The sequence below is a fragment of the Paraburkholderia caballeronis genome (assembly GCF_900104845.1).
GTDB classification, from domain to species: domain Bacteria; phylum Pseudomonadota; class Gammaproteobacteria; order Burkholderiales; family Burkholderiaceae; genus Paraburkholderia; species Paraburkholderia caballeronis.
In genome coordinates, this window is the sequence record NZ_FNSR01000001.1 from 1,657,302 (window position 1) to 1,714,972 (window position 57,671).

Here is a 57,671-nt window from a genome sequence, read left to right on the forward strand (position 1 = left end):
CGGCTTAGGCCGTCCCGTTCGATGCTGCTGAACGGTGCCATTTACCGGGGCTGGGATAGATGCGCTCCCCAACTACGGACAGTTCACGATTCGATCATCGCCGGTGCCAGGTCTGTCCACCACCGTGAAGGTGGCGCCTCTCTGTTGGCGTTGTGCACCGTGGCCCGGCCGTCGCCGGGCACTTCCCCGCTCATCACGCCTTACCCATTCAATGCCGAGCCGTCGCGGGCACACGATCCAAGCCAGATTGAGCCATACCTGGAGCCCTCGCGGGACGAAGCGCTGCGGGTCGGATCGCGCACGGGGTGCGCGGTTCAAGATCGTCTGCTGCCAAGGTCGCGTGAAACGTTCCCATGTCGGGGCGGGGCCTGGTACGACTCGCAGACATCAGGGGCTGGTTACCCTGACACGTCCTTGTTCGGATCTCCGGCGGTGCTGCGCTGTCGGGCGTCGGGCTGGATGGTGGGGACGGCGGAAACTTGACCTGGGATTTCGGATCGCTAGGATAGGTTCAGCGGGGCCGAAGTTTGGGTTGTCGTAGCCTTCATCTACTCAATCCAGTTCCCGATGCTGGAAACATCGCGGAACCGCAACCCCACGGTAGCAGACCACGGCCCCCTGTCAAACAGGGGGCCTTGCTTTTTTCCTGGTAGCTGCCTGGATGGTCTGGGATCATCACAGGAGCCAGCCATGCGGGCCACCGACACGCGGAGCGGTACCATAGACCTGAACCTTCGAAACCTATGGTTTCAAGCCTACATCGCAGCGCTGCACCGGGCCGAGCCGGTATCGGCCGGCATGATTGCGGACGACGCGGTACGGGTTGCAATCAACCGCTGGAAGGTCTTGCCAAATACCACCTCTCCAGCTGAAAGCCCTGGCCCTGTAAGATAAGCGTGCATTTTGGACGGAGGAGCGCTTGAATAATCACGGATTTACACAGAAAGAATGGTCGGACGCGAAGCGTGAAGCCAAGGAAATCTTGGCCACTCGCGCCAAAGTGCGTGGAATGATTCCCTATTCCGATCTTGTGGCCAGAATCAAGTCGGTTCGACTTGAAGCCCATGACCAACGTCTTTTCCATTTGCTTGGCGAAATATCTGAAGAAGAAGATGACGCCGGCAGAGGCATGTTGAGCGTTATCGTTGTTCACAAGACCGGAGATATGCAACCCGGCCCGGGATTCTTCGATCTTGCAGAGCAACTTGGGCGGAACACCTCTGACATTTTGAAGTGTTGGATTGATGAGTTGAAAAAGGTCCATGCGTATTGGAGTTCCGCAACCCGTTCCTAGTGAATCTTGACCCCAACAGGTAACAAACTCCCCTTCGAATAAGAAGCGGTTTGTGTTTGTGACGCTTGGGAAAAACCGAAGACACGACCGGACCGCCACGGGCGACATCAGAGACTGGCGGCACTTGTGCCGCCGCCGTAACCTGTCATCCTGGAAAGGTAGCCCACGGATCGGTAGGACAGGAACATGGCACCGCGCAAGACTGACATGCCGTTCTCATTGTTGGACGGGCTTGAACCGTCCAACAATGAGGTGATTGGTCATCGTTCAGATGATCAATCACAAGGCCGTAGCGAAAGCGAAGGCCGTATGCGTGGTCGCGGGAGCGAACACGCACCGGCTCGATGCGGGAGCAGCGAGCCGAGCACAGACGGCGGGAGCCGGCTGTGCGGTCCCCGGATGGACGCCCAAGCGACCATCTGGGGACACGCCATCACGGACGCACTCCGTGATGGCGAAGCCAGCGCACGGAAAGCCGCCGAGGACGATACGAAGCCCTGGACCCTGCACGCCGACCAGCAGACGCGCAACATACTGCGCGACGAGGAACAGCGCAAGGTCTCGCCGACCACCGCAACGAAGTATCGCCGCGAATACGAACGACTGCGCACCGAAGGCATCACCGCACTGGACAAAGCACGGACACGGCAACACTACGACCTGCTGCGGACCGCGTCGCACTACTGCATGGAAACCGACGTGCGCGCGCTCCGGGCTTCATCGGAGCGCGCGCGCCGCGCCGGTCACGTGGACCAAGCACAACGCCTGACGCTCGAAGCCTGGAAACTAGCGACGGAGATGGATGTGCAGTTTCGCCAGCCGGAGCGGAAAACCTGGAAGGACAAGGCGGACGCCATGCGGAAGGCCAGCGCCCCAATCGTGTCGAAGTCGAAACGCGACACGCGCGCGCCGGTTCCGTCGCTCGCGGTCGCGGCGCTGCTGACGACGGGGCATCACGGCGTGAAGGTCGCGGAGCGCCACGCCGAGCGGCTGGCGGTGCTGGCGCTGTTCGGGGTTCGACCGGCCGAGCTGAAACGTGGGATCGAGTTGGAAACGCGGATCGACCCGCAGACCGGCGGCCACTTCCTGGCCGCCCGGGTCAAGGGCGTGAAGGTCAACGCCGAGCGCGGCCAGGCTTGGCGCACGCTGGTGGTACCGGTCGATAACGCCGCCGCAAGCGGGCTTGCGGCGGTGGTTCAGGAGCGCGGCGGCAAGGCGGTGGTGTCGATGACCGACGCGGATCACCGGAGCCTGAATCGCGCGCTCCAGCGGTCAGGCCTGTCGATCTATTCGTTCCGCCACGCGGTTGCCAGCGAACTGAAACGAGAGGCGATCCGCAAGCCGGAGACGGCAGCCAGGGCGGCGACGTTCATGGGGCACGCGAGCACGCGCAGCCTGATGAGTTACGGGCGTGCTGCGCACGCCCGTGGTGGTCGCCGGTTCCAGGCACGAGCAGAGCGCCAGGTGCGCAGCGTGCCCGTTACGTTCAAACAAAAGACCGCCGTGCGCGAGGCTGCCCGTGCGACGGCCGCATCTGCGACCGCCGCGCCGGTTCCAAACCTTGGGGCGCTAGCGCGCCGGCTCCCCGCGCCCGCTGGGCTGACGCCACCACGCGGGCCAAAACTGCCCTGGAAGCGGTAGGCCGCCCGGACGGGGCAGCGGGTCAAGGAGCGCGCAGCGCCCCCGTAGGGGCCTGTCCTTGACGCGCTGAACCGGCCCCGCACGCTCGGGCACGGGCGGGCAGAGCCAGAGCGCTGCCCGCCCATGCCGACCTGCTGCGGGCCGGGTTCATCACTGCACGCGCCAGCCGTTGTTCGTTTTCGCCATCATGGCTTCGTCGTTCACGGACGCGGTCATCCCCGGCAGCGTCTGGAACTTGTCGCGCTCGACCCAGGACGGCACGTCGTCGATCTTCCAGGTGAACTTCACATCGGACATGCCGTCGTTGTCCTTGTTCGGAACCGTGAACTCCGTCACCTCATCAACGGTCTTCGTCCCCACACAGAAACCCTTTTGCGGGTCCCATGCGCCAGTGGATCGCCCTTTGTTCGTCAGGTTGATGGTGAACGCCGAGACGTTCGCGAAGCCTTGCTGGACCAGTCCGAGTTGTACGGTCGCAATGCCCTCACGGTTCAGCCCGTCCAGGATGCCGACCTGTTCTTTCGTCATGCCCTCCGACGGGATCTGGATCGGCCACTGCACCGCCGCGCTGTTCTCGACGTTCCAGCAAACCGCCTGCGGTTTGTCCTTGAAATACTGCGCCAGGCCGTCTTTCAAATCCCCTTTCGACGGCCCGCTGCTGCACCCGGCGAGCACTGCTGCAGCGGCGACCAGCGCCCCGAGCGCCAAATTTTGCTTCTTGTTGTTCATGATGGTCCCTACGGATTGTTGTGCTGTTTTTACCGGTACGCCTGCATGTCCATCGCCGCGCCGAGCCGGTTGTACCATTCCTGCGCGCCTCGTCCAGTGTGGAAGTAGACACGATGCTGCGGCTGGTCCAGGTTCTTCGTGTTGATCTGCACGTAGGGCTTGACCATGTTGTTCGACGTGGAGACTTCGACAGTCCGCACCTGATCGAACGGGATCATGCGTGCCGAGCTGAACCAGCCTGACTTGACGAGCAACTGCCGGCTGTTCGGATCGAGTTCCAAGCGGCTGCGGCCGAAGCCGAGCGAATGGCGATAGGTCGGGTTGAACGACATAAAGTCCTCATCGGTGAATGACGCATGCATATCCATGCGAAAGCGATCATACCCAAAATGATAACCATATCCCGTGATATTTTATCCCGTGGAGATTTATCGCTAGGAAAGCAACCATGAGGCATGGCAACCTCATCCCCTCCGATCAAGACGAAACCCAAAGCGCCGGCCCTAGTGGCGTTCGGTGAGGCCGTTCGTCGGCGGCGCAAAGCACAGGGGCTGTCGCAGGAAGCCTTCGGCGACGCCTGTGGAATCGACCGTAGTTACATGGGTGGGATCGAGCGAGGCGAGCACAACCTGGCGCTTGTCAATATCATCAAGATCGTCCATGCCCTGGGCGTCAAACCGTCCGAGTTTTTCAGCGACCTAGACGATCTGCCGGACCTCGACGCATAGCGCACTGGCATTTGACGGCGGTTCCTGGCGCGGTAAGTTGGTAGAAACCACCACCAGAGCCTGTCATGCTGACCGGGAATCCCTTCCTCCAGAGACCCGCAGCCTTGCGGGCCGCTTCGCCTTGCCGCCCCCGTCGCGGCTTCACCCTGATCGAGTTGATCCTCGTGCTGGCCGTCGGCTCGATGATCACGCTGCTGTCGTTCCAGGGCATGAAGCGCGACACCGAAAGCAACCAGGCCCGGATCGTCGGCCAGCAAATGCAGACGGTTGGCCGGGCCGTCGATACCTACATCGCCAGCCGCTACACCCCGATCAGCCAGTTGCAGGGTGCGGCAGGCGGGGCCAGCGATCCCGGCCCGCGCACCTGCTCGGGGACCACCTGCACGATCACGATCCAAACGCTTGTGAGCGAAGGCCTGCTGCCCGTGACCTACCAGAACCTGAACAGTTATGGATCGGGCTACAACATCACCCTAAACGTCACCGGTACCGCGCCGAACTGGAACGTGGTCGGCGTGGTAACAACGGCCAAGCCGTGGACGGTTGGCGGCGTGACGCGTTACGACCTGCTTGGCCGGGCGATGGCGGCGGCCGGGGCAGACAGCGGCATGAGTCGCTCCAGCGCTTCCCGGATCGACGGCTACGGCGGCGTCTGGAACGCGCCGATCACGATCAGCCCGGCACTCGGGCTGCTCGGCTTCCAGGTCGGCACCGGGACCGGGCTTTACTCGGTCTACCTGCGCCGGGATGGCACCCTGCCGATGACCGGCGACCTGAACCTGTCGGACGGCACAAACCACAACATCATCAATGCCAGCAACGTCACCGGGACCGGGCGCTTCACGTCGGCCCAGACCTACACCAACTACGTGAACCTGGCCGGCAACCTCGACATGACCGGGACGGCGACGATTCAGGGCAGCGCCAATGTGAACGGCCAGGTCGTGGCCCAAGGCATGATCTGGTCAGCAAACAGCCTGCAAACCGCCGGCGGGGTGAGTGCCAACGGCGAGATTTACTCGGGCACGACGGTGCAAACACCAGGCACCATGTGGGCGGGTGGCAACATCACAGCCAACGGCATGATCTGGTCGGCAAACAGTCTGCAAACGGCTGGCGGAGTGAGTGCCAACGGCGAGATTTATTCCGGCACGACGGTGCAAACACCAGGCACCATGTGGGCCGGCGGCAACATCACCGGCAACTATCTGATTCCAAGCGGTAGCGCATCCGTGGGCGGCAGCTGCAGCCCAAGCGGTGCGATAGGAACCGATGGTAGTCAAACGCTGTTCTGCAAAAACGGGGGGTGGAGCAGTGCTGGATCGGCGACGGTCTCCGCTCCTACGGTTCTTGTAAGTGCGGCTGCAAAAAATCAATCGTATTGCTTCACCATGCCGAAAGCGGCCGTCGTAACAACCTCCGCGCTGGGGACGGTCACCACTACCGTTGACGGGGTAGTTGTTGGCTTCAGCGTAGGGGTGTCAGGGCAGAACTCCGACGTTGAGATTGGCACGAGCGTGACTGTTTTCGCGCCTGCGGGCGCCAGCGTGTGCTCGTCTTCTGCCCTCGTTACGGCATATGGTGGCGGCCCTAACCAGATCGTGACCAAGACGATCAATGGCGCTGGCTTTCTCATGGTGGCCACATACCTAAACTAACCTGGCAACATGCACGTCATGCTGAGGTGCGTGTGATGCCGAATCCTACATCTTGAGCTACACTCTGGGGCTACAACTTTCGGAACCCGCAACCGTCCGGGAACCCCGTGTAATCAAGAGGTTATGAGGTGCCGGGCGCTACGCTCCTGCCCCCGCAACCAGGAATCATCCGTACGCCGCCGCTTGCGATCAACAGTCGCCCGGCGGCGTATCCATTTTGGCGAAGGCATTTTCCTTTGCTCCGTTCTCCGCGCCATCTCGTCCCATCGTCGCTGCATTAAGCGACTCGATCCAGGCGTTGTCGGTCAATCTGCGCGCCGACCCACGATAAGCCGTCCGCTACGGTGATAGTCTCGCGTGACAGACTACGTTCTCGCTGTTGCCGCATGGTCGAACGTCGCCTGCAATCGAACGGAGGCTGATCGATGGAAAACGCAGTGTATTGGAACGGCGTGCAGGTCGGGCTCGAAGTCGAAGGCCGCATCTTCTGGTATCCATCGACGCCTCAGGCGGCTATCGACGCATACGGCGACCATCGCAATGACGACGCGTGCCAGCCGGTCGCGAGCCACGCGAATCTGGGCATCGTGGCGGGGATACCCGATAACGGCGTCGGCCGTCGTTGACGACCGATACCGAACAAAGCCCGCATCGAACCCGCATCACGCTCCGATTGCCCATTCGACCGCCGCCTGCACGTGCAGCGCGGTCGTATCGAACACTGGCAGCGACGAATCTTCCGCGCCGATCAGCAGCGTGATCTCCGTGCAGCCGAGAATCACCGCCTGCGCGCCGCGTTGCGCGAGCCCGTCGATCACACGGCGATACACGTCGCGCGAAACTTCATCGACGACGCCGTGACACAACTCGTCGTAGATGATCCGGTGAACGTCCGCGCGCTCGCGTTCATCCGGCACGATCGCTTCGAGGCCGTGCGTGTCGCGCAGCCGGCCGACGTAAAAATCCTGTTCCATCGTGTAGCGCGTGCCGAGCAGCCCCACGCGTTCGACGCCCGCCGCGCGCAGCGCCGCGCCGGTCGGATCGGCGATGTGCAGGAACGGAATCGAGATTACCGCGTCGATCGACGCGCACACGCGATGCATCGTGTTCGTCGCGAGCAGCACGATGTCCGCGCCGCCGCGCTCCAGTTGCCGCGCCGCGTCGGCCATCAGCGTGCCTAGCGTCGCCCAGTCGCCGGCGCGCTGCAATGCTTCGACGTCCGCGAAATCGACGGTCGCCATCAGGCTGCGCGCGTTGTGATGGCCGCCGAGCCGCGCTTTCGCCTCACGGTTCAGCAGCCGGTAATACTCGGCGGACGATTCCCAACTCATGCCGCCGATCACGCCTATCGTCTTCATCGTGGATTCCCGCCCAGTCCAGAACGCACGAGTATAGGGCGCACGCGGATGGCAGGGCGGTACGGTCGCGCGCGCGGCGGCCGGTACGGCGGTGTGGCTCTGGCGTGGCGATGACGTGGAACGCGTGGAAATCCGCTTGAAATGAACACTGTGTTTTTGTACAGTGTTCATCATCGTGACCGTACCGTCATCCACGTTGCCGCAACCCGCCGCGCCCTTCGTGCGCAAGATCATTCACTGCGATTGCGACTGCTTCTACGCGTCGGTCGAGATGCGCGACGACCCGTCGTTGCGCGGCCGTCCGCTCGCGGTCGGCGGCCGTCCGGACCAGCGCGGCGTGATCGCGACGTGCAACTACGACGCGCGGCGCTTCGGCATTCATTCGGCGATGTCGTCCGCGCTCGCGATGCGCAAATGCCCGGACCTGTTGATCCTGCCGTCCGCGATGGAGAAGTACCGCGCCGCGTCGAAGCAGATCATGGCGATCTATCGCGACTACACGGCGGACGTCGAGCCGCTGTCGCTCGACGAGGCGTATCTCGACGTCACCCATGCGTCGCATCACAAGGGCAGCGCGACGCTGATCGCGCGGGAGATCCGCGAGCGCGTGCGCAGGACGGTCGGCGTCACGGTGTCGGCGGGCGTCGCGCCGAGCAAGTTCATCGCGAAGATCGCCTCGGACTGGAACAAGCCCGATGGCCTGTTCGTCGTGCGTCCGCACGAGGTCGATGCGTTTGTCGCCGCGCTGCCGGTGCGCAAGATTCACGGCGTCGGCAAGGTGACCGCGGCGAAGCTCGAAAGACTCGGGCTGACGACTTGTGCGCAGTTGCGCGCGTGGCCGCTGGTCGAACTGCACCGGCACTTCGGCGCGTTCGGCAGGCGGCTCTACGAACTCGCGCGCGGCATCGACGAGCGGCCGGTGCGCGCGGACCAGGAGCGCAAGTCGGTGAGCGTCGAGACGACCTACGTGACCGACCTGAAGACGCTCGAAGCATGCGGCGACGAACTGCGCGACCTGGCGCGCCAGCTCGACGAGCGGATTGCACGCGCGGGGGTCGCGCACGCGGTGCGCAAGCTGTTCGTGAAGATCCGCTTCGCGAACTTCCAGCGCACGACGGTCGAATGCGTGCGCGACGCGACCGATCTGCCGACGCTGCTCGCGATGCTTGAAAAGGGACTCGCGCGGCGCAGGGAGCCGGTGCGGCTGCTCGGCGTCGGCGTGCGGCTCGAAGAGGAGAACGCGGGGTCGGGCGGACAGTTCGCGCTGTTCGACACCGAACTCGACGACGACGTGCACGCGTTGCCGGACTGAACGGTCGAGCGGGTCGCCGTCGTCCGGTGGCGAGGCTTTTCTGGTGTCGCTAGAATCGACGCAAACGAGGAGCCGCCCCATGGACCTGATCATTCGCCGCGCCACGCTCGCGCATCCGCATCCGCCCACGCAGCCGGGCACCGTCGATATCGGCATCGAGGGGGGCCGCATCGTCGCGGTCGAACCTCGCATCGACGCGGCCGCGCGCGACGAGATCGACGCGAACGGCTCGCTCGTCACGCCGCCTTTCGTCGATGCGCATTTCCACATGGACGCGACGCTGTCGTACGGGCTGCCGCGCGTGAACCAGTCGGGCACGCTGCTCGAAGGCATTGCGCTGTGGGGCGAACTGAAGCCGGATCTGACCCAGGACGCGCTCGTCGAACGCGCGTTGCAGTATTGCGACTGGGCGGTCGCGCGCGGGCTGCTCGCGATCCGCAGCCACGTCGACGTCTGCGACGAGCGGCTGCTCGCGGTCGAGGCGCTGCTTGAAGTGCGCAGGCGCGTCGCGCCGTATCTGGACCTGCAACTGGTCGCGTTTCCGCAGGACGGTTTGCTGCGCAGCCCCGGCGCGTTCGACAACCTGAAGCGCGCGATCGCGATGGGCGTCGACGTGGTCGGCGGCATTCCGCACTTCGAGCGCACGATGGCGGACGGCGCGGAGTCGGTGCGCCTGCTGTGCGAGTTCGCCGCGCAGAAGGGCCTGCGCGTGGACATGCATTGCGACGAGTCGGACGATCCGCTGTCGCGCCACATCGAAACGCTCGCGGCCGAGACACACCGGCTCGGGATGCATGGGCGCGTCGCGGGCTCGCATCTGACGTCGATGCATTCGATGGACAACTACTACGTGAGCAAGCTGCTGCCGCTGATGCGCGAGGCAGGCGTCGCGGCGATCGCGAACCCGCTGATCAACATCACGTTGCAGGGGCGCTCGGATACGTATCCGAAGCGGCGCGGGATGACGCGCGTGCCGGAATTGATGGCGGCCGGCATCGACGTCGCGTTCGGCCACGACTGCGTGATGGACCCGTGGTACAGCTTCGGCTCCGGCGACATGCTGGAGGTCGCGCACATGGGGCTGCACGTCGCGCAGATGACCGGCGTCGCCGCGACGCGCGCCTGTTTCGACGCGGTGACGGTGAATTCCGCGAAGATCCTCGGGCTCGAAGGTTACGGCATCGCGCCCGGCTGCGCGGCGAACTGCGTGGTGCTCGATGCGCGCGAGCCGGCCGAGGCGATCCGGCTGCGCGCCGCGCGGCTCGCGGTCGTGAGCCGCGGCAAGGTGGTGAGCCGTTCGCCGGCCGCGCGCGCGGCGCTGTCGCTCGAAGGGCGTCCGGCCGAAGTCGATTTCCGGCTGCATCGCTGAAAAAGAAAATCGCGACGCCGCGTGGAAGCGGCGTCGCGATTCGCGGTGCGTCGTATATGAGCGCATGCGCGCCACGCGAACGCGGCGCGCATCCACATACTCAATGCGTGGCGGCCGGCGGCTGCGTCATCCCGTTGTGGCGCAGCAGGGCGTCGATGCTCGGCTCGCGGCCGCGGAACGCCTTGAACGATTCCATCGCTGGCCGGCTGCCGCCGACTTCGAGAATCTCGCGGCGATAACGCGTGCCGGTCGCGACGTCGAGCACGCTCGTATTCGCGAGTTTGGCTGCTTCCTCGAACGCCGCATACGCGTCCGCGGACAGCACCTCGGCCCACTTGTAGCTGTAGTAGCCGGCCGCATAACCGCCCGCGAAGATGTGGCTGAACGTGTCCGGCCAGCGCGAGAACGGCGCCTGCGGCACGACGTGATAACGCTCGTTGATCTCGCGCGCGAGGTCGTTCGCGGACTTGCCCTGCGACGCGTCGAAGTCCACGTGCAGCGCCATGTCGAACATCGAGAACACGATCTGGCGCAGCGTGCCGAGGCCGCTCTGGAAGTTCTTCGCGGCGAGCATCTTGTCGAACAGGTCGCGCGGCAGCGGTTTCGCGGTATCGACGTGCGACGTCATCTCGCTCAGCACGTCCCACTCCCAGCAGAAGTTTTCCATGAACTGCGACGGCAGTTCGACCGCGTCCCATTCGACGCCGTTGATGCCGGAGACCGCCAGTTCGTCGACGCGCGTCAGCATGTGATGCAGCCCGTGGCCGAACTCGTGGAACAGCGTGATGACCTCGTCGTGCGTGAAGCACGCGGGTTTGCCGCCGACCGGCGCGGAGAAGTTGCAGGTCAGGTACGCGACCGGCGTCTGCACGCCGTTCGTGTCGAGCTTGCGGCGCGAGCGCGCGTCGTCCATCCACGCGCCGCCGCGCTTGCCTTCGCGCGCGTACAGGTCGAGGTAGAACTGCGCGACCAGCGTGCCGTCGAGATTCTCGACGCGGAAGAAACGCACGTCCGGGTGCCACACCGGCGCGCTGTCGTCGCGGATGCGCACGCCGAACAGCGTCTCGGTCACCTTGAACAGCCCCTTCAGCACGAAGTCCTCGGGGAAGTACTGCTTCACTTCGTTTTCCGAGAACGAATAACGCTTCTGGCGCAGGCGCTCGGCGGCGAACGCCATGTCCCACGGCTGAAGGTCCGCGAGGCCCAGTTCGGTCGCCGCGAAGTCGCGCAGTTCCTGCCAGTCCTGTTCCGCGTGCGGACGCGCGCGCGTCGCGAGGTCGTCGAGGAAGCTCATCACCTGCTGCGGCGACTCGGCCATCTTCGGCGTCAGCGACACTTCGGCGAAGTTGTCATAACCGAGCATCTTCGCTTCTTCCGCGCGCAGCTTCAGCTGCTCCGCGATGATCTCCGTGTTGTCCCATTCGGGCTTGCCGCCGCCGTAGGTCGGGCCGAGTTCGGACGCGCGCGTCACGTACGCGCGATACATCGTCTCGCGCATCGCGCGGTTTTCCGAGTACTGCATCACCGGGAAATACGACGGGAAGTGCAGCGAGAATTTCCAGCCGGCCTTGTTCTCGCGTTCGGCCGCCTCGCGCGCGGCCGCGATCACGTCGTCGGGCAGGCCGACGAGTTCCGCTTCGTCCGTCGCGACGTACGCGTACGCGTTCGTCGCGTCGAGCACGTGATCGGAAAACGCCTTCGACAGCGCGGCCTGGCGTTCCTGCAATTCCGCGAAACGCGGTTTCTGCTTCTCGGGCAGTTCGGCGCCGGACAGGCGGAAGTCGCGCAGCGAGTTGTCGAGGATCTTGCGGCGCTCGCCGGACAGCACGCCGTAGGTGTTGCTGTTCGCGATCGCCTTGTACTTCTCGTACAGCGCGAGGTTCTGGCCGACGCTCGCCCAGAACTCGGTCACGCGCGGCAGGTTTTCCGCATGGGCCGCGCGCAGTTCCGGCGTGTCGGCGACCGCGTTCAGATGGCCGATCACGCCCCACGCGCGCGACAGCGGCTCGGAAGCGCGCTCGACCGGGTCGACGACGTCGCTCCACTGCGCGGGCGTCGCCGGCAGCGCGGCGCGCTCGACGGCGGCCTTCGCGTCGGCGAGCAGCACGTCGAGCGCCGGCGTCACGTGTTCGGGGCGGATCTCGCCGAAACGCGGCAGGCCGGTGAAGTCGAGCAGCGGATTATCGGATGGGGTAGTAGCCATGATGCGTCCTGTTCGTGTCTGTCGCGGTTGAATAGGTTCGGGCGCGCTGCGCCCGACTGTCCGAGTATTGGGGTCGCGCGCGCGCTTTCCAACCGGGGCGGGTTCGCGGCGCGGCGCCTGGCGGCGGCCGTCGGCGTGCATGGCCTTGCGGGGCAATGCGGTTCGGGCCGGCGGTTACCCGGGTGGAAATCGGCGCGCGGCGCGCCTTGCCTTGCGATCCTACTGCAAGGGCATCGCCGGCGCACCTATGGACGCCCGCTTGCCAGGGGCAATGCGGTTTCGGCAGGAAAAAAGGGGCGTCGGCGCAGAGGCGATGGGGGCGTGTAATGCGCGTGCGGCGAGCCACAGGCGGTTTCGATGCGCGCCGGCGCGGGGCCGGCGCAGCATGCGGCATCATGGCAGCGCGAAGCGGCGACGGCCCGCCTTCTTCGATGTAGCGCGCACGCCCCGGGCAAGACCACGGGGCTGTCGAATCCGCACGCGGGGATGGCGCCCGTTACGCGGCACCCGCCGCGCGTTCCGCGGCTTCGATCGTGTTGACGAGCAGCATCGTGATCGTCATCGGGCCGACGCCGCCCGGCACCGGCGTGATGTGGCCGGCCACTTCCTTCACGCCCGCGAAATCGACGTCGCCGCACAGCTTGCCCGCGTCGTCGCGGTTCATCCCGACGTCGATCACCGTTGCACCCGGCTTCACCATGTCGGCGGTCAGGATGTTGCGCTTGCCGACCGCCGCGACGACGATGTCCGCTGCGCGCGTATGCGCGGCGAGGTCGCGTGTCTTGCTGTGGCAGATCGTGACGGTCGCGCCCGCGTCGAGCAGCAGCATCGCCATCGGCTTGCCGACGATGTTCGAGCGGCCGATCACGACCGCGTTCGCGCCGCCGGGCGCGATGCCGTACGCGTCGAACATCTTCATCACGCCGTACGGCGTGCACGGGCGGAACAGCGGCTGGCCGGTCATCAGCGCACCGGCGTTCGCGACGTGGAAGCCGTCGACGTCCTTCTCCGGCGCGATCGCCTCGATCACCTTGTGGCTGTCGATGTGCTGCGGCAGCGGCAACTGAACGAGGATGCCGTGGATCTTCGGATCGCGGTTCAGTTCGTCGATGCGCTTGAGCAGGTCCGCTTCGGACAGCGTCGCCGGATAGCGGTCGTACGACGAGAAGAGGCCATTGTCCTCGCACGCCTTCACCTTGTTGCGCACGTACACTTCGCTCGCCGGGTTGTCGCCGACCAGCACGACCGCGAGGCCCGGCTGGCGCCCGCGGGCGGTGAGGGCGGCGGCGCGCGTGGCGACGTCGGCGCGCAGTTGCTTGGAGAGGGCGAGGCCGTCGATCAGGGTGGCTGTCATGGTCGGTACACGAGTGCGGTTCGGAATGCGGGAGCGGGGCGGGTCGCGCGCGAGTTGGGAGCGTCGGTTGTCGCCGGCGCGGCGGACCGAGGCGCGGCGCGCGCGCCGCTGCGAAGTCCGACATTATACCGGTCGCGGCAACGGCGCTTCGGGCCGGGCGAGCGGTTGTCGCGACGTGGCGGATGGCATTGGCGGGCGCGAAGAAGGCCGCTAGCGGGATGTGACGGATGGATGTTCTGCCGCGTGTCGCGCGGACAAGGCGGGATGTCGGTCAACCCGCGAAGCGCGGCCGTCACTCAATGCCCGCGGCGCTTCTGCGACGACTCAATCGCGAGAGATCGCTTCAGAAGCCTGATGGGATGCGAAGCAAAAACGCGCGCCGCTGAAAGACTTGCGGGAACCTGCAGGGATTCGAAAGCCCGTCTGCCGGCGAAGCAACGCAGGCAGACGGAGCGACAGCGGCGGGCGGCGCGACGGCCGCCCGCGCGGCATCACTGATGCGCTTGCGGCTTGTTCGACAGCGCGAGGCGAAGCAGATCCGCGACCGTGTTCACGTTCAGCTTCTCCATGATGTTCGCGCGATGCGCCTCCACGGTCTTGATGCTGATGCCGAGGTCGTCCGCGATCTGCTTGTTGAGGCGCCCCGCGATGATCCGCTCCAGCACCTGATGCTCGCGTGCGGTCAGCTTCGACAGCCGTTCGGCGGCCGCGCGCTGCTGCTGCACGTTGGTGCTTTCGCTGCGCGCCTTGTCGAGCATCCGCTCGACGAGCTTGCGCAGTTCCGCTTCGTCGAACGGCTTCTCGATGAAATCCATCGCGCCTTTTTTCATCGTCGACACCGCCATCGGCACGTCGCCGTGGCCGGTCACGAAGATGATCGGCAGCGACGCGTTCTCGGCGATCAGGCGTTCCTGCAGTTCGAGCCCGCTCATGCCCGACATCCGCACGTCCAGAATCAGGCATGCGATCTGGCCGGTCTGCTGGAACGGCTGATACGCGTCGTGGAATTCCTCGGCGCTCATGAAGCATTGCACGCGGTAGCCGTTCGCTTCGAGCAGCCAGCGCAGAGAGTCTCGTACGGCCTCGTCGTCATCAACGACAAACACGGTTTCCTGGGTGGTGACTGGGCTGTTCATGGCTCTCCCGTAACGGTTTGTGGAGTTGGCTCGTCGGAGCGGTCTGGACGCTGACCGTCCGCCTCGCCGATCGGCAGATTGCAATGGAACGTGGCGCCGCTGATGTGGCCGTCCGCCTCGACGTTGTTGACCACCCACAGGCGCCCGCGATGCGACTCGATGATAGAGCGGCAGATGTTGAGCCCCATGCCCATGCCGTCGGACTTGGTGCTGTAGAACGGCTCGAACAGCCGCTCGGCGGTGGCCTCGTCGACGCCCGGACCCTGGTCGACGACGCTGATGCACACGTAGCCGCCGTCACGCTGGACGACCACGCGGATCACCGGATCGACCGCATTCGGACGCGCGTCGGCCATCGCCTCGGCGGCGTTTTTCAGCAGGTTCACCAGCACCTGCTCGATCAGCACCGGATCGACGTAGATCACCGGCATGCGCGCGCGCATGTCGGTCACGATCCGGATGCGGCGCTTGCGCGCCTCGATTTCGGCCAGGCCGACCGCGTCCGCGACGATGTCCGCGACGCGCGTCGCCTGGCGCTTCGGCTCGCTGCGCTTCACGAACTCGCGGATGCGCTTGATGATCATCCCCGCGCGCACCGCCTGCTGCGCGGTTTTTTCGAGCACCGGCAGCAGGTTGTCCGCCGACGCGCGGCCCGACTTCACCAGCGCGACGGTGCCGGACGCGTAGTTGTTGATCGCCGCGAGCGGCTGGTTCAGTTCGTGCGCGAGCGACGACGCCATCTCGCCCATCGTCATCAGCCGGCTCGTGAACTGGAGCTTCTCGTCCTGCTGCCGCGCGAGTTCCTGCGCCTGCTTGCGGGTCGTGATGTCGGTCGCGATCTGCATCTGCGCGAGGTGGCCGTCGACCCACTGGATGTACTGGCGCCGCACCTCGAACCACTTCTGGATGCTCTCGACGTAGATTTCCTGCGCGTCGGCGGCGCTCTCGGTCAGCGCGGCGGCCGGCAGGCCCGCGAACGCGTCGACCATGTCGATCGAGTCCGACGACGCCTGCGCGCTGTCGAAACCGCCGCCGCCCGCGAGTTCGAGGTGGCCGTCCGGGCGGATGCCGAACAGGTGGCGGTAGTAGCGGTTCGCGAACAGCAGTTCCGCTTCGTCGGCGGCGAGCACGGACACCGCCGCGTCGAGGCTTTCGAGCACGGTCGTGAAGCGTTCGTGCGCGGCCGCGAGTTCCTCGCGCGCGCGTTTCGGCTCGGTGATGTCGGTCATCGACGACATCCAGCCGGTCTGCCGGCCGGAACTGTCGATCAGCGGCGAAACATAGAGACGCGCATGGAACGTCGAGCCGTCCTTGCGCCGCACGCGCAGTTCGAACCCGGACGACGGCGCCTTGCCGCGCAGCGTCATGTCCAGTTGGCGCTGCATTTCCGGATACGCGTCGCGCGGCCAGTACGGGAACGGCGCGGTCTTGTTCACGAGGTCGCTTTCGTCCCAGCCGGTCATCCGGCAGAACGCGGGATTCACGTGGGTGATGCGGCCGTGCATGTCGAGCACGCGCATGCCGATCAGCACCGAGTTCTCCATCGCGCGGCGGAAGAACGCCTCCGCGTACAGCGCCTGCTGCGCCTCGAAACGCTGGCGCGTGTGTTTCCACAGGCTCCACAGGCTCCACAGCACGAAACACGACAGCCCGGCGACCAGCCACACGAGCGTGTTGTTCGTGAAGTTGGTCATCTGCGGATACGAATAGACGCGCACCGACAGCCCCTGGCCCGGCGGATCGAGCGGCAGGTCGTAATACACGTCGCGCGGCAGGCGCGGGCGGGTGGACGTGGTCGCGAGTTCGCGGTTGTTCACGTCGAGGATCGAGATCTTGTACTTCGCGGACAGCTCGGGCGGGATGTCGTGCTTCAGCATCCCCTCGACCGAGAACACGGCCGCGATCGAGCCGAGAAATTCGCGGTCGCGATATACAGGCGTCTGGAGCGTGATGTAGCCGTTGCCGAAGTCGTCATGGATCAGCGGCGAATAGACCTGGCGGCGCGTCGTGCGCGCCTCGTTGAACGCGGCCTTCACGGCTTCGTCCATCTGCGCGTCGGTCGGCTTCGCGAGCCGCTGGCCGAGCGTCGGCAGCGCGGTGGCGGGCCAGCGCGGCTGGTGCACGCTCGTGTACCAGTTCAGATAGAGGATCTCCGGATGCGCCTGCATGATGTCCCCGGCGGACACCTGGAACGACTGGGGATCGCCGTGGCCGGTCGCGAGGTCGCGCGCGAGCGCCTGCAACTGCTCCTGCGCGCCGGTCATCGACAGCCGGATCTGCTGCTGCGCCCATGCGACGTTTCGATACAGCGTGTCTTCCTGCTGCTGCTGCTCGCGCCGGTTCAGACTCCACAGGATCAGGCTCATGACGATCAGGAACACCAGGATCGACAGGAGCGGCGTCAGCAAATAGGAATTGGACCACCACGGTCCGTGGTGCCAGCGGGACGGCGACGACGCGCCGGGCGAAGCGGGCGTCCGCGCCGAGCGTGCGAAAAGCCGTTCGGTCAACATGGCAGGATTGTAGCGCAGCGTAAGACACGGAATTGACGTGAAAAAAGCGGTAAATCGCCGACAAACGAGCGCAAACTGGCCGGTATGGGCCAACGGGAGCAAACAATTCAGCGTGCGCCGCAGCAATTTTCCACATTATAAAATCCCATCTCGCAATTCGAAAATTTTGTTGCGCGATGCCGAGAGGGGTCATTACAATCGCCCCGAAAGTTGCGCGGTCGGCCGGTCCGTCATCGTTATCGCTGCCCGCATGGTCTGTTCAACAGCGTTCCCAGAAATTCCCAGGAGACGAGCATGTCCGCTGTACCCGACGAAGTCCTCAAGTACGTAGCCGCCGACAAGGACGAAGACCCGCAGGAAACGGCCGAATGGCTCGAAGCGCTGGATGGCGTGATCTCGACCGTCGGCCCGGACCGCGCGCACCACCTGATCGAAAAGCAGATCGAGTTCGCCCGCGTGCACGGCGAACACCTGCCGTTCTCGGCGAACACCCCGTACATCAACACGATCCCCGTCGCCGGTCAGGCGAAGAATCCCGGCGACCAGGACCTCGAACACCGCATCCGCTCGTACACCCGCTGGAACGCGATGGCGATGGTGCTGCGCGCGGGCAAGGACACGAACGTCGGCGGCCACATCGCGTCGTTCGCGTCGGCCGCGACGCTCTACGACGTCGGCTTCAACCACTTCTGGCACGCGCCGTCCGCCGACCACGGCGGCGACCTCGTGTTCGTGCAGGGCCACTCGTCGCCGGGCGTCTACTCGCGCGCGTTCCTGCTCGGCCGCCTGTCGGAGAAGCAGCTCGACAACTTCCGCCAGGAAGTCGGCGGCGAGGGCATCTCGTCGTACCCGCACCCGTGGCTGATGCCGGACTTCTGGCAGTTCCCGACCGTGTCGATGGGCCTCGGCCCGATCATGGCGATCTACCAGGCGCGTTTCATGAAGTATCTGCAGGCGCGCGGCATCGCGAAGACCGAGGGCCGCAAGGTGTGGGCGTTCCTCGGCGACGGCGAGACCGACGAGCCGGAATCGCTCGGCGCGATCGGCATGGCCGGCCGCGAGCGGCTCGACAACCTGGTGTTCGTGATCAACTGCAACCTGCAGCGTCTCGACGGCCCGGTGCGCGGCAACGGCAAGATCATTCAGGAACTCGAAAGCGAGTTCCGCGGCGCCGGCTGGAACGTGATCAAGGTGATCTGGGGCAGCCGCTGGGATGCGCTGTTCGCGCGCGACCGCACCGGCGCGCTGATGCGCCGCATGATGGAAGTCGTCGACGGCGAATACCAGACGTACAAGTCGGAGTCGGGCGCGTACGTGCGCGAGCACTTCTTCAACACGCCTGAACTGAAGGCGCTCGTCGCGGACTGGTCCGACGACGACATCTGGAACCTGAACCGCGGCGGCCACGATCCGCACAAGATCTACGCGGCGTTCCACTCCGCGACGCAGACGAAGGGCCAGCCGACCGTGATCCTCGCGAAGACGATCAAGGGTTACGGGATGGGCGAGGCAGGCCAGGCGATGAACATCACCCACCAGCAGAAGAAGATGCAGGTGGATCAGCTGAAGAAATTCCGCGACCAGTTCCGCCTGCCGATCTCGGACGAGGAAATCGTCGACGTGCCGTTCCTGAAGTTCGAGGAAGGCTCGAAGGAACTCGAATACATGCGCCAGCGCCGCCAGGACCTCGGCGGTTACCTGCCGGCGCGCCGCGAGAAGGCGGAATCGCTGCCGGTGCCGGCGCTCGACGCGTTCGAGCCGCTGCTGAAGGGCACGGGCGAGGGCCGCGAGATCTCGACGACGATGGCGTTCGTGCGGATCCTGAACATCCTGCTGAAGGACAAGGCGCTCGGCAAGCGCGTCGTGCCGATCGTGCCGGACGAGTCGCGCACGTTCGGGATGGAAGGCCTGTTCCGCCAGATCGGCATCTGGAACCAGGACGGCCAGAAGTACGTGCCGGAAGATTCCGATCAGCTGATGTTCTACAAGGAATCGACGACCGGCCAGATCCTGCAGGAAGGGATCAACGAAGCCGGCGGCATGTCGGACTGGATCGCAGCCGCGACGTCGTACTCGACGCACGGCGAGATCATGATCCCGTTCTACATCTTCTATTCGATGTTCGGCTTCCAGCGGATCGGCGACCTCGCGTGGGCGGCGGGCGACATGCGTTCGCGCGGCTTCCTGCTCGGCGGCACCGCGGGCCGCACGACGCTGAACGGCGAAGGCCTGCAGCACGAGGACGGCCATTCGCTGCTGTGGGCGGCGTCGGTGCCGAACTGCATCAGCTATGACCCGACGTTCGGCTACGAACTCGCGGTCATCGTCCAGGACGGCCTGCGCCGCATGGTGCAGGACCAGGAGGACGTGTATTACTACATCACGGTGATGAACGAGAACTACGAGCACCCGGCGATTCCGCAGGGCGAGCATGTGGCGGCCGACATCATCAAGGGCATGTACGCGTTCCGCAAGGCCGACGCCGACAAGAAGGCGCCGCGCGTGCAACTGCTCGGCGCGGGCACGATCTTCAACGAAGTGATCGCCGCCGCCGACCTGCTGAAGAACGACTGGGGCGTCGCCGCCGACCTGTGGAGCGTGCCGAGCTTCACCGAACTGGCGCGCGAAGGCCACGACGTCGAACGCTGGAACCTGCTGCATCCGACCGAGCCGCGCCGCGAAGCGCACGTGACGAAGCTGCTGAAGGACGCCGAAGGCCCGGTGATCGCGTCGACCGACTACGTGCGCGCGCTCGCCGACCAGATCCGCGGCCTCGTGCCGAACCGCTTCGTCGTGCTCGGCACCGACGGCTACGGCCGCTCGGACACGCGCGAAAAGCTGCGTCATTTCTTCGAAGTCGATCGTTACTGGGTCACGGTCGCGGCGCTGAACGCGCTCGCCGACGAAGGCAAGATCGAGCGCAAGGTCGTCGCCGACGCACTGGCGAAGTACCAGCTCGATCCGTCGAAGCCCAACCCGATGACCGTCTAAACGCCAACACCCCGAGCGGCCCGCCGGCGACGCCCCCGAAGCGGGGGTGTCGCCGCGCGCGGCCCTGGAGACACAAACAATGAGTCAAGCGATCGAAGTCAAGGTGCCGGATATCGGCGATTACAAGGACGTGCCTGTAATCGAGATTCTGGTGAAGGCGGGCGATACCGTCGAAAAAGAGCAGTCGCTCGTCACGCTGGAGTCGGACAAGGCGACGATGGACGTGCCGAGCCCGGCGTCGGGCACGGTGAAGGAAATAAAGGTCAAGGTCGGGGATTCGGTGTCGGAAGGCGCGCTGATCGTGATTCTGGACGGCGAAGGCGCGGCTGCCGCGCCCGCAAAGGCCGCCGAGTCCACGCCCGCCGCCCCGGCGGCCGCTCCGGCTCCCGCCGCCGCGCCTGCCGCGGGCGGCGGCGCGCAGTCCGTCAAGGTGCCGGACATCGGCGACTACAAGGACGTGCCGGTGATCGAGGTCGCGGTGAAAGTCGGCGACCGCGTCGAGAAGGAACAGTCGCTCGTCACGCTGGAATCGGACAAGGCGACGATGGACGTGCCGAGCCCGGTGGCCGGCGTCGTGAAGGAAGTGAAGGTCAAGGTCGGCGATTCGGTGTCCGAAGGCGTCGAGATCGTCGTCGTCGAAGTTGAGGGGGCCGCCGCGCCCGCGGCGGCACCCGCCGCGAAGGCCGCGCCGGTCGAGCAGCCGTCGGACGCGCCCACCGCGCCCGCGAAGCCGGCTCCCGCGCAGCCGTCCGCGCTCGCGCAGGCGCCGCTGATTCCGGCGGGCGAAGGCGGCGCGCGCCGTCCGAGCCACGCGTCGCCGTCGGTGCGCAAGTTCGCGCGCGACCTCGGCGTCGACGTGTCGCGCGTCGTCGGCACGGGTCCGAAGGGCCGCATTACGCAGGACGACGTGACCGCGTTCGTGAAGGGCGTGATGACCGGCCAGCAGGCCGCCCCGGCGGCAGCCGGCGCGCCGGCGGGCGGCGGCGAACTGAACCTGCTGCCGTGGCCGAAGATCGACTTCACGAAGTTCGGCCCGGTCGATCCGAAGCCGCTGTCGCGGATCAAGAAGATTTCCGGCGCGAACCTGCACCGCAACTGGGTGATGATCCCGCACGTCACGAACAACGACGAAGCGGACATCACCGAACTGGAAGCGCTGCGCGTCCAGCTGAACAAGGAAAACGAGAAGGCGGGCGTGAAGTTCACGATGCTCGCGTTCGTGATCAAGGCCTGCGTGGCGGCGCTGAAGAAGTTCCCGACCTTCAACGCGAGCCTCGACGGCGACAACCTCGTGTTCAAGCAGTACTACCACGTCGGTTTTGCCGCCGACACGCCGAACGGCCTCGTCGTCCCGGTGATTCGCGACGCGGACAAGAAGGGTCTCGTCGATATCGCCAAGGAAATGACCGAGCTGTCGAAGCTCGCGCGCGAAGGCAAGCTGAAGCCGGATCAGATGCAGGGCGGCTGCTTCTCGATTTCGTCGCTGGGCGGGATCGGCGGCACGACGTTCACGCCGATCATCAACGCGCCGGAAGTGGCGATCCTCGGGCTGTCGCGCAGCAGCATGAAGCCGGTATGGGACGGCAAGCAGTTCGTGCCGCGCCTCACGCTGCCGCTGTCGCTGTCGTACGACCATCGCGTGATCGACGGCGCGGAAGCGGCGCGTTTCAACGCGTACCTCGCGGCGATTCTCGGCGATTTCCGCCGCGTGATCCTGTAAATCCGCTTCGTTGACCGGCCTGTGCCCGCGGCGGGCGCGGCCGGTCGCTCCAATTTCATGTGGGACCGGAGTCCGCCCTGGAGGGCTGGCTCCGGTCGACACGCACAAGGGGACACCATGAGTCTCGTCGAAGTGAAAGTGCCGGACATCGGCGACTTCAAGGGCGTCGACGTCATCGAAGTGAACGTCAAGCCCGGCGACACCATCGAGAAGGAACAGTCGCTGCTGACGCTGGAATCGGACAAGGCGTCGATGGAAGTGCCGAGCGACGTCGCCGGCATCGTGAAGGAAGTGCGGGTGAAGGCCGGCGAACAGGTGTCCGAAGGCACCGTGATCGCGCTGGTCGAAACGTCCGGCGCCGCGGCGGAAGCGCCGAAGGCGGCCGCGCCTGCTGCCGCGAAGCCGGAACCCGCTGCGGCCGCCGCGCCCGCGCAGAAGGCAAGCGCGCCGCAAGCCGCGAGCTTCGGCGGCAGCGCCGACATCGAGTGCGACATGCTCGTGCTCGGCGCCGGCCCCGGCGGTTATTCGGCGGCGTTCCGTTCGGCCGACCTCGGGATGAAGACGGTGCTGGTCGAGCGCTATTCGGCGCTCGGCGGCGTGTGCCTGAACGTCGGCTGCATTCCGTCGAAGGCGCTGCTGCACACCGCGCTCGTAATCGACGAGGCCGAGTCGCTCGCGTCGCACGGCATCTCGTTCGGCAAGCCGCAGATCGATCTCGACAAACTGCGCGACTTCAAGTCCGGCGTCGTGAAGAAGCTGACCGGCGGCCTGGCCGGCATGGCGAAGGCGCGCAAGGTCGAAGTCGTGACCGGCGTCGGCACGTTCGTCGATCCGCACCACATGGAAATAGTGGGCGACGGCGGCAAGAAGGTCGTCAGGTTCAAGCAGGCGATCATCGCGGCCGGCTCGCAGGCGGTGAAGCTGCCGTTCATGCCGGAAGACCCGCGCGTCGTCGATTCGACCGGCGCGCTCGAACTGCGCCAGATTCCGCAGCGGATGCTGGTGATCGGCGGCGGCATCATCGGCCTCGAAATGGCGACGGTGTACTCGACGCTCGGCGCGCAGATCGATGTGGTCGAAATGCTCGACGGCCTGATGGCCGGCGCGGACCGCGATCTCGTGAAGGTGTGGGAGAAGTACAACGCGAAGCGTTTCGCGAACGTGATGCTGAAGACGAAGACCACGAAGGCCGAAGCGAAGGAAGACGGCATCTACGTGAGCTTCGAGGGCGAGAAGGCGCCCGAAGGCGCGCAGCGTTACGACCTCGTGCTGGTCGCGGTCGGCCGTTCGCCGAACGGCAAGAAGATCGGCGCGGACAAGGCGGGCGTCGCGGTGACCGACCGTGGCTTCATCGAAGTCGACAAGCAGTTGCGCACCAACGTGCCGCACATCTTCGCGATCGGCGACATCGTCGGCCAGCCGATGCTCGCGCACAAGGCGGTGCACGAAGGCCACGTCGCGGCGGAAGCGGCGCACGGCGAGAAGGCGTACTTCGACGCGCTGCAGATTCCGTCGGTGGCGTACACCGATCCGGAAGTGGCGTGGGCCGGCAAGACCGAGGACCAGTGCAAGGCCGAGGGCATCAAGTACGGCAAGGCGGTGTTCCCGTGGGCCGCGTCGGGCCGCGCGATCGCGAACGGCCGCGACGAGGGTTTCACGAAGCTGATCTTCGACGAAGAGACGCATCGCGTGATCGGCGGCGGGATCGTCGGCCTGAATGCGGGCGACCTGATCAGCGAAGTGTGCCTCGCGGTCGAGATGGGCGCGGACGCGACCGACATCGGCCGCACGATCCATCCGCACCCGACGCTCGGCGAGTCGATCGGCATGGCTGCGGAACTGTACGAAGGCGTCTGTACCGATCTGCCGCCGCAAAAGAAGAAGTAAGCCGGTTCGGGGTCGTGCGGCCTCGTCGGCCGCGCGACGCCGGCAGCGCAGATGAAAAAACGGCGCACTCCTTCCGGAGTGCGCCGTTTCTGTTTTCAGGCCTCAGGCTTCAGGCGGGCGGCGGGACGTTCGAAAAAAAGTCCCGGCCTCTCGCGACCGGGCAAAGCGGTACGCCAGGCGACGTACTGGAGCGTCCGGATGCGCCGCATGCGGCGGGCGCAGCACGGCGCGGACAGGCCGGCGCAGGGTAGTCGCGCCGGCCTCGAAACGCGAGTGTCAGACCGTCTTCTTCGCGGAAGCGGCTGCCGAGCGCGACGCCTGCGCGGCGGCCTTGCTCGCAGCGGCCGTCGCCGCGTTGAAGTTGCTTTCGGCCATTTCGACCGCCTGCTTGGTGGCCTTATGGACCGTTTCGTACGTCGTGTTCGCGGCGTTGATCGCCGACTTGATCACGGCGACCGCGGTTTCCGAACCGGCCGGTGCATTCTTCGCGACGTTGTCGACGAGCGACTGCACCTTGCGGTTCTGGTCTTCGTAATGCGTTTCCGCGACGCGCGCGAATTCGGCCTGGGTGGCGGCGGCGATTTCGTACACGTGACGGCCGTACGACAGCAGTTTTTCGGCGACCGGCTGCGCGTAGCTGGCCTGCAGCGCGAGCAGTTCCTGGGCGTCCTTCACCGACAGCGCGCGCTGCGCGTGTTCCTGGCTTTCCGCAATGTTCGAACGGATGGCCTGGAGATTCAGCTCGACGAGTTTTTCGACACCCTCGAACGCCTTGCCGGTCAGGCCGAACAGGGTTTCGAGATTGGCCTTCTGGGCAGCGACGAATTGCTCGGGGGTAAGCGGACTCATGGTTACGCTCCTGATGGATGACGGACCGTCTGGCGCAGTCCGCGGGATTTGGGGCAAAACGTTCGGGTGTGATCTGCGGCGCGCGTTGTGCGTCGCAGCATTGATTCGGATTTTAGGATGGCTGGCAGGAATGTCAAGTGGTTTTTTGTGCGCCGCACCATGTCGATATTTTCTTTCTAAACAAATGCTTATGCGGTGGGCATAACTGCATTTTCACGCGCGGAAGCGGCGAGAGCGGCGCGCCGCGCGGGTCTCGCGCCGGGCGAACCTGACGCGCCTTCGCCAGTTCTGGCAAGATTCACCCCGTTGGACGTTCGCGAACGCGGGCGGATCGCGCGGTTTGCCGGGCGGAAAATCGCCTGTTCGCGTCCACCGGATTACGGCGACATCCGTTAATGGACGATCGCCGCGGACGATCGCAGTCGCGCCGCCCGTCCGCGAGAATGTGCCGCAGTCAGGTTTTCCCCGATTCAGGCGGGCTCGTTTCGGCCGTCACGCAAGTTTGTGCGTCGCCGTTGCGGCACGCCGCGCGCCGCAACGGGGAGCCTGCGCGCCGCCCGTTCGTCGTCACCGAATACCCCGCACTGACGCGCTGTTCCGGCCGGAACTTACATTCCGGTTTAAGGAGCGTCGATAAGTGCTTAAATTTGCGAAAATTTCATGGTTTTACTACACTTGGCGAACGATCCAGCCGCCCCCTCAAGAACACCAATGAAATCCGACAAGCTCCCGTCGTTCAAAGCGATCCACGGTGCGGTAGTCGGTACCGCCCTGTCGGTTGCCGCCTCCGTGGTCCTCACCGCGACGCTTGCCTTGCCCGTGGCCGCGTTCGCCGCGCCGGCGACCGCGCATCCGGCCAAAACGAAAACGGTCAGGGCGACGAAGTCCGCGAAAAAAGCCGAGCCCGTCGCCGCGAAGGTCGCGCGCAAGTCGGGCGCCGGCGTGCGCACCGTCGCCGCGAAGTCCGAAGACGCGAAACCGGTCGCGAAGCGCAAGCGCGTCGCGTACACGATGAATGGCCGTCACCATTCGGTGGTGCGCCGCGTCGCGTTCGAGCCGCGCCAGCCGACCGTCGGCCAGGCGTTCGGCCTGCACGAGACGCCCGACGCGCTGATGCTGCGTTCGAGCGTCGCGTACGTCGTCGACCAGAACACGCTCGAACCGCTGTTCGACAAGAATTCGCGCGCGGTCGTGCCGATCGCGTCGATCTCGAAGCTGATGACCGCGATGGTCGTGCTGGACTCGAAGGCGCCGCTCGACGAATCGGTCGAAGTCACCGACGAGGACCGCGACTACGAAAAGAACACCGGCTCGCGGCTGTCCGTCGGCTCGGTGCTGTCGCGCGAGGACATGCTGCACATCGCGCTGATGGCGTCGGAGAACCGCGCGGCGGCTGCGCTGTCGCGTTATTACCCGGGCGGCCGTCCGGCGTTCATCGCGGCGATGAACGCGAAGGCGAAGCAGCTCGGCATGACCGACACCCATTTCGAGAACTCGACCGGTCTCACGAGCCTGAACGTGTCGAGCGCGCGCGACCTCGTGAAGATGGTCAACGCCGCGTACCAGTACCCGATGATCCGCCGCTTCTCGACGGACCGCAGCTACGACGTGTTCACCGGCAAGCGCACGCTCGCGTACAACAGCACGAACGCACTGATCCGCAATCCGTCGTGGGAAATCGGCCTGCAGAAGACCGGCTTCATCAACGAAGCGGGCGAGTGCCTCGTGATGCAGACGACGCTGCACGGCCGCTCGACGATCATGGTGCTGCTCGATTCGACCGGCAAGTATTCGCGTTTTGCCGACGCGAGCCGTCTGCGCACGTGGCTCGACAACGGCGGCGACCAGCCGCACATCACCAGCGCGGACGCTGGCGGCGCGGGGACCTGATCCGCGCGGCGCGGTACGCCATGAATGCAAACGCCCCGCAGTTGCGGGGCGTTTCGTTTGGGGCGGAAGCGCCGGGCCGCGACGCGTGACCCGTGGCGCGGATCAGGCGGACTGCTGCGCCGGATGCGCGTGCCCGTCCGTCGGCTGCGGATGGAAGCCGAGCGACTCGGAGATCGTCAGCGCGGTCTTGCTCACCTGGCCGAGCCACGAATCCTGAAGCCGGTCGGCCGGCGCGGACAGCGACAGCCCGGCGACCAGCTTGCCGGTATCGTCGTAGATGCCCGCCGCGATGCAGCGCACGCCCAGTTCCAGTTCTTCGTTGTCGCGCGCGCACGACTGCTGGCGCACGTGCGCGAGTTCGCGTTCGAGCCGCGTGAGGTCGGTGATGCTGTTGCGCGTATGGCCGGACAGCCCGGTGCGGGTCGCATACGCGCGCACGCGGTTCGCCTCGTCGGCCGCGAGGAACAGCTTGCCGACCGACGTCAGATGCAGCGGCGCGCGGCCGCCGATCGCGCGCACGACCTGCATGCCGGACCGTTCGGAATACGCGCGTTCGATGTAGACGATCTCGTCGCCCTGGCGCACCGACAGGTTGACCGTCTGGCCGGTGAGCCGGTGCAGTTCGCGCATCGGCATCAGCGCCGCGTCGCGCACCGACAGCCGCGCCTTCACGAGATTGCCGAGTTCGAGCAACCGCATGCCGAGACGGTAGGTGCCGGGATCGGAACGGTCCACCAGCCGGCAGCTGACCATGTCGTTCAGGATGCGGTGGGCGGTGGACGGGTGCAGTTCGGTGCGTTGCGCAAGCTCTTTCAGGCTGACCGGATCGCTGTGCGCGGCGAGCGCGTCCAGCAGGCGCATCATGCGCTCGATCACCTGAATCGAAGTCTTCGGATCCGGATTGGTGTCGCTCATGGGATCAGTGGTCGATTGACGCGTCAGACGCCGGAAAGCCGATTGTATCTCGTATGGTGAAAAAAGTAAGCGTGCGGCCGGATTTGCCGTTGCGGCGCATCATGGTTTTCTGTATGCGCTCCGTACGAACGCGCGTTGGTATCGTTCGCCAAACAGCGGATAATCGAGGGCGATTTTCCAAAGGAGCCCTCATGCGAGTCGGATTGTTCGTCACCTGCCTGATCGACACGATGCGTCCCGAAATCGGGTTTTCGGCGCTCAAGCTGATCGAGCAGGCCGGTTTCGACGTGATGGTGCCGCCCGCGCAGACCTGCTGCGGACAACCCGCGTACAACTCCGGCGACCGCGCGCTGGCGCGCGATCTCGCGGAAAAGACGCTGCGCGAATTCGAGCAGTTCGACTACGTCGTCGTGCCGTCGGGCTCGTGCGGCGGGATGGTCCGCGTGCATTACGGCGACCTGTTCCGCGACGATCCGGAACTGATGGCGCGCTACGGGCGGCTGCGCGAGCGCGTGTACGAACTGACCGACTTCCTCGTCAACGTCGCGAAGGTGCAACTCGCGCCAGGCGAGTTCCAGGGGCCGGTCGCGTACCACGACTCGTGCTCGGGACTGCGCGAACTCGGCGTGAAGGCGCAGCCGCGCGCGCTGCTCGCGCAGCGCGGCGTCGAGGTGACCGAGATGAAGGACTGCGAACACTGCTGCGGTTTCGGCGGCACGTTCGCGGTGAAGTACGGCGACATCTCGACCGCGATCGTCGACGAAAAGTGCGCGAACGTGCGCGCGAGCGGCGCGCCGGCCGTCGTGCTCGGCGACCTCGGCTGCATGCTGAACATCGAAGGCCGGCTGCGCCGCACCGGCGACACGACAACGCGCGTGCTGCATGTCGCGCAGGTGCTGGCCGGCGACGTCTGATGCGCGCCATGCCCGCCAGGCCGTTCACGCAGCCGGTTCGAACCCGGCCCACGCTCCGCTCCCCGACCCGATAGCCCCGCCATGCAAGTCCAATCGATGCAGTTCAAGGCGCGCGCCGGCCAGAAGCTCGCCGACCAGCGCCTGCAGCAGAACCTGACGAAGCTGTCGACGAAGTTCGTGACGGCCCGCGCCGAAGCGATCGCCGCGATCGATTTTCCGGCGACCCGCGCCGCGCTGAAGGAACGCCGCAACCGTGCGCTCGACAACCTCGACGTGTGGCTCGAACAGTTCGAGGCGGAGGCGACGCGCCGCGGCGTCACCGTGCTGTATGCGCAGACCGCGCGCGACGCCGCGCGGCTCGTCGCGGACATCGCGCGCCGCCACGACGTGCGCAAGGTCATCAAGACGAAGTCGATGGTGTCCGAGGAAATGCAGCTGAACGCCGTGCTCGCGGAGATGGGCGTCCAGTCGATCGAGACGGACCTCGGCGAGTACATCCTGCAGATCAACGGCAACGAGCCGCCGAGCCACATCATTGCGCCGGTCGTCCACAAGGATAAGGACGAGATCGCGGACCTGTTCGCGAAAACGCACGCGAAGCCGCGCCTGACCGAGATTCCGGACATGACGCGCGAGGCGCGCGAAGTGCTGCGGCCGCACTTCCTGTCGGCGGACATGGGCGTGACGGGCGGCAACTTTCTCGTCGCGGAGACCGGCTCGGTCGTGCTGGTCACCAACGAAGGCAACGAGGGGATGTGCACGGTGATGCCGCGCGTGCACGTCGCAGTGACCGGCATCGAGAAGGTGCTGCCGACGCTGGAAGACCTCGCGACCGCGATGCGCCTGCTGCCGCGCTCGGCGACCGGCCAGGCGACGTCGAACTATTTCTCGGTGCTGACCGGCCCGCGCGGCGCGGACGACAGGGACGGTCCGGAGCATATGTACGTGGTGCTCGTCGACGGCGGGCGCACCGGGCTGATCGGCGGCGAGTTCCAGGAGATGCTGCGCTGCATCCGCTGCGGCGCGTGCATGAACCATTGTCCGGTGTATCAGAAGGTCGGCGGGCATACCTACGGCTGGGTCTATCCGGGGCCGATGGGATCGGTGCTGACGCCGAGTTACGTCGGGCTCGACAACGCGCTCGATCTGCCGCAGGCGGCGACCCTGTGCGGCGAATGCAACAGCGTCTGTCCGGTCGGGATTCCGCTGTCGGACCTGCTGCGCAAGCTGCGCGAGAAACAGACGGAGCGGCGCCTGCGGCCATGGCGCGAGCGCGCGGCGCTCGCGGTGTGGGGCTGGTTCGCGCTGCACCCGGCCGCGTATTCGGCCGTGACGCGGCTCGCGGTGCGCGTGCTCGAACGGATGGGCGGCCGCGCGCGGCTGATCCGGCGGCTGCCGCTCGCGCGCGGCTGGACCGACGGCCGCGACCTGCCGGCGCCGGTCGGGCGCACGTTCCGCGAGTTGTATGCGGCGCAGCGCAGCCATCAGGGCTGACTTCCCGCGCGGGTCAGCCGGACGGGCGCGGCAGCGTGCCACGCGGGTGTGCGCCTTTCCGTCACTGTTTAGTGGCAAGCAACAGTGTGTTCATCTGTACCCGGTTTTTCCCGATTGCGTGAATCTATATCATCTCAATTAGCGATAGTGCGCTCAGGCCTGTCGCTCCCCGTCGAGAGAGATCCGCATCATGAGAAAGACAATATCGGTGTACTGGCCACTCGCCGTGATCGTGCCGCTGGCAGCGATCGCACTGGCCCACGCATGGAATACCGCCGCCGCGCAAATGCCGCTGGCTGCCGACCAGTTGACCGCCGAACTGGCGCGGGCGGTGTCGTACGGCATTGTCGGCTCGGACCGCGACGCTGCCGCGTTGAAGGCGATGCCGCACGGCGCGGGTGTGCCGTCGTCGCAAGCCATCTGACACGTTTTCTGTCAGCGCCGGGCGAAGTCTGGCGCGGCTTTGTATAATCGCGACTCCCACGCTGTGCCCGCCAATACGATGAACATGGTTTCCGTCTGCTTCGTGTGTCTCGGCAACATCTGCCGTTCGCCGACCGCCGAAGGCGTGATGCGGCGGCTGGTCGCCGACGCGGGCCTGGTGGAGCGGATCGGCGTCGATTCGGCGGGCACCGGTGACTGGCACATCGGCGAAGCGCCGGACGAGCGCGCGCGTCAGGCGGCCGGTCGGCGCGGCTACGATCTGTCGGCGTTGCGCGCGCGGCAGATCGATGCCGGCGACTTCGGGCGCTTCGACCTGGTCGTCGCGATGGACGACGCGAACGTGACCGCGCTGCACCGGGTCTGTCCGCCCGCGCAACGCGAAAAAATAAGATTGCTGATGGACTTTGCACCGCAAGCCGGTAGCCGCGTAGTGGCCGACCCTTATTTCGGCGGCGCGGCGGGCTTCGAAGCGGTGCTCGACCAGTGCGAAGCGGCCTGCGCGGGTCTGCTGGACGAACTTCGCGCGCGGCTCGCCGGTTGAGCTCACAGGGCGCGCGATGGGGCTCGACGGATTCCGCCGGTTTCGCGCTATTCGTCGCCTGCTTATAACCCGATTCGCACCATGGATACTTGACTAAACTAGTCATGTATTTATACTTGACGAAAATTGTCGAGAATTGCGGTTCCCCCTACATCATGAGACTCACCACGAAAGGCCGTTTCGCCGTCACGGCGATGATCGACCTGGCACTGCGCCAGGAGCAGGGCCCGGTGACGCTTGCGGGTATCAGCCAGCGCCAGCACATTTCGCTGTCCTACCTCGAACAGTTGTTCGGCAAGCTGCGCCGCCATGAAATCGTCGAGTCGGTCCGCGGACCGGGTGGCGGGTACAACCTCGCGCGCCGCGCGGAGGACGTGACCGTCGCGGACATCATCATCGCGGTGGACGAGCCGCTCGACGCGACGCAGTGCGGCGGCAAGGGCGCCTGCGAAGGGACCAAGCAGCACGACGGCCACTGCATGACGCACGAGCTGTGGTCGACGCTGAACCAGAAGATGGTCGAGTACCTCGATTCGGTGTCGCTGAAGGATCTGGTCGATCAGCAGCGCGCGAAAGAGGGTGCCGCGCCGACGGTGCTGCGCGACCGCCGCGCGGAGGCGCCGGCCGTCGAGCCGGTGCGCACGGTGCCGAAGGGGCCGAACTCCATCTTCAACATGGCGGGTTCCTGAGCGCGACACGCGCGCGGACCACGAGCAGGCAGAGCAATACACAGATTCCCCGGAGCGATAGATGAATAACGACATTCCCCACCTGCCCATCTACATGGACTACAGCGCGACGACGCCGGTCGATCCGCGCGTGGTGGACAAGATGATTCCGTACCTGCGCGAGCAGTTCGGCAATCCGGCGTCGCGCAGCCACTCGTACGGCTGGGCCGCGGAGCATGCGGTCGAGGAAGCGCGCGAGAACGTCGCGAAGCTGGTGAACGCCGACCCGCGCGAAATCATCTGGACCTCCGGCGCGACCGAATCGGACAATCTCGCGATCAAGGGCGCCGCGCACTTCTACAAGAGCCGCGGCAAGCACGTCATCACCGTGAAGACCGAGCACAAGGCCGTGCTGGACACCTGCCGCGAGCTGGAGCGCGAAGGATTCGAGGTCACGTATCTGGACGTGAAGCCCGACGGCCTGCTCGACCTCGACGTGTTCAAGGCCGCGCTGCGAGCGGACACGATCCTCGTTTCCGTGATGCACGTGAACAACGAGATCGGCGTGATCCAGGATATCGAGACGATCGGCGAGATCTGCCGCGAGAAGGGCATCATCTTCCACGTCGACGCCGCGCAGTCCACCGGCAAGGCGGAAATCGACCTGCAGAAGCTGAAGGTCGACCTGATGTCGTTCTCCGCGCACAAGACCTATGGGCCGAAGGGCATCGGCGCGCTGTACGTGCGCCGCAAGCCGCGCGTGCGCATCGAGGCGCAGATGCACGGCGGCGGCCACGAGCGCGGCATGCGCTCGGGCACGCTCGCGACGCACCAGATCGTCGGCATGGGCGAGGCGTTCCGCATCGCGCGCGAAGAGATGGCGACCGAGAACGAGCGCATCCGGATGCTGCGCGACCGCCTGCTGCGCGGCCTCACCGAGATGGAAGAGGTCTACGTGAACGGCGACATGGAACAGCGCGTGCCGCACAACCTGAACATCAGCTTCAACTTCGTCGAAGGCGAATCGCTGATCATGGCGGTGAAGGACGTCGCGGTGTCGTCGGGTTCGGCGTGCACGTCGGCGTCGCTGGAGCCGTCGTACGTGCTGCGCGCGCTCGGCCGCAACGACGAACTCGCGCACAGCTCGATCCGCTTCACGGTCGGCCGCTTCACGACCGAGCAGGAAGTCGATTACGTCGTGAACCTGCTGAAGACGAAGATCGGGAAGCTGCGCGACCTGTCGCCGTTGTGGGAGATGCACAAGGACGGCGTCGATCTTTCGACGATCCAGTGGGCCGCGCACTGACGCGCCGCGCGGATAAGCGCATATAACCTCGACCCGGCCGCAGCGCACCGGTTGCCGCGCGGCCAGCAACGAATCAAGGAGTTGATCATGGCATATAGCGACAAGGTTCTGGACCACTACGAAAACCCGCGCAACGTCGGTTCGTTCTCGAAGGACGACGACGCGGTCGGCACGGGCATGGTCGGTGCGCCCGCGTGCGGCGACGTGATGAAGCTGCAGATCCGCGTCGGCGCGGACGGCGTGATCGAGGACGCGAAGTTCAAGACCTACGGCTGCGGCTCGGCGATCGCGTCCAGCTCGCTCGTCACCGAATGGGTGAAGGGCAAGACGCTCGACGAAGCGATGTCGATCAAGAACACGCAGATCGCGGAAGAACTCGCGCTGCCGCCGGTGAAGATCCACTGCTCGATCCTCGCGGAAGACGCGATCAAGGCGGCGGTCGCCGACTATCGCCAGCGTCATGCCGAAACCGCGGAAGCGGCTGGCGACGCGAAGGCGACGGCCTGAGCGCAGTGGCGGTAGCGACAGGGGCGGCGCAGCGCACGGCGATGCGCCGCGGGATTAACGACTTGGAATGCAGGCAGGCTCGCGCGGCCGCGTCGCCGGCCGGACCGGAAGGCTGGTCCGGAGCGACGGTGCGCAGCGCGACGGAAACGCTATGGCAATTACGTTGACGGAAAAGGCGGCACAGCACGTGCAGAAGTATCTGACGCGACGCGGCAAGGGCGTCGGGTTGCGGCTCGGCGTGCGTACCACGGGCTGTTCGGGGCTCGCGTACAAGCTCGAATACGTTGACGAACTCGCGACCGAGGACGAGGTGTACGAGAGCCACGGCGTGAAGGTCGTCGTGGACCCGAAGAGTCTCGCGTACATCGACGGCACCGAACTCGACTTCGTGCGCGAAGGGCTGAACGAAGGCTTTCGCTTCAACAATCCGAACGTGAAGGACGAGTGCGGTTGCGGCGAGTCCTTCCGCGTTTGAGTCCGCGCGAGAGCGGTGAAAAGGCGGCCTGTGCCGCCTTTTTGATTTTGACGGGGCGCGCCGCGCACGACGCGCGGCGCGCCCGCTGACCGGCGCTAGATTCCGATGGCTTCGCTTTCCTCGTTGTCCGATAGTCACTTCGTGCTGTTCGGCCTGCCCGAGCAGTTCGCGCTCGACGCCGGCGCGCTCGACCACGCGTATCGCACCGTGCAGTCGCAGGTGCATCCGGACCGCTTCGCGGCGGCCGGCGACGCGCAGAAGCGCGTTGCGATGCAGTGGGCGACGCGCGCGAACGAGGCGTACCAGACGCTGCGCGATCCGCTCAAGCGCGCGATCTACCTGCTGCATCTGCGCGGGATCGACGTCGGCGCGGAGAACAACACCGCGATGGAGCCCGCGTTCCTGATGCAGCAGATGGAATGGCGCGAGGCGATCGAGGACGCGGTCGGCGCGAAGAACGTGGGTGCGCTCGACACGCTCGCCGCCGAATTGCGCGACGAAACGCGCGCGCGCTTCGCGAAGCTCGCCGCGCTGCTCGACAGCGGCTCGAACCAGCCGGCGGCGGAAGCGGTGCGGCAACTGATGTTCATCGAGCGCGTCGGCGGCGAGATCGACACGCAGATCGAGCGTCTCGAAGGCTGAACGCCGCGCAGGGACGCGTAAAAGCGCGCAAAAGCGCGCAGAAACGGCCGGCAACGACACGCACAACAGGTTAAAGGCCGCAAGGCCTGGAAAAGATCACAGATGGCTTTACTGCAAATCTCCGAACCCGGCATGGCGCCGGCGCCGCACCAGCGGCGGCTTGCCGTCGGCATCGACCTCGGCACGACGAACTCGCTGGTCGCCGCGGTGCGCAGCGGCGTGCCCGACGTGCTGCCCGACGAGGACGGCAACCTGCTGCTGCCGTCGGTCGTGCGTTATCTCGCGAATGGCGGCCGGCGCATCGGCCACGCGGCGAAAGCCGAGGCGGCGACCGATCCGCGCAACACGATCGTGTCGGTGAAGCGGTTCATGGGCCGCGGCAAGGCCGACGTCGAAGGCGCGCAGAACGCGCCGTACGATTTCGTCGATGCGCCCGGCATGGTGCAGATCCGCACGATCGACGGCGTGAAGAGCCCGGTCGAGGTGTCGGCCGAAATCCTCGCGACGCTGCGCTACCGCGCGGAAGACACGCTCGGCGACGAACTGGTCGGCGCGGTGATCACGGTGCCCGCGTATTTCGACGACGCGCAGCGCCAGGCGACGAAGGACGCCGCGCGTCTCGCGGGCCTGAACGTGCTGCGCCTGCTGAACGAGCCGACCGCGGCCGCGATCGCCTACGGCCTCGACAACGGCGCGGAAGGGCTTTATGCGGTGTACGACCTCGGCGGCGGCACGTTCGACCTGTCGATCCTGAAGCTGACGAAGGGCGTATTCGAAGTGCTCGCGGCGGGCGGCGACTCGGCGCTCGGCGGCGACGACTTCGACCACGCGCTGTTTCGCTACGCGCTCGCGGAAAGCGGGCTGGACGCGGCGACGCTCGCGCCGGAGGACGTGCGCCTGCTGCTCGACCGCGTGCGCGACGCGAAGGAGGCGCTGTCGTCCGCGCCGCAGGTTTCGCTGGACGTCACGCTGTCGACCGGCGCGCATATCGCGCTGACGATCGACGAAGCGCGTTTCGAGACGCTCACGCAGGACCTCGTGCAGCGCACGCTGACGCCCACGCGCAAGGCGCTGCGCGACGCGAAGGTGACGCCTGCGGACGTGAAGGGCGTCGTGCTGGTCGGCGGCGCGACGCGGATGCCGGTGATCCGCCGCGCGGTCGAGGCGTTTTTCGGCCAGCCGCCGCTGACGAACCTGAACCCGGACCAGGTCGTCGCGCTCGGCGCGGCGATCCAGGCGGACCTGCTCGCGGGCAATCGCGGCGGCGACGACGACTGGCTGCTGCTCGACGTGATCCCGCTGTCGCTCGGCGTCGAGACGATGGGCGGCCTCGTCGAGAAGATCATCCCGCGCAATTCGACGATTCCGGTCGCGCGCGCGCAGGACTTCACGACCTTCAAGGACGGCCAGACCGCGATGGCGATCCACGTCGTGCAGGGCGAACGCGAACTGGTGTCCGACTGCCGCTCGCTCGCGCGCTTCGAGTTGCGCGGCATTCCGCCGATGGCGGCGGGCGCCGCGCGCATCCGCGTCACCTATCAGGTCGATGCGGACGGGCTGCTGTCGGTGTTCGCGCGCGAGCAGCAGTCGGGCGTCGAGGCGTCGGTGGTCGTGAAGCCGTCGTACGGTCTCGCGGACGACGACATCGCGAAGATGCTCGAAGACAGCTTCAAGACCGCCGAGGTCGACATGCGCGCGCGCGCATTGCGCGAGGCGCAGGTCGAAGCGCAGCGGCTGCTCGAAGCGACCGGCGCGGCGCTCGCGGCGGACGGCGAACTGCTCGACGCGGCCGAACGCGCGCAGCTCGACGCGTTGATCGATGCGCTGCGCGCGGTCGCGCAAAGCGACGACGCGGACGCGGTCGAGGCGGCGACCAAGGCGCTGTCCGCCGGCACTGACGAGTTTGCCGCGCGCCGGATGAACAAGGGCATCCGCCGCGCGCTCGCGGGCCGCAAGCTCGACGAGATCGGCTGACGCGGGGCCGCCCGCAGGCGGCGTCGCGCTGCGTGCTTTCCCGATGCAGCAAACCGCGCGACGCCAGTAGAATGAAGCGCATGCGAAAGCCGACGGCCGCATGCGCTCGACATGCAGTTATTTGATACGGATTTCACAATGCCTCAAATCGTGGTGCTGCCTCACGTCGAACTGTGTCCGGAAGGTGCGGTGATCGAAGCGACGCCGGGCGAAAGCGTGTGCGACGCGCTGCTTACGCACGGCATCGAGATCGAGCATGCGTGCGAGAAGTCGTGCGCGTGCACGACCTGTCACGTGATCGTGCGCGAAGGATTCGACGCGCTGGAGCCGTCCGAGGAAAACGAGGACGATCTGCTCGACAAGGCGTGGGGGCTGGAGCCGACGTCGCGTCTGTCGTGCCAGGCGCTCGTGCCGGCGGACTCGGACCTCGTGGTCGAGATTCCGCGCTACTCGATCAACCATGCGAAAGAAAACCACTAAGACATCCACAGGAGCGTGCCAGCCATGAAATGGACCGATACGCAGGACATCGCGATGGCGTTGACGGACAAGCATCCGGACATCGATCCGCAGTACGTGCGCTTCACCGATCTGCATCGGTGGGTGACGGAACTGGAAGGCTTCGACGACGATCCGGAGCGTTCGAACGAGAAGATCCTGGAGGCGATCCAGACCGCGTGGATCGAGGACGCGGATTACTGATCGACGCATTTTTCCGCGCGTAAAAAAGGCGATTCGCTTTAACGGCGAATCGCCTTTTTGTTTGGGAGACGGTGGAAGGTCGAAGGTCGGGACGCCTAGCCCGCGACCAGCGCGCCGTTCTCGATCCTCACGCGCTGGCCGCGCTGGAACGGCGGCGCTTCGTGATACGTGAAGTAGCGGGTCTTGCCGTTCTCCATCCGCACGCGGACCGAATAGCTGGTCGAACTGCGCAGATGCTTTTCGACCGCGTTGCCGCCGAGTCCGCCGCCGAGCGCGCCGAGCAGCGTCATCGCGGTGCGGCCGCCGCCGCCGCCGAACTGGTTGCCGATCACGCCGCCGGCCACCGCGCCGCCGACCGCGCCGATGCCGGTGCCGTGGCCTTCGTGACGCACGGCGGACACCGCCTCGACGGTGCCGCAGGTGCCGCAATACGCGGGTTGTGCCTGCGGTTGTACCTGCGATTGTTCCGCGTACTGGCCTTGCGGCGGCGCGGCCTGCGGCTGTTGCTGCACATAGGGCGAAGGCGGGGCGGCCGGCGTGAGAGCGGGCTCCGCCGCCTGCTGCTGGGCGGCCGGCGCCGCGGCATTGGGCGACTGCGCGGACGCGGACGGATAACCTTCGGGTGCCGGCTGCATTTGCACGGTCGCGGCCTGCGTGTGATCGTTCTGCGCGTCGGTGCTCGACGCTTTCGGGAACAGTCCGGTGATCGCCGCGGTCGCGGCAAGGCTCGCGACGATGACGGCGGCGGCCGCCGCCGCGACGAGCGGATGCAGGCGGCGATTGGGTGTCGTCGGCGGTGTGGTCGGGTGAGTGTCGTTCATGAGTGGCTCCGTCTTGAGCAGAGTTGATCGTCGATACGACTCAGTGTCGGCCAATCCGGCCCGGCGGCGTTTTTCAATTTGTAACGGCATGTCGTATGCCGCATCGTGGCCTCGCCGGGGAGCGGCGCAAACGACGATCGCATGCGGTTCTTCGCAAGGGCTATGCCCGGCGCCCCGCTGCGCATTTACCTGCGGTTACAAACGTTTCGGGGCGCCTACGGCATCGGCCGTAGGCGCCCCGATTGTGTCATGCGACATGACGGCGTGCGGCGACCGGTCAGTCCTCGCGGCGCAGATGCGGGAACAGGATCACGTCGCGGATGCTCGGGCTGTCGGTCAGCAGCATCACCAGACGGTCGATGCCGATCCCGCAGCCGCCGGTCGGCGGCATCCCGTATTCGAGCGCGCGGATGTAGTCGGCGTCGTAATACATCGCTTCCTCGTCGCCCGCATCCTTCTGCTCGACCTGCTTCCTGAAGCGCGCGGCCTGGTCTTCCGGATCGTTCAGTTCCGAGAAGCCGTTCGCGATCTCGCGGCCGGTGATGAACAGCTCGAAGCGTTCGGTGATCGCCGGTTCGCGGTCGGATGCGCGCGCGAGCGGCGACACCTCGATCGGGTAGTCGATGATGTAGGTCGGCTCCCACAGTTGCGATTCGGCGGTTTCCTCGAACAGCGCGAGTTGCAGCGCGCCGACGCCCGCGTTCAGGAACGCCGGCTGGTTCGGATCGACGCCGAACTTCTTCAGTTCGGCGCGCAGGAACGCGGCGTCGGCCAGTTGTTCGTTCGTGTATTGCGGCGCGTACTTCTGGATCGCCTGCGTGATCGTCAGCCGGTGGAACGGCTTGCTCAGGTCCAGCTCGCGGCCCTGGTACGTGACGGTCGCGGTGCCGAGCGCGTCGATCGCCGCCTGGCGGATCAACTGTTCGGTGAAGTCCATCAGCCACGCGTAGTCGGTGTACGCGGCGTAGAACTCCATCATCGTGAATTCCGGGTTGTGCCGCGGCGACACGCCCTCGTTGCGGAAATTCCGGTTGATCTCGAACACGCGTTCGAAGCCGCCGACGATCAGCCGCTTCAGGTAAAGCTCCGGCGCGATCCGCAGGAACATCTGCATGTCGAGCGCGTTGTGATGCGTGACGAACGGCTTCGCGGCCGCGCCGCCCGGGATCGGGTGCAGCATCGGCGTCTCGACTTCCATGAAGCCCGCGTCCGACATGAAGCGGCGGATCGAAGAGATCGCCTTCGTGCGCGCGACGAACGTGTTGCGCGACTCCGGCGTGACGATCAGGTCGACGTAACGCTGGCGATAGCGCGTTTCCTGGTCCGCGAGGCCGTGGAACTTGTCCGGCAGCGGGCGCAGCGCCTTCGACAGCAGCCGCAGCTCGGTGCAGCGCACCGACAGTTCGCCCTTGTTCGTGCGGAACAGCACGCCGCGCGCGGCGACGATGTCGCCCAGGTCCCACTTCTTGAACGCGTCGTAGGTCGCTTCGCCGACGTCGGCCGGCGTCACGAAGAACTGGATCTGCCCCGAGCCGTCGCGCACGGTCGCGAAGCTCGCCTTGCCCATCACGCGCTTGAGCATCATCCGGCCCGCGATCGACACGTTCAGCGCCAGCGCTTCGAGCGCGTCCTTGTCGGTGTCGGCGTATCCGGTCTGCAGGTCGGCCGCGTGGTGGGTCGGACGGAAGTCGTTCGGATACGCGACGCCTGCTTCGCGCAGCGCGCGCAGCTTCTCGCGGCGCTCGGCGATGATCTGGTTGTCGTCCGTTTCCGCGGCAGCGGCGACGGGGGCGTTGGCCTCTTTCGGTTCGGTCATGATGGCTCGGTGTTCGGGATGATTCGGATGCGGTGGCGGCGCGTGCGGCGGTTGCTGCGGGCCGTGCCGGGCGACGCGCGGCGGTTCGGAGGGCGCGCCGTTCACGCGCCGCCCGCCGCGCGCGGCAGGTTACACGCCCTGTTTCAGGCTCGCGCTGATGAAGTCGTCGAGGTCGCCGTCCAGCACCGCCTTCGTGTTGCTGATTTCGACGTTCGTGCGCAGATCCTTGATGCGGCTGTTGTCGAGCACGTACGAACGGATCTGGTGACCCCAGCCCACGTCCGACTTGCTCGATTCGAGCTTGTCCTGCTCCGACTGGCGCTTGCGCATCTCGGCTTCGTACAGCCGCGACTTCAGCATCGCCATCGCTTCCGCGCGATTGCGGTGCTGCGAGCGGTCGTTCTGGCACTGCACGACGATGCCGGACGGAATGTGCGTGATCCGCACCGCCGAATCGGTCTTGTTGATGTGCTGACCGCCCGCGCCGGACGCGCGGAACGTGTCGATCCGCAGATCCGCCGGATTCACTTCGATTTCGAACGAATCGTCGATCTCCGGATAGACGAACACCGACGAGAACGACGTATGGCGGCCGCCCGACGAGTCGAACGGCGACTTGCGCACGAGCCGGTGAATGCCGGTCTCGGTGCGCAGGAAGCCGTATGCGTATTCGCCTTCGACCTTGATCGTCGCGCTCTTGATGCCGGCGACGTCGCCTTCGGACTCTTCGAGGACCTCGGTCTTGAAGCCCTTGCGCTCGCAGTAGCGCAGATACTGGCGCAGCAGCATCGACGCCCAGTCGCACGCCTCGGTGCCGCCCGCGCCGGCCTGGATGTCGATGAACGCGTTGTTCGGATCGGCCGGGTTCGCGAACATCCGGCGGAACTCGACGTCGGCGACGCGCTTCTCGATCCCGGCCGCGTCGGCCTCGCACGCGGCGAGCGTGTCGTCGTCGTTTTCCTCGCGGGCCATGTCGAACAGGTCCTGCGTGTCGCGCAGGTCGCTGTCGATCGACGACAGCACGTCGACGACACCCTCAAGCAGCTTCTTTTCCTTGCCGAGCGCCTGCGCGTGCTTCGAATCGTTCCAGACGTTCGGGTCTTCGAGTTCGCGGTTGACTTCGACTAGACGCGTGGCCTTCGCGTCGTAGTCAAAGATACCCCCGTAGCTCGCCCGCGCGATGGCGCAGGTCGGCCAGAGAGGCTTCTATGGCGTTGAGGCGTTCGGCTTCCATTTTGTGTCTTCGTCCGGGGCGTAAAACACGAAATTATAGCCGATCGGCCGCGCGGCAACCTCGCGCGGGCCGGGGCGGCGGCGCGTGGGAGGGGGCCGATGGCGACCGGCATCGAGCGCCCTGACCGGTGGGGACGGCACGCGCGCGGTCCTCCGTGCAGCCGATGGACGGTCAGGCCGCCGCGTGCTCGACGACCAGTTGCACGCGCGATACGCCGTTCCACGTGTCGCGCGTGAGCCGGTACGCGAGCGTCGTGCGCGCCGGCAGCGGGTCGGTGTGGTTGAACCAGATCGCGTTGAAACGCTGGCGGCCGCGCAGCAGCTGCAGCTTCAGGTGCTTGTCCTTCACGAGCGCCTGCGACGCGACGTCGAACTCGCCCGCGAACACCGGCGCGGGGAAGCCCTGGCCCCAGACGGCCGCGTCGAGCATCTCGACGAACTGCGGCGTGAAATACGCGTCCTCCAGGTCGCCGTCGGTCTCGACGGTGCGCGCGAGCGCGTCGTCGGACAGCCACTCGCGGCCGATCCGCTCGAACGCGGCCGCGAAGCGCGGCACGTCGGCGGCCGCGAGCGTCATGCCGGCCGCCATCGCGTGGCCGCCGAAGCGCACGATCAGCCCCGGCTCGCGCTTCGACACGAGGTCGAGCGCATCGCGCAGATGGAAGCCCGGAATCGAGCGGCCCGAGCCCTTCACGATCGCGCCGCCGTCGTCGGCCGGCGCGAATGTGAACGACGGCCGGTGAAACTTCTCCTTGAGGCGGCCCGCGACGATGCCGATCACGCCCTGGTGCCAGCTTTCGTTGAACAGCGTGATCGTCGCGGAGCCGGCCGGATCGACGCTGGCCAGATCGGCCAGCGCCTGCTGCTGCATGCCGGCCTCGATCTCGCGGCGCTCGCGGTTCATCGTGTCCAGCTGCTGCGCGAGCGCCCATGCGCGGCCGACGTCGTCGGTCGTCAGGCATTCGATGCCGAGCGACATGTCCGACAGCCGGCCCGCCGCGTTCAGGCGCGGGCCGAGCGCGAAACCGAGGTCGAAGCCCGACGCGCTGCGCGCGTCGCGGCCGGCCGCGCGGAAGAGGGCGGCGATGCCTGGCTGCATCCGGCCGTTGCGGATCCGTTGCAGGCCCTGCGCGACCAGCACGCGGTTGTTGCCGTCGAGTTTCACGACGTCCGCGACGGTGCCGAGCGCGACGAGGTCGAGCAGCCCGTCGAGCCTCGGCTCCGGCAGCGCGTCACCGAACGCGCCGCGCCTGCGGAGTTCGGCGCGCAGCGCGAGCAGCACGTAGAACATCACGCCGACGCCCGCGAGGCATTTGCTCGGGAACGTGCAGCCCGGCTGGTTCGGATTCACGATCGCGCGCGCGGCGGGCAGCGTGTCGCCGGGCAGGTGGTGGTCGGTGACGAGCACGTCGATGCCGAGCGCGTTCGCGGCTTCGACGCCCTCGACGCTCGCGATCCCGTTGTCGACGGTGATCAGCAGGTCCGGCTTGCCGCCCGGACGCTGCGCGGCGAGCGCGACGATCTCCGGCGTGAGGCCGTAGCCGTATTCGAAGCGGTTCGGCACCAGGTAGTCGATCTGCGCGCCGAACATCCGCAGCCCGCGCACGGCGACCGCGCAGGCGGTCGCGCCGTCGCAGTCGTAGTCGGCGACGACGAGCAGGCGCAGGCGGCGTTCGAGCGCGTCGGCGAGCAGCGCGGCCGCGTCGTCGATGCCCTTCAGTCCGGCCGGCGGTTCGAGGCGCGCGAGCGCGGTTTCGATCTCGTCGGGGCGGCACACGCCGCGCGACGCATAGAGCCGCGCGAGCACCGGATGCAGGCCGTGGCGGACGAGCACTTCGGCGTCGGCGGGGGAGCAGGCGCGGGTAACGATTCGGGTCATGCGAGGCGGCTGGGAAACAGGATCATGAGCAGGAACGTGAGCGGGAGCATGAGCAGGAACACGGGCGGGATCATGAGCACGGTCATTCGATGAAAAGCGACGCGAAGAGCCGCCGCCGCCAGAATTTGCGCAGGTCGCCGCGCGTCGCCGCGAGCGTTACCGAGCCGGTGTCGCCGCACAGCGTGATGCCGAGTTCGCGCAGCGCGCCGCTTTCGAGCGCGGCGAGCGCGGGCGCGAACCAGTCGCGCTCCAGCGCGGCGAACGCCGCGTTCCAGCGCAGCCAGTCCTGTTCGATGAACGGGCCGGAGAACGGATCGAGTTCGACGAGCGTCGCGCCGGCCGTCTGCTGTTGCTGCTTGCCGAGCGCGTCCGCGAACGTCATCGGCGCGGGGCCGTTCGCGGTCTGCGACGCGAGCGCGAGGCCGCGCGTTGCGACCGCGTTCGACAGCACCCGCGCGAACGGGCTCGATACCGGCCGCAGCGCGCCCTGCGCATGAAACCAGATCGAGTTCACGGTCGGCAGCCCGCGCGCCTCGCGCGCTTCGTTGACCGGATGCTCGAACCACGCCATCTGCACTTCGTTCTGCAACTTCATCCACGCGCGCGAGCGTTCGCCGGTGTGCGCCTCGTGCGGCAGCCAGATCTCGATGTTGCGGCCGCTCGCGCGCAGCGGCGACGCGCCCGCGAGCGCGCCGAACGCGTGGCTCGACAGATACCAGCGGCGCGGCGTCGGCGCCACGACCCGCACGTCGAGTTCCTCGATCAGCGGCTTCGCGACCGCGTACAGCGTCGCGGCTTCGTCGTCGGACAGGTCGAGCGACGACGGATCGATCAGCACCAGATGGTCGTGCGCGATCCGCACGTGGACCGGCTGCACGCACGCCCACGTCGCGTCGCCGGGCGCGCCGCCGTCCGCGAGCAGCATGTACGGCGCGAGCGGCGCTTCGTCGTCGGCCGCCGACGCGTTCGGACCGAGCGCGCCGAACTGCCTCGCGACCCAGCGTTCGTGCGGCAGCGTGCGCTGGAAGTCCTCGCCGATCACCTGTTCGCCGAGCGTCGCGCGCGCGACGAGTTTCGCGAGCGCCGGATAGTCGAGGCCGGAGAGTGCGATCGATGCGGCGGCCGCGGAAGGCAGCGCGAACGGGACGAGAAGATGAAGTCGGTCGACGGGCATGATGGTGCGCATTGTACTTCGGCGCTCCGCGCGCGGGCGGGCCGAAACGGCCGCGGTGGCGGGTTCGCGCGGCGGCTCTCCATACAAATCAGGGACTTGGGGGCGATAATGCGGCGCACGGGGCTCGCGAGCCGGGCGCGCGGTCTCGCGGCGATCGGGGAAAGCGCGGGCGACTGTGGCAAACTTCGCGGCTGGCCGTATGTCGGGCCGCGTCGCGAGCCGCATGACGCCCTGCATGGATCGGATAAGAACGGGAAGGGAACCATCGGCCTGTTCGCCGCGACCAAGGTTCGCACCGGTTCGACGCGGGCGGCATCTCGCGGCGAGGTAGCGACGGTGTCGTCGCGACGCCCGTATTGGCAGCGAACGGGCAGCGAACCACGGCGCGGCGGACGCGGCGGCGGCGGTCCGCGCCGCATGCAGCGACGAGGCAACGACAAAGCAACGACGAAGCACAACGACGCACGGGCAGCGTGCGACAAACCGGGCGAACCCGCAGGGCGCCCAGAAGGATTGGCTTGAAAGTTCCGTACGAATGGCAGATCGGCTGGCGCTATACGCGCGCCGGCAAACGCACGACCGGCAACGGTTTCATCTCGTTCATCGCGCTCGTGTCGATGTCGGGCATCGCGCTCGGCGTCGCCGCGCTGATCGTCGTGCTGTCGGTGATGAATGGCTTCCAGCGCGACGTGCGCGACCGGATGCTGTCGGTGCTCGCGCACATCGAAATCTTCTCGCCGACCGGCGCGATGCCGGACTGGCAACTGACCGCGCGCGAAGCGAAGCAGAACCCCGAGGTGATCGGCGCGGCGCCGTACGTCGACGCGCAGGCGCTGCTGACGCGCGGCGACACCGTGAGCGGCGTCGCGCTGCGCGGCGTCGAGCCGTCCGAGGAGCCGCAGGTGTCGGACATCGGCCGCGAGATGAAGGCCGGCAGCCTCAACGACCTGACGCCGGGCAGCTTCGGCATCGTGCTCGGCGCTGACCTCGCGACGAGTCTCGGCGTGCAGGTCGGCGACAAGGTCACGCTGGTCGCGCCCGAAGGCTCGATGACGCCGGCCGGCCTGCTGCCGCGCCTGAAGCAGTTCACGCTGGTCGGCGTGTTCGAGTCCGGCCATTACGAATACGACAGCACGCTCGCACTGGTGAACATCCGCGACGCCCAGGTGCTGTACCGGCTGCAGGCGCCGAGCGGCGTGCGGCTGCGGCTGAAGGACATGCAGCGCGCGCCGGCCGTCGCGCGGCAACTGGTGCATACGCTGTCCGGCGACCTGTACATCCGCGACTGGACCCAGCAGAACAAGACGTGGTTCTCCGCCGTGCAGATCGAAAAACGCATGATGTTCATCATCCTCACGCTGATCATCGCGGTCGCCGCGTTCAATCTCGTGTCGTCGCTCGTGATGACCGTGACCAACAAGCAGGCCGACATCGCGATCCTGCGCACGCTCGGCGCGCAGCCGTCGTCGATCATGAAAATCTTCGTCGTGCAGGGGATCACGATCGGCTTCATCGGCACCGCGACCGGCGTCGCGCTCGGCTGCCTGATCGCGTGGAGCATTCCATGGCTCGTGCCGATGATCGAGCACCTGTTCGGCGTGCAGTTCCTGCCGCCGTCGGTGTACTTCATCAGCGAACTGCCGTCCGAGCTGGTCGCGTCCGACGTGATCCGCATCGGCCTGATCGCGTTCGTGCTGTCCGCGCTCGCGACGCTGTATCCGAGCTGGCGCGCGGCGAAGGTCCGTCCGGCGGAGGCGCTGCGCTATGAATGACCATCGCACGCTGCCGGCGCAGGCCGGCGATCAGCCGTACGTGCTCGAAGCGCACGGCATCTCGAAGACCTTCGGCCAGGGCGGCCTGTCCGTGCAGGTGCTGAAGGATGCGGAACTGTCGGTGCGGCGCGGCGAGAAGCTCGCGATCGTCGGCGCGTCGGGGTCCGGCAAGAGCACGCTGCTGCACGTGCTCGGCGGGCTCGACGAGCCGGGCACGGGCCACGTGTCGCTGCTCGGCAAGCCGTTCACGCAGTTGTCCGAGCGCGAGCGCAACGACCTGCGCAACCGCGCGCTCGGTTTCGTTTATCAATTCCATCATCTGCTGCCGGAATTCTCCGCGCTCGACAACGTCGCGATGCCGCTGCGCATCCGCCGGATGACGGTCGAGGACGCGCGCCGCGAGGCGCTCGCGACGCTCGATCGCGTCGGGCTCGCGCATCGCGCGCGGCATCGTCCGGGGGAACTGTCGGGCGGCGAGCGGCAGCGCGTCGCGATCGCGCGCGCGCTGGTGACGAAACCCGCGTGCGTGCTCGCGGACGAACCGACCGGCAACCTCGACGGCGGCACCGCGGACACCGTGTTCGACCTGATGCTCGAACTGTCCGACGTGTTCCAGACGAGTTTCGTGATCGTCACGCACGACCCGGACCTCGCCGCGCGCTGCGACCGCATCGTGCGGCTGCGCGACGGCACGCTGCACGAAGAGCCGGTCGTGCCGGTCTGAGCAGAGCGGGCGCGCGGCGTGCTGGCGGGTTGGGCGCTTGCCGGCCCGCTGGCAGCATGCCGCGCAGGTGACGCCATAAGGACATCGCCATGTGGATCGACACGCATTGCCATCTCGACGCAGCGGAATTCGACGCGGACCGCGCCGCGGTGGCCGACGCCGCGCGTCGCGCGGGGGTCGCGCGGGTCGTGATTCCGGCCGTCGCGCGCGAGAACTTCGCGACCGTGCGCGAGCTTGCGCACCGGCTCGACGGCGGCGTGTACGCGCTCGGCATCCATCCGCTCTATACGCCGCAGGCGCGCGACGACGATCTCGACCTGCTGCGCCGTGAGATCGAGGCGAGCCTCGACGATCCGCGTTTCGTCGGCATCGGCGAGATCGGCCTCGACTTCTTCGTGCCGGGCCTCGACGCCGCGCGGCAGCAGCACTTCTACGACGCGCAACTGCGGCTTGCGCGCGACTACGACCTGCCGGCGATCTGCCACGTGCGCAAGTCGCAGGACCCGGTGTTGAAGGGGCTGCGCAAATACGGCGTGCGGCGCGGCATCGCGCATGCGTTCAACGGCAGCTTCCAGCAGGCGCACGCGTATGTCGATCACGGGATGCATCTCGGTTTTGGCGGCAACCTGACGTTCGAGCGCGCGTTGCAGATTCGCCGCCTGGCGCAGCAACTGCCGCTCGACGCGATCGTGATGGAAACCGACGCGCCGGACATCTCGCCCTCATGGCTCTATCGCGAGCGCAACACGCCGGACCAGGTGCCGCGCATCGGCGAAGTGCTCGCGCAACTGCGCGGCATCGGACCGGACGAGCTTGCCCTTGGCACGACGGCCAACGCTCGCGCGGCGCTGCCGCGGCTCGCGCTTTCGCCGGCATAATCGTTCGCATACGGTTCGGCGGTCGCCCGCGCGCCGCGGTCGGCGGCGCATGCAGGGCCGCCGCGCGGAGGTCGAATGCGGGCGGTGTGGGGCGGGTTCGCGCTGGGCGTGATCGGGTTGCAGCAGCAGGCGGTGTTGCCGTCGTGGCGCGGGTGGCTTGCCGTGATCGCGCTGGCGGTTGCGTCGTTGGCGTGGGCCGTTCGCTTGCGTGTTTCCCTTGGTTCCTTCTCATGTACCGGCGACCGCTGGCGTGCGGCGAGCGGCTGGGCCGGCGTGTGGATCGCCGCCGCGTGCGTGGGTTTCGGTTATGCGGCGTGGCGAGCCGACGTGCGGCTCGCGCGGGCGCTGCCGGCCGCTTGGGAAGCGCGCGAGTTGACGGTGAGCGGTTATCTCGCGAGCGGACCGTCGCTCGACGCGAACGGCGCACGTTTTCTGTTCGCGGTCGAAGCGTGGACGAAACCCGAACCGGTTGGCGACGCGCGGCTGCCGGCGACGATCCAGTTGCTGTGGCCGGGCCGCGACGCCCCGTTGCCCGCGCTCGAACCGGGCATGCGCTGGCGTTTGCCGGTGCGGCTGAAGCGGCCGCACGGCAACGGCAATTTCGGACTGCGCGATGCCGAAGTCGCGATGCTCGAACGCGACGTGCGCGCGACGGGTTACGTGAGCGCGCCGCGGCGCGCGGCGCGTGATCCTCGCGATGCGCGCGGCCTTGGCGTCGCGATCGAGCGGGTGCGCTGGCGCGTGCATCGGCGGATCGACGCGGTGCTTGCGGATGCACCGCATCGCGGGATCGTCGTCGCGCTCGCGACCGGCGCGCAGGATGCCGTGACCGACGCGGACTGGCGGCTGATGCGCCGCACCGGCACCACCCATTTGATCGCGATCTCCGGGCTGCATCTGGCGTTCGTCGCGGCGCTTGCCGGCGGGTTCGCGGGCGCGGTGTGGCGGCGGTTGCGCTGGCGGGGACGGCCTGCGCCGTTGATCGCGCCGGCGCAAACGGTCGCGTTATGGAGCGCGGTGATCGCGGCGATTGCGTATGCGGCGCTCGCGGGGTTCAACGTGCCGGTGCAGCGCGCGCTGTGGATGCTTTTGGCGGCGGCGCTCGCGCTTGCGACGGGCCGCAACGTCGCGCGCTCGCAGACGCTCGGCTGGGCGCTCGGCCTCGTGCTGCTGAACGATCCGTGGGCGGTTGCGTCGGCGGGGTTCTGGCTGTCGTTCTGCGCGGTCGGGGCGATCCTGTTCGTGGTGGCCGGCGACATGCCGATGCGTCATCACGATCGCTCCTTTCATGACGACGACGCGCAGAGAGGGGCTTCGCACCTCGGAACGAAACTGCGCGCCTTGTGCATTTCCGCCGGCGAGCGGATGCGTCGCAGCGCCCGCGTGCAATACGCGGTGACGCTCGCGCTCGCGCCGATCACGCTGTACTGGTTCGCGCAGATGCCGCTGATCGGCCCGCTCGCGAACGCGTTCGCGATTCCATGGGTTAGCGCGCTCGTGACGCCCGCCGTGCTCGCGGGCATCGTGCTGCCGAAACCGCTTGACGCGTTCGCGCTGCATGCCGCGCATCGGCTGTTCGAACTGCTGGCGATGGGACTCGACGCGGTGGCGAAACCGTCGTGGGCCGTGCTGCATCTGGCGCAGCCGGGGCCGTGGGCGCTCGGCTGCGCGGCGCTCGGCATCGCGTGGTGCCTTGCGCCGCGTGGCTGGCCGCTGCGCTGGGCCGCGCCGGTCACATGGCTGCCGCTGCTGCTGCCCGCGCCGTTTTCGATGCAGTCGACCGGCGCGTTTCGCGTGACCGCGCTCGACGTCGGGCAGGGCACGTCGGTGCTCGTCGAAACCGCGCGGCACGCGCTGCTGTTCGACGCCGGCCCCGGTCCCGAATCGACGCATGCCGGCGAGCGGATCGTCGTGCCGTATCTGCATGCGCATGGCGTGCGGCGACTCGATGCGCTGATGATCAGCCACGACGATTCCGATCATGCGGGCGGCGCGGCGGCGGTGCTCGACGAGATCCGCGTCGATACGTTCGTCGGCGGGTTGCTGCGGTCGCATCCGCTGTGGGACGACGCGCGCGGCGCGGGCGCGGCGGCGTTGCAGTGCGCGGCGGGCCAGCACTGGCAATGGGACGGCGTCGATTTCGACGTGCTGTGGCCGGACGCCGGCCCGTTGTCGGGCAAGCCGAACGAGCATTGCTGCGTGCTGCGCGTATCGACGCATGCGCGCGCGCCTGCGGATCCTGCGGACACGCGCGTCGCCGCGCTGCTCGCCGCCGACATCGAGGCGCCGGCCGAGCGCGCTCTGCTTGCGCGCGACTCGGCCGCCCTGCACGCGCAGGTGCTGGTCGTCCCGCATCACGGCAGCCGCACGTCGTCGACCGAGCCTTTCCTCGACGCCGTCGGACCGCTCGTCGCGATATTTCAGGTAGGCTACCTGAACCGTTTTCATCACCCGCAACAAGGCGTCTATGCGCGATACGAAGCGCGGCACATCACGCTCGCGCGCAGCGACGCGGACGGCGCGGTGCGCGTCGAAGCCAGCGGGACTGTGTTGAACGTCGAACGCTATCGCGACACGCAGCGCCGCTACTGGATGACGCCGCCCGAATGACGCGGGGTGGACACGGCGCGCGACGGCACGCATACCAATCATGGAGACCGCGACGACTTGAAGAACATCATCCATTTCTCGCATGCGAACGGCTTTCCGGCGTCCACGTACCGGACGCTGTTCGCCGAACTCGAAGACCGCTACGAAGTGCGCGCGATCGAATGCATCGGCCACGATTCGCGTTTTCCGGTCACCCAGGACTGGCCGCACCTCGTCGAGCAACTGCTCGACGACATCGGCCGTCGTTATGAAACGCCGGTGTGGCTCGTCGGCCATTCGCTCGGCGGCTACCTGTCGTTGATGGCGGCGCTGCGGCAGCCGCAGTGGGTGAGGGGCGTCGTGATGCTCGATTCGCCGGTGATCGCCGGCTGGCGCAGCAGCATGCTGCGCGTGTCGCAGTGGACCGGCCTCGACGAACGGCTGTCGCCCGCGGCCGCGACGCGCAACCGCCGCACGACGTGGCCGAGCCGCGACGACGCATGGCGGCACTTCCACCGGAAGCCGGCGTTCGCGCGCTGGGACGAGCGCGTGCTGTCCGACTACGTCGACTTCGGGATGCCGCAGACCGCGCCGGACGGCACGCGCTCGCTCGCGTTCGACCGGCGGATCGAGTATCTGATCTACCGGACGCTGCCGCATACGCTCGGCGCCCGGCTTGCGCATGGCGCGCCGATGCCGGTCGGCTTCGTCGCGGGCACGCAGTCGCGCGAAGTGCGCCAGGTCGGATTGACGGCGACGCGGCGCGCGTGCGGCGAACGCTTCGAGTGGATCGAAGGCAGTCATCTGTATCCGATGGAGCGGCCGATCGAGACCGCGCGCGCAGTGCAGCGTCTGCTGTATTCGATGGACGGCGGCGGATGACGCGGGCGGCTCGCGGCGGGTTTTTTTTGCGGTCGCGAGGGATGTCTGAAAACGGGGAAAGGGCAGGCGGAATGGCTGCCGGCAGGGACCTTGCGGCGGCCGCGAGCGTGCCGTCGCACGGCTCATCCGGCGGCGTCTCGCGTGAATGCACACGCGCCGCGCACACCGATGCGGCGTCGCGCAAATTGCCGGCTCGACACCTGCTTTACGGTATAATCCGTTTTTCCCGCGAGCATCCAGCGATGACCAAATATGTTTTCGTCACCGGCGGCGTAGTTTCCTCCCTCGGCAAGGGCATTGCCGCCGCCTCTCTCGCCGCGATCCTCGAATCGCGCGGCCTCAAAGTCACCCTCCTCAAGCTCGATCCCTACATCAACGTCGACCCCGGCACGATGAGCCCGTTTCAGCACGGCGAAGTGTTCGTGACGGAAGACGGAGCGGAAACCGACCTCGACCTCGGCCACTATGAGCGCTTCATCAGCACGAAGATGCGCAAGGCCAACAACTTCACGACCGGCCAGATCTACGAATCGGTGATCCGCAAGGAACGCCGCGGCGACTATCTCGGCAAGACTGTGCAGGTGATCCCGCACATCACGAACGAGATCCAGGCGTTCATCGAACGCGGCGCGGCATCCGCGACGTGCGGTGAGCCGGACGTCGCGATCGTCGAAGTCGGCGGCACGGTCGGCGACATCGAATCGCTGCCGTTCCTCGAAGCGGCGCGCCAGATGAGCCTGCGCCTCGGCCGCAACAGCGCATGCTTCGTGCACCTGACGCTGGTGCCGTACATCGCGACCGCCGGCGAACTGAAGACGAAACCGACGCAGCACAGCGTGCAGAAGCTGCGCGAAATCGGCATCTATCCGAACGTGCTGCTGTGCCGCGCCGATCGCCGCATTCCGGACGACGAGTGCCAGAAAATCTCGCTGTTCTCGAACGTGCCGACGGACGCGGTGATCTCCGTGTGGGACGTCGACAGCATCTACAAGATTCCGCAGATGCTGCACGACCAGGGGCTCGACGCGATCGTCTGCGAGGAACTGAAGCTGTCGCCGCAGCCGGCCGACCTGCGCGTGTGGTCGGAGCTGGTCGACAAGCTCGAACATCCGCAGCACGAAGTGACGATCGGCATGGTCGGCAAGTACGTCGAGCTGACCGAGTCGTACAAGTCGCTGATCGAGGCGCTGCGTCATGCGTCGATCAAGACGTCCACGAAGGTCAACATCGAATACATCGACTCCGAGCAGATCGATGAAGAAGGCGTCGAAGGGCTGAAGCATCTCGACGCGATCCTCGTGCCGGGCGGCTTCGGCCGCCGTGGCACCGAAGGCAAGATCAAGGCGATCCGCTATGCGCGCGAGGCGAAGGTGCCGTACCTCGGCATCTGCCTCGGGATGCAGCTCGCGGTGATCGAATTCGCGCGTCATGTCGTCGGCCTGACGGATGCGAACAGCACCGAATTCGATCCGGACACGCCGGATCGCGTGGTCGCGCTGATCACCGAATGGTACGACCGCGACGGCAACGTCGAGAAGCGCGACGAGGAGTCCGATCTCGGCGGCACGATGCGCCTCGGTTCGCAGCGCTGCCCGATCAAGCCGGGCACGCTCGCCGCGCAGATCTACGGCAAGGACGTGAACGAGCGTCACCGTCACCGCTACGAAGTGAACAACCGCTACGTGCCGCAACTCGAAGCCGGCGGGCTCGTGATCAGCGCGCGCACGCCGAGCGAGGATCTGCCCGAAATGATGGAACTGTCGCGCGACATGCATCCGTGGTTCGTCGGCGTGCAGTTCCATCCGGAATTCACGTCTACGCCGCGCGACGGCCATCCGCTCTTCAAGGCGTATGTCGAGGCGGCGCTCGCGCATCAGCAGTCGCGCGTCGAGGAGAAAGCATGAAGCTGTGCGGGTTCGAAGCCGGTCTCGACAAGCCGTTTTTCCTCATCGCCGGCACCTGCGTCGTCGAATCGGAGCAGATGACGATCGACACGGCTGGCCGGCTGAAGGAAATCTGCGCGAAGCTCGGCATTCCGTTCATCTACAAGTCGTCGTACGACAAGGCGAACCGCTCCAGCGGCAAGTCGTTTCGCGGACTCGGCATGGACGAGGGGCTGCGCATCCTGTCCGAGGTGAAGCGCCAGCTCGGCCTGCCGGTGCTGACCGACGTGCATGCCGAGGACGAGATCGAGCCGGTCGCGGCGGTCGTCGACGTGCTGCAGACGCCCGCGTTCCTGTGCCGCCAGACCGACTTCATCCACGCGTGCGCGCGCTCGGGCAAGCCGGTCAACATCAAGAAAGGCCAGTTCCTCGCGCCGCACGACATGAAGAACGTGATCGACAAGGCGCGCGACGCGGCGCGCGAGGCCGGGCTGTCGGACGACCGCTTCCTTGCGTGCGAGCGCGGCGTTTCGTTTGGTTACAACAATCTCGTGTCGGACATGCGATCGCTTGCGATCATGCGGGAGACGGGTGCGCCGGTCGTGTTCGACGCGACGCATTCGGTGCAGTTGCCCGGCGGCCAGGGCACGAGTTCGGGCGGGCAGCGCGAGTTCGTGCCGGTGCTCGCGCGCGCGGCGGTCGCGACGGGCGTCGCGGGTCTCTTCATGGAGACGCATCCGCGTCCGGCCGAGGCAAAGTCGGACGGCCCGAACGCGGTGCCGCTGCACCGCATGGCGGATCTGCTGGAAACGCTCGTGACGCTCGACCAGGCGGTCAAGCGCACGCCGTTCCTGGAGAGCGACTTCAACTGATCGACATGCGCGTCGGGCAGCATGAACGCTGTGCGGCGCGATGGAGGAGCACCGCGCGCCTTTCGCCGGCGGAACGGCAGCCGGCACCGGGCGCGCGGGAATGTGGCAAACGCCAGCCAGGCAGACGCGAGGCAACAGGCGCGGCGGTGCGCGGCACAGTGCGCACGGCGCCGGCCGCACGGCGATGCGTCGCCGGACTGCCCCCGCGCACGGCGCTGTCCCGTTTGACCGGGCGGCCGCATCGCGCGCCGGGCCATGCCGGAGCGAAGCGTTCTCCGGTCTCGATCCGGCGACTGTCGGCGGTGTGGCGGTCACGCAAGAATTAACGTCATTTCCTTGAGGAAACCATGAGTGCAATCGTAGATATCATCGGTCGCGAGATTCTGGATTCGCGCGGCAATCCGACCGTCGAATGCGACGTGCTGCTGGAGTCGGGCACGATGGGCCGCGCGGCGGTGCCGTCGGGCGCGTCGACGGGCTCGCGCGAGGCGATCGAACTGCGCGACGGCGAAACGGGCCGTTACGGCGGCAAGGGTGTGCTGAAGGCGGTCGAGCACATCAACACCGAAATCTCCGAGGCGATCATGGGCCTCGACGCGTCCGAGCAGGCGTTCCTCGACAAGACGCTGCTCGAACTCGACGGCACCGACAACAAGTCGCGCCTCGGCGCGAACGCGCTGCTGGCGGTGTCGATGGCGGTCGCGAAGGCGGCGGCCGAGGAAGCCGGCCTGCCGCTGTACCGCTACTTCGGCGGCTCGGGCGCGATGCAGCTGCCGGTGCCGATGATGAACATCGTGAACGGCGGCGCGCACGCGAACAACAGCCTGGACATCCAGGAATTCATGATCGTGCCGGTCAGCCAGCCGACGTTCCGCGAGGCGCTGCGCTGCGGCGCCGAAGTGTTCCACGCGCTGAAGAAGATCCTGTCGGACCGCGGCATGAGCACGGCGGTCGGCGACGAAGGCGGCTTTGCGCCGAACTTCGGCAGCAACGACGAGTGCCTGTCGACGATCCTGCAGGCGATCGAGAAGGCCGGCTACCGCGCGGGTGAAGACGTGCTGCTCGCGCTCGACTGCGCGGCGAGCGAGTTCTATCACGACGGCAAGTACCAGCTCGCGGGCGAAGGGCTGCAACTGTCGTCGGCGGAATTCACCGACTACCTGGCGACGCTGGCCGACAAGTTCCCGATCGTGTCGATCGAGGACGGCATGCACGAAGGCGACTGGGCCGGCTGGAAGCTCCTGACCGAGCGGCTCGGCAAGAAGATCCAGCTCGTCGGCGACGACCTGTTCGTGACCAACACGCGCATCCTGAAGGAAGGCATCGAGAAGGGCATCGCGAACTCGATCCTCATCAAGATCAACCAGATCGGCACGCTGACCGAAACGTTCGCGGCGATCGAGATGGCGAAGCGCGCCGGCTACACGGCGGTGATCTCGCACCGTTCGGGCGAAACCGAAGACTCGACGATCGCGGACATCGCGGTCGGCCTGAACGCCGGTCAAATCAAGACCGGTTCGCTGTCGCGCAGCGACCGCATCTCGAAGTACAACCAGCTGCTGCGCATCGAGGAAGATCTCGGCGACATCGCGAGCTACCCGGGCAAGTCGGCGTTCTACAATCTGCGCTGACCTGGCGCAGGCGGCCCGTTGCCGTCCTACTTCGACCTCACTCGCCGCCCTGCGTATAGCGCAGGGCGGCGCGCATTTATCCGACACCTTTCATGCGGCTTGTCACTGTCGTCCTGATCGTCCTGCTGGTCCTGATCCAGTACCCGCTCTGGTGGGGCCACGGCGGCTGGCTGCGCGTCCACGAGTTGCAGCAGCAGCTCGCGAAGCAGTTGCAGCAGAATTCGGACGAGAAGCTGCGCAACGAGCGCATCGCCGGCGAAGTACAGGATCTGCAGAACGGCACCGCGGCCGTCGAGGAGCGCGCGCGCTACGAGATGGGGATGGTGAAGGACAGCGAAGTGTTCGTGCAGTTCGTGTCGCCGAACGCGGCGGCTGCGGCGGCGCAGAACGCTCCGTCGTCGAATACGTCCACGCGGGGCGAGATGTCGGCCGCGCCGGTGCGGGTGGTGCCGAACCCGGTGTCGCGCGTGCCCGAGCGCAAGCGCGGGCACACGAAAGACGCAAAGGACACGAAAGAGGCGAAGAAAAAGGCGGGATGACGTTTGCACCAGCCGTTGCGTCGTTCGTCGTTCGCGCAGCGAATCGTGCGAACGACGTGTATGTCGGTGGCGGAGCAAAGCAAAAGGCGCGGTGTCAGAACCGCGCCTTTTTTCGTTTGGGCATGCCGCCGCGCAACCGCGCGCGTTCGGAGCCTACCAGCCCCAACCCCAGCCCGGATAACCGTAGCCGATGCCGGTGCCCCAGCCCGGTCCCCATCTGCCGCCGTAGTAGCTGCCGTACAGCGTGACCGGCGGCGCATACGCGCGCGACCATGCCTGCGCGGCTGCTTCGTCGGCCATCGCGCGATCCTGGTCCGCGAGCACCTGGCGGTCGATCGCGTCGTAGCGTTGCCGTTCTTCGGGCGTCAGCGGTTGCGCGGCGGCCGCGACGCCGGACTGGTCGGCGGGCAGGCGGCTATAGATCGGCGCGGGTCCGGGCGGCTCCAGCATGCATCCGCCGAGCGCGAGCGCGCCGCCGAGCAGCGCGAGTGTCGTCGTGCGGGCCAGCGTGCCCAGCGGACTACGCGTGTGGCTTTTTTCCGTCGTCATGTTTGTTTCCCTTCTGTCGGATACCGAAGCAACGCCCGCTTGCGGCACTCGACGAACAGGCGGCTGCGCTTCGACTTCCGTCGGTACGCGCCGTGATCCGCGGCGCGCACCAGGAGCCGGCCACGGTCAGTGGCGTTGCCCGTCGGCGGGGGCGACTCCCTCTGAGAGCCCGGTGACGACGAAAAGTTGCGCGACGTCGACCGGGTCGAACTCGTAGCGCTGGTTGCAGTATTCGCAGTGGACCTCGACGTGCCCGCGTTCCTCGATCACGCTATCGACCTCGGCGCGGCCGAGCATCCGCAGCATCGCGCCGACCTTCTCGCGCGAGCACGAGCACTGGAAGCGCGCGCCGGCCGGCTCGAAGTGATGAACGTTTTCCTGCCAGAAGAGCCGGCGGAACACGGTCTCCGGTTCCTGTTCGAGCAGTTCGTCGCGCGAGAGCGTCGCGCTCAGCGTGCATACGCGCTCCCACGTGTCGGCGTCGAGTTCGCCCGGATGCGGGACGATGCCGCCGTCGCCCGGCAGTTTCTGCAGCAGCATGCCGACCGCGCGATCGTCGTTCGCGGCGAGCCACATCCGCGTGTCGAGCTGCTCCGAATGACGCATGTAGTGTTCGAGGACCGACGCGATCGACGGCAGCGGGCCGTCGTCGCCGTTCAGCGGCACGATGCCCTGATACGGCTGCTGGCCCGGCTGCTTGTTCGCCGGGTCGAGCGTGATCACGCAGCGGCCGTGGCCGCTCGCGTTCACGAGGTCCGTGAGCGACACGTCGCCGTCGAGCGTCGCGGCCGCTTCTTCGGAGAGCCGCGCGGTCGCGCGCATCGACAGGTCGGAACTGCACTGCACGACCAGCATCTTGACCGGGCCGTCGCCGAAGATCTGCATGATCAGCGTGCCGTCGAACTTCAGGTTCGCGGACAGCAGCGCGCACGCGGCCATCATCTCGCCGAGCACCGTGCGCACCGGCGCCGGGTACTGGCGGCGCGTCAGCACCTCCTGCCAGGTGTTGCGCAGCGACACGATCTCGCCGCGCACCGGGGCCGTACTGAACATGAATTTCTGCAACTGGTCGTTCACCATCTTTTCCTTCATCGAATCGTCGGGCGGCGGCCCGGCGTCCGGCCGTTCAGCCGATCCGCACGAGCTGCGCCTTGAAATAGTCGCGGCGGGTCGCGTAGCCGTCCGCGTTGCGACGCAGGCCGGCGATTTCCGCGT

50 protein-coding genes (1 of these 50 only partly in view) are annotated in these 57,671 nt (G+C 66.7%); 33 read left to right on the forward strand and 17 right to left on the reverse strand.

The window, feature by feature from the left end:
- Window positions 1-690: 690 nt before the first annotated feature.
- From BLV92_RS31445 to BLV92_RS07380, 3 genes are all read left to right on the forward strand, one after another.
- On the forward strand, window positions 691-894 hold the full coding sequence (locus tag BLV92_RS31445) for a hypothetical protein (protein WP_143040657.1): 204 nt from the start codon (window positions 691-693) through the stop codon (window positions 892-894).
- A gap of 25 nt (window positions 895-919) precedes the next feature.
- A complete protein-coding gene (locus BLV92_RS31450) occupies window positions 920-1,294 on the forward strand; it encodes a hypothetical protein (RefSeq protein ID WP_143040658.1) in 375 nt (124 codons plus the stop codon).
- Window positions 1,295-1,480: 186 nt separating this feature from the next.
- Window positions 1,481-2,935, forward strand: a complete 1,455-nt coding sequence (locus BLV92_RS07380; protein WP_143040659.1) for a hypothetical protein — start codon at window positions 1,481-1,483, stop codon at window positions 2,933-2,935.
- 150 nt (window positions 2,936-3,085) lie between these two features.
- Here the strand turns inward: BLV92_RS07380 and BLV92_RS07385 are convergent, their stop codons facing one another.
- Together BLV92_RS07385 and BLV92_RS07390 are read right to left on the reverse strand one after the other, a co-directional pair.
- On the reverse strand, window positions 3,086-3,664 hold the full coding sequence (locus BLV92_RS07385) for a hypothetical protein (RefSeq protein WP_090729990.1): 579 nt from the start codon (window positions 3,662-3,664) through the stop codon (window positions 3,086-3,088).
- Window positions 3,665-3,693: 29 nt separating this feature from the next.
- Window positions 3,694-3,996 (reverse strand): hypothetical protein, encoded by a 303-nt coding sequence (locus BLV92_RS07390; RefSeq protein ID WP_143040660.1) that lies wholly within the window; start codon window positions 3,994-3,996, stop codon window positions 3,694-3,696.
- A 123-nt stretch (window positions 3,997-4,119) separates the two neighbouring features.
- On the opposite strand from BLV92_RS07390, the gene BLV92_RS07395 reads away from it, so the two are divergent.
- The 3 genes from BLV92_RS07395 (at window position 4,120) to BLV92_RS07405 (ending at window position 6,676) form a co-directional block, all read left to right on the forward strand.
- Window positions 4,120-4,392 carry a helix-turn-helix domain-containing protein gene (locus tag BLV92_RS07395; RefSeq protein WP_090543625.1) on the forward strand — a complete coding sequence of 91 codons (273 nt, stop codon included), beginning with the start codon at window positions 4,120-4,122 and terminating at the stop codon, window positions 4,390-4,392.
- A 65-nt stretch (window positions 4,393-4,457) separates the two neighbouring features.
- On the forward strand, window positions 4,458-6,050 hold the full coding sequence (locus BLV92_RS07400) for a prepilin-type N-terminal cleavage/methylation domain-containing protein (protein WP_090543627.1): 1,593 nt from the start codon (window positions 4,458-4,460) through the stop codon (window positions 6,048-6,050).
- A gap of 425 nt (window positions 6,051-6,475) precedes the next feature.
- A complete protein-coding gene (locus BLV92_RS07405; RefSeq protein ID WP_090543629.1) occupies window positions 6,476-6,676 on the forward strand; it encodes a hypothetical protein in 201 nt (66 codons plus the stop codon).
- Window positions 6,677-6,712: 36 nt separating this feature from the next.
- Here BLV92_RS07405 and BLV92_RS07410 read toward each other — a convergent pair whose 3' ends face one another.
- Window positions 6,713-7,408 carry an aspartate/glutamate racemase family protein gene (locus BLV92_RS07410; RefSeq protein ID WP_090543631.1) on the reverse strand — a complete coding sequence of 232 codons (696 nt, stop codon included), beginning with the start codon at window positions 7,406-7,408 and terminating at the stop codon, window positions 6,713-6,715.
- 163 nt (window positions 7,409-7,571) lie between these two features.
- Between BLV92_RS07410 and dinB the strand changes: the two genes are divergently transcribed.
- Window positions 7,572-8,720: a DNA polymerase IV gene (gene dinB, locus BLV92_RS07415; RefSeq protein ID WP_244283758.1), complete on the forward strand. Its 1,149-nt coding sequence runs from the start codon at window positions 7,572-7,574 to the stop codon at window positions 8,718-8,720.
- A gap of 79 nt (window positions 8,721-8,799) precedes the next feature.
- Window positions 8,800-10,089 carry an amidohydrolase family protein gene (locus BLV92_RS07420; RefSeq protein WP_090543632.1) on the forward strand — a complete coding sequence of 430 codons (1,290 nt, stop codon included), beginning with the start codon at window positions 8,800-8,802 and terminating at the stop codon, window positions 10,087-10,089.
- 100 nt (window positions 10,090-10,189) lie between these two features.
- Here the strand turns inward: BLV92_RS07420 and BLV92_RS07425 are convergent, their stop codons facing one another.
- The 4 genes from BLV92_RS07425 to fixL all read right to left on the reverse strand — a co-directional run bounded on the left by BLV92_RS07425 (window position 10,190) and on the right by fixL (window position 17,295).
- Entirely contained in the window at window positions 10,190-12,292 is a 2,103-nt protein-coding gene (locus BLV92_RS07425; RefSeq protein WP_090543634.1) for a M3 family metallopeptidase, read from the reverse strand.
- A gap of 496 nt (window positions 12,293-12,788) precedes the next feature.
- Window positions 12,789-13,646 carry a bifunctional methylenetetrahydrofolate dehydrogenase/methenyltetrahydrofolate cyclohydrolase FolD gene (gene folD / locus BLV92_RS07430; protein WP_090543636.1) on the reverse strand — a complete coding sequence of 286 codons (858 nt, stop codon included), beginning with the start codon at window positions 13,644-13,646 and terminating at the stop codon, window positions 12,789-12,791.
- Window positions 13,647-14,137: 491 nt separating this feature from the next.
- The gene (gene fixJ / locus BLV92_RS07435; RefSeq protein ID WP_090543638.1) at window positions 14,138-14,782 is read right to left on the reverse strand and encodes an oxygen response regulator transcription factor FixJ; all 645 of its coding nucleotides are present in this window, start codon (window positions 14,780-14,782) and stop codon (window positions 14,138-14,140) included.
- On the reverse strand, window positions 14,779-17,295 hold the full coding sequence (gene fixL / locus BLV92_RS07440) for an oxygen sensor histidine kinase FixL (RefSeq protein ID WP_090543640.1): 2,517 nt from the start codon (window positions 17,293-17,295) through the stop codon (window positions 14,779-14,781). Before fixL ends, fixJ begins: the two co-directional genes overlap by 4 nt.
- Window positions 17,296-17,589: 294 nt before the next feature.
- Here fixL and aceE point away from each other — a divergent pair, with 294 nt between their 5' ends.
- From aceE to lpdA, 3 genes are all read left to right on the forward strand, one after another.
- Window positions 17,590-20,286, forward strand: a complete 2,697-nt coding sequence (aceE, locus tag BLV92_RS07445; RefSeq protein ID WP_090543642.1) for a pyruvate dehydrogenase (acetyl-transferring), homodimeric type — start codon at window positions 17,590-17,592, stop codon at window positions 20,284-20,286.
- Between the two features lie 79 nt (window positions 20,287-20,365).
- Entirely contained in the window at window positions 20,366-22,006 is a 1,641-nt protein-coding gene (aceF, locus tag BLV92_RS07450; RefSeq protein WP_090543644.1) for a dihydrolipoyllysine-residue acetyltransferase, read from the forward strand.
- Window positions 22,007-22,123: 117 nt separating this feature from the next.
- Complete coding sequence (gene lpdA / locus BLV92_RS07455; RefSeq protein WP_090543645.1) at window positions 22,124-23,893, forward strand: dihydrolipoyl dehydrogenase; 1,770 nt, start codon at window positions 22,124-22,126, stop codon at window positions 23,891-23,893.
- A gap of 276 nt (window positions 23,894-24,169) precedes the next feature.
- Here lpdA and BLV92_RS07460 read toward each other — a convergent pair whose 3' ends face one another.
- Complete coding sequence (locus tag BLV92_RS07460; RefSeq protein ID WP_090543647.1) at window positions 24,170-24,742, reverse strand: phasin family protein; 573 nt, start codon at window positions 24,740-24,742, stop codon at window positions 24,170-24,172.
- A 711-nt stretch (window positions 24,743-25,453) separates the two neighbouring features.
- Between BLV92_RS07460 and pbpG the strand changes: the two genes are divergently transcribed.
- On the forward strand, window positions 25,454-26,632 hold the full coding sequence (gene pbpG, locus BLV92_RS07465) for a D-alanyl-D-alanine endopeptidase (RefSeq protein ID WP_090543649.1): 1,179 nt from the start codon (window positions 25,454-25,456) through the stop codon (window positions 26,630-26,632).
- Window positions 26,633-26,734: 102 nt separating this feature from the next.
- Here the strand turns inward: pbpG and BLV92_RS07470 are convergent, their stop codons facing one another.
- Entirely contained in the window at window positions 26,735-27,547 is an 813-nt protein-coding gene (locus tag BLV92_RS07470) for an IclR family transcriptional regulator (RefSeq protein ID WP_090543651.1), read from the reverse strand.
- 191 nt (window positions 27,548-27,738) lie between these two features.
- Here BLV92_RS07470 and BLV92_RS07475 point away from each other — a divergent pair, with 191 nt between their 5' ends.
- From BLV92_RS07475 to iscX, 12 genes are all read left to right on the forward strand, one after another.
- A complete protein-coding gene (locus BLV92_RS07475; RefSeq protein WP_090543653.1) occupies window positions 27,739-28,461 on the forward strand; it encodes a (Fe-S)-binding protein in 723 nt (240 codons plus the stop codon).
- An 81-nt stretch (window positions 28,462-28,542) separates the two neighbouring features.
- On the forward strand, window positions 28,543-29,955 hold the full coding sequence (locus tag BLV92_RS07480) for a lactate utilization protein B (protein ID WP_090543655.1): 1,413 nt from the start codon (window positions 28,543-28,545) through the stop codon (window positions 29,953-29,955).
- 190 nt (window positions 29,956-30,145) lie between these two features.
- Complete coding sequence (locus BLV92_RS07485; protein ID WP_090543657.1) at window positions 30,146-30,379, forward strand: hypothetical protein; 234 nt, start codon at window positions 30,146-30,148, stop codon at window positions 30,377-30,379.
- A 78-nt stretch (window positions 30,380-30,457) separates the two neighbouring features.
- Entirely contained in the window at window positions 30,458-30,940 is a 483-nt protein-coding gene (locus tag BLV92_RS07490) for a low molecular weight protein-tyrosine-phosphatase (protein WP_090543659.1), read from the forward strand.
- A 155-nt stretch (window positions 30,941-31,095) separates the two neighbouring features.
- Complete coding sequence (gene iscR, locus BLV92_RS07495) at window positions 31,096-31,629, forward strand: Fe-S cluster assembly transcriptional regulator IscR (RefSeq protein ID WP_090543661.1); 534 nt, start codon at window positions 31,096-31,098, stop codon at window positions 31,627-31,629.
- Between the two features lie 61 nt (window positions 31,630-31,690).
- Entirely contained in the window at window positions 31,691-32,914 is a 1,224-nt protein-coding gene (locus BLV92_RS07500; protein WP_090543663.1) for an IscS subfamily cysteine desulfurase, read from the forward strand.
- An 87-nt stretch (window positions 32,915-33,001) separates the two neighbouring features.
- Window positions 33,002-33,421 (forward strand): Fe-S cluster assembly scaffold IscU, encoded by a 420-nt coding sequence (gene iscU, locus BLV92_RS07505; protein WP_090543665.1) that lies wholly within the window; start codon window positions 33,002-33,004, stop codon window positions 33,419-33,421.
- 151 nt (window positions 33,422-33,572) lie between these two features.
- Window positions 33,573-33,896, forward strand: coding sequence for an iron-sulfur cluster assembly protein IscA (gene iscA / locus BLV92_RS07510; protein WP_090543667.1), 324 nt, complete (start codon window positions 33,573-33,575; stop codon window positions 33,894-33,896).
- A gap of 105 nt (window positions 33,897-34,001) precedes the next feature.
- The gene (gene hscB / locus BLV92_RS07515; RefSeq protein WP_090543669.1) at window positions 34,002-34,538 is read left to right on the forward strand and encodes a Fe-S protein assembly co-chaperone HscB; all 537 of its coding nucleotides are present in this window, start codon (window positions 34,002-34,004) and stop codon (window positions 34,536-34,538) included.
- A 102-nt stretch (window positions 34,539-34,640) separates the two neighbouring features.
- The gene (gene hscA / locus BLV92_RS07520; protein ID WP_090543671.1) at window positions 34,641-36,512 is read left to right on the forward strand and encodes a Fe-S protein assembly chaperone HscA; all 1,872 of its coding nucleotides are present in this window, start codon (window positions 34,641-34,643) and stop codon (window positions 36,510-36,512) included.
- 138 nt (window positions 36,513-36,650) lie between these two features.
- Complete coding sequence (gene fdx, locus BLV92_RS07525) at window positions 36,651-36,992, forward strand: ISC system 2Fe-2S type ferredoxin (protein WP_090543673.1); 342 nt, start codon at window positions 36,651-36,653, stop codon at window positions 36,990-36,992.
- Window positions 36,993-37,016: 24 nt separating this feature from the next.
- Complete coding sequence (gene iscX / locus BLV92_RS07530) at window positions 37,017-37,214, forward strand: Fe-S cluster assembly protein IscX (RefSeq protein WP_090543675.1); 198 nt, start codon at window positions 37,017-37,019, stop codon at window positions 37,212-37,214.
- A gap of 95 nt (window positions 37,215-37,309) precedes the next feature.
- Here iscX and BLV92_RS07535 read toward each other — a convergent pair whose 3' ends face one another.
- From BLV92_RS07535 to BLV92_RS07555, 5 genes are all read right to left on the reverse strand, one after another.
- Complete coding sequence (locus BLV92_RS07535; protein ID WP_090543676.1) at window positions 37,310-38,035, reverse strand: glycine zipper 2TM domain-containing protein; 726 nt, start codon at window positions 38,033-38,035, stop codon at window positions 37,310-37,312.
- Between the two features lie 277 nt (window positions 38,036-38,312).
- Window positions 38,313-39,851 carry a lysine--tRNA ligase gene (lysS, locus tag BLV92_RS07540; protein ID WP_090543678.1) on the reverse strand — a complete coding sequence of 513 codons (1,539 nt, stop codon included), beginning with the start codon at window positions 39,849-39,851 and terminating at the stop codon, window positions 38,313-38,315.
- Between the two features lie 129 nt (window positions 39,852-39,980).
- Window positions 39,981-41,085 (reverse strand): peptide chain release factor 2 gene (prfB, locus tag BLV92_RS07545; protein WP_110332474.1). Its coding sequence is split into 2 segments (ribosomal slippage): window positions 39,981-41,003 and window positions 41,005-41,085, totalling 1,104 coding nucleotides; the frame shifts between segments, so codons are not numbered across the junction.
- 171 nt (window positions 41,086-41,256) lie between these two features.
- A complete protein-coding gene (gene recJ, locus BLV92_RS07550) occupies window positions 41,257-42,963 on the reverse strand; it encodes a single-stranded-DNA-specific exonuclease RecJ (protein ID WP_090543680.1) in 1,707 nt (568 codons plus the stop codon).
- 82 nt (window positions 42,964-43,045) lie between these two features.
- Window positions 43,046-44,149 (reverse strand): regulator, encoded by a 1,104-nt coding sequence (locus tag BLV92_RS07555; protein WP_090543682.1) that lies wholly within the window; start codon window positions 44,147-44,149, stop codon window positions 43,046-43,048.
- A gap of 506 nt (window positions 44,150-44,655) precedes the next feature.
- Between BLV92_RS07555 and BLV92_RS07560 the strand changes: the two genes are divergently transcribed.
- From BLV92_RS07560 to ftsB, 9 genes are all read left to right on the forward strand, one after another.
- Window positions 44,656-45,909 (forward strand): lipoprotein-releasing ABC transporter permease subunit, encoded by a 1,254-nt coding sequence (locus BLV92_RS07560; RefSeq protein ID WP_090543683.1) that lies wholly within the window; start codon window positions 44,656-44,658, stop codon window positions 45,907-45,909.
- Window positions 45,902-46,633 carry an ABC transporter ATP-binding protein gene (locus BLV92_RS07565; RefSeq protein ID WP_090543685.1) on the forward strand — a complete coding sequence of 244 codons (732 nt, stop codon included), beginning with the start codon at window positions 45,902-45,904 and terminating at the stop codon, window positions 46,631-46,633. Before BLV92_RS07560 ends, BLV92_RS07565 begins: the two co-directional genes overlap by 8 nt.
- 89 nt (window positions 46,634-46,722) lie before the next feature.
- Window positions 46,723-47,511, forward strand: coding sequence for a TatD family hydrolase (locus tag BLV92_RS07570; RefSeq protein ID WP_090543687.1), 789 nt, complete (start codon window positions 46,723-46,725; stop codon window positions 47,509-47,511).
- Window positions 47,512-47,586: 75 nt separating this feature from the next.
- The gene (locus BLV92_RS07575; protein ID WP_090543689.1) at window positions 47,587-50,121 is read left to right on the forward strand and encodes a DNA internalization-related competence protein ComEC/Rec2; all 2,535 of its coding nucleotides are present in this window, start codon (window positions 47,587-47,589) and stop codon (window positions 50,119-50,121) included.
- A gap of 57 nt (window positions 50,122-50,178) precedes the next feature.
- A complete protein-coding gene (locus tag BLV92_RS07580; protein WP_090546911.1) occupies window positions 50,179-50,982 on the forward strand; it encodes an alpha/beta fold hydrolase in 804 nt (267 codons plus the stop codon).
- Between the two features lie 242 nt (window positions 50,983-51,224).
- Complete coding sequence (locus BLV92_RS07585) at window positions 51,225-52,886, forward strand: CTP synthase (RefSeq protein ID WP_090543691.1); 1,662 nt, start codon at window positions 51,225-51,227, stop codon at window positions 52,884-52,886.
- Window positions 52,883-53,737 carry a 3-deoxy-8-phosphooctulonate synthase gene (gene kdsA, locus BLV92_RS07590; RefSeq protein ID WP_090543693.1) on the forward strand — a complete coding sequence of 285 codons (855 nt, stop codon included), beginning with the start codon at window positions 52,883-52,885 and terminating at the stop codon, window positions 53,735-53,737. The genes BLV92_RS07585 and kdsA overlap by 4 nt, the downstream gene beginning before the upstream one ends.
- 347 nt (window positions 53,738-54,084) lie before the next feature.
- On the forward strand, window positions 54,085-55,368 hold the full coding sequence (gene eno, locus BLV92_RS07595; RefSeq protein ID WP_090543695.1) for a phosphopyruvate hydratase: 1,284 nt from the start codon (window positions 54,085-54,087) through the stop codon (window positions 55,366-55,368).
- A gap of 92 nt (window positions 55,369-55,460) precedes the next feature.
- On the forward strand, window positions 55,461-55,907 hold the full coding sequence (gene ftsB, locus BLV92_RS07600; protein WP_090543697.1) for a cell division protein FtsB: 447 nt from the start codon (window positions 55,461-55,463) through the stop codon (window positions 55,905-55,907).
- Between the two features lie 153 nt (window positions 55,908-56,060).
- On the opposite strand, the gene BLV92_RS07605 is transcribed toward ftsB, so the two are convergent.
- From BLV92_RS07605 to BLV92_RS07615, 3 genes are all read right to left on the reverse strand, one after another.
- Complete coding sequence (locus tag BLV92_RS07605; RefSeq protein WP_090543699.1) at window positions 56,061-56,456, reverse strand: hypothetical protein; 396 nt, start codon at window positions 56,454-56,456, stop codon at window positions 56,061-56,063.
- A 126-nt stretch (window positions 56,457-56,582) separates the two neighbouring features.
- Window positions 56,583-57,533, reverse strand: a complete 951-nt coding sequence (gene hslO / locus BLV92_RS07610) for an Hsp33 family molecular chaperone HslO (protein WP_090546912.1) — start codon at window positions 57,531-57,533, stop codon at window positions 56,583-56,585.
- Between the two features lie 49 nt (window positions 57,534-57,582).
- Window positions 57,583-57,671 carry the end of a gamma carbonic anhydrase family protein gene (locus BLV92_RS07615; protein WP_090543701.1) on the reverse strand. The gene runs 436 nt beyond the window's last position, so the window shows 89 of its 525 coding nt (coding positions 437-525); its start codon lies beyond the right edge, outside the window; its stop codon occupies window positions 57,583-57,585.

Coding starts and splice junctions, on each gene's coding strand:
- folD (WP_090543636.1), bottom strand. CDS start 13,646: ATGACAGCCACCCTGATCGACGGCCTCGCCCTCTCCAAGCAACTGCGC.
- BLV92_RS07605 (WP_090543699.1), bottom strand. CDS start 56,456: ATGACGACGGAAAAAAGCCACACGCGTAGTCCGCTGGGCACGCTGGCC.
- BLV92_RS07555 (WP_090543682.1), bottom strand. CDS start 44,149: ATGCGCACCATCATGCCCGTCGACCGACTTCATCTTCTCGTCCCGTTC.
- BLV92_RS07570 (WP_090543687.1), top strand. CDS start 46,723: ATGTGGATCGACACGCATTGCCATCTCGACGCAGCGGAATTCGACGCG.
- ftsB (WP_090543697.1), top strand. CDS start 55,461: ATGCGGCTTGTCACTGTCGTCCTGATCGTCCTGCTGGTCCTGATCCAG.
- kdsA (WP_090543693.1), top strand. CDS start 52,883: ATGAAGCTGTGCGGGTTCGAAGCCGGTCTCGACAAGCCGTTTTTCCTC.
- hscB (WP_090543669.1), top strand. CDS start 34,002: ATGGCTTCGCTTTCCTCGTTGTCCGATAGTCACTTCGTGCTGTTCGGC.
- lysS (WP_090543678.1), bottom strand. CDS start 39,851: ATGACCGAACCGAAAGAGGCCAACGCCCCCGTCGCCGCTGCCGCGGAA.
- iscA (WP_090543667.1), top strand. CDS start 33,573: ATGGCAATTACGTTGACGGAAAAGGCGGCACAGCACGTGCAGAAGTAT.
- aceE (WP_090543642.1), top strand. CDS start 17,590: ATGTCCGCTGTACCCGACGAAGTCCTCAAGTACGTAGCCGCCGACAAG.
- BLV92_RS07425 (WP_090543634.1), bottom strand. CDS start 12,292: ATGGCTACTACCCCATCCGATAATCCGCTGCTCGACTTCACCGGCCTG.
- BLV92_RS07485 (WP_090543657.1), top strand. CDS start 30,146: ATGAGAAAGACAATATCGGTGTACTGGCCACTCGCCGTGATCGTGCCG.
- BLV92_RS07405 (WP_090543629.1), top strand. CDS start 6,476: ATGGAAAACGCAGTGTATTGGAACGGCGTGCAGGTCGGGCTCGAAGTC.
- BLV92_RS07575 (WP_090543689.1), top strand. CDS start 47,587: ATGCGGGCGGTGTGGGGCGGGTTCGCGCTGGGCGTGATCGGGTTGCAG.
- fixL (WP_090543640.1), bottom strand. CDS start 17,295: ATGTTGACCGAACGGCTTTTCGCACGCTCGGCGCGGACGCCCGCTTCG.
- BLV92_RS07475 (WP_090543653.1), top strand. CDS start 27,739: ATGCGAGTCGGATTGTTCGTCACCTGCCTGATCGACACGATGCGTCCC.
- fdx (WP_090543673.1), top strand. CDS start 36,651: ATGCCTCAAATCGTGGTGCTGCCTCACGTCGAACTGTGTCCGGAAGGT.
- iscR (WP_090543661.1), top strand. CDS start 31,096: ATGAGACTCACCACGAAAGGCCGTTTCGCCGTCACGGCGATGATCGAC.
- BLV92_RS07395 (WP_090543625.1), top strand. CDS start 4,120: ATGGCAACCTCATCCCCTCCGATCAAGACGAAACCCAAAGCGCCGGCC.
- BLV92_RS07480 (WP_090543655.1), top strand. CDS start 28,543: ATGCAAGTCCAATCGATGCAGTTCAAGGCGCGCGCCGGCCAGAAGCTC.
- BLV92_RS07385 (WP_090729990.1), bottom strand. CDS start 3,664: ATGAACAACAAGAAGCAAAATTTGGCGCTCGGGGCGCTGGTCGCCGCT.
- lpdA (WP_090543645.1), top strand. CDS start 22,124: ATGAGTCTCGTCGAAGTGAAAGTGCCGGACATCGGCGACTTCAAGGGC.
- hscA (WP_090543671.1), top strand. CDS start 34,641: ATGGCTTTACTGCAAATCTCCGAACCCGGCATGGCGCCGGCGCCGCAC.
- BLV92_RS07460 (WP_090543647.1), bottom strand. CDS start 24,742: ATGAGTCCGCTTACCCCCGAGCAATTCGTCGCTGCCCAGAAGGCCAAT.
- BLV92_RS07470 (WP_090543651.1), bottom strand. CDS start 27,547: ATGAGCGACACCAATCCGGATCCGAAGACTTCGATTCAGGTGATCGAG.
- pbpG (WP_090543649.1), top strand. CDS start 25,454: ATGAAATCCGACAAGCTCCCGTCGTTCAAAGCGATCCACGGTGCGGTA.
- BLV92_RS07490 (WP_090543659.1), top strand. CDS start 30,458: ATGAACATGGTTTCCGTCTGCTTCGTGTGTCTCGGCAACATCTGCCGT.
- eno (WP_090543695.1), top strand. CDS start 54,085: ATGAGTGCAATCGTAGATATCATCGGTCGCGAGATTCTGGATTCGCGC.
- BLV92_RS07585 (WP_090543691.1), top strand. CDS start 51,225: ATGACCAAATATGTTTTCGTCACCGGCGGCGTAGTTTCCTCCCTCGGC.
- iscU (WP_090543665.1), top strand. CDS start 33,002: ATGGCATATAGCGACAAGGTTCTGGACCACTACGAAAACCCGCGCAAC.
- BLV92_RS07380 (WP_143040659.1), top strand. CDS start 1,481: ATGGCACCGCGCAAGACTGACATGCCGTTCTCATTGTTGGACGGGCTT.
- BLV92_RS07500 (WP_090543663.1), top strand. CDS start 31,691: ATGAATAACGACATTCCCCACCTGCCCATCTACATGGACTACAGCGCG.
- BLV92_RS07390 (WP_143040660.1), bottom strand. CDS start 3,996: ATGTCGTTCAACCCGACCTATCGCCATTCGCTCGGCTTCGGCCGCAGC.
- BLV92_RS31445 (WP_143040657.1), top strand. CDS start 691: ATGCGGGCCACCGACACGCGGAGCGGTACCATAGACCTGAACCTTCGA.
- iscX (WP_090543675.1), top strand. CDS start 37,017: ATGAAATGGACCGATACGCAGGACATCGCGATGGCGTTGACGGACAAG.
- recJ (WP_090543680.1), bottom strand. CDS start 42,963: ATGACCCGAATCGTTACCCGCGCCTGCTCCCCCGCCGACGCCGAAGTG.
- aceF (WP_090543644.1), top strand. CDS start 20,366: ATGAGTCAAGCGATCGAAGTCAAGGTGCCGGATATCGGCGATTACAAG.
- BLV92_RS07565 (WP_090543685.1), top strand. CDS start 45,902: ATGAATGACCATCGCACGCTGCCGGCGCAGGCCGGCGATCAGCCGTAC.
- BLV92_RS07420 (WP_090543632.1), top strand. CDS start 8,800: ATGGACCTGATCATTCGCCGCGCCACGCTCGCGCATCCGCATCCGCCC.
- BLV92_RS07400 (WP_090543627.1), top strand. CDS start 4,458: ATGCTGACCGGGAATCCCTTCCTCCAGAGACCCGCAGCCTTGCGGGCC.
- BLV92_RS07535 (WP_090543676.1), bottom strand. CDS start 38,035: ATGAACGACACTCACCCGACCACACCGCCGACGACACCCAATCGCCGC.
- BLV92_RS07410 (WP_090543631.1), bottom strand. CDS start 7,408: ATGAAGACGATAGGCGTGATCGGCGGCATGAGTTGGGAATCGTCCGCC.
- fixJ (WP_090543638.1), bottom strand. CDS start 14,782: ATGAACAGCCCAGTCACCACCCAGGAAACCGTGTTTGTCGTTGATGAC.